Annotated in this window: 44 protein-coding genes, 1 pseudogene, 1 CRISPR repeat array and 1 riboswitch (2 of these 47 running past the window's edge); of the genes and pseudogenes, 25 read left to right on the forward strand and 20 right to left on the reverse strand. The window is 54.5% G+C overall.

The features are described 5' to 3' along the window. Together JR346_RS09240 and JR346_RS09245 are read left to right on the forward strand one after the other, a co-directional pair. Window positions 1-313 carry the 3' portion of a 3-methyladenine DNA glycosylase gene (locus tag JR346_RS09240; protein WP_205482326.1) on the forward strand. The gene continues 650 nt to the left of window position 1, outside the view, so only the last 313 of its 963 coding nucleotides appear in the window; its start codon lies beyond the left edge, outside the window; the stop codon is at window positions 311-313. Next, window positions 306-530 carry a hypothetical protein gene (locus tag JR346_RS09245; protein WP_204878161.1) on the forward strand — a complete coding sequence of 75 codons (225 nt, stop codon included), beginning with the start codon at window positions 306-308 and terminating at the stop codon, window positions 528-530. The genes JR346_RS09240 and JR346_RS09245 overlap by 8 nt, the downstream gene beginning before the upstream one ends. A 69-nt stretch (window positions 531-599) precedes the next feature. Here JR346_RS09245 and JR346_RS09250 read toward each other — a convergent pair whose 3' ends face one another. Together JR346_RS09250 and JR346_RS09255 are read right to left on the reverse strand one after the other, a co-directional pair. Further along, the gene (locus tag JR346_RS09250) at window positions 600-3,425 is read right to left on the reverse strand and encodes an S-layer homology domain-containing protein (RefSeq protein ID WP_205482327.1); all 2,826 of its coding nucleotides are present in this window, start codon (window positions 3,423-3,425) and stop codon (window positions 600-602) included. 188 nt (window positions 3,426-3,613) lie between these two features. Then, window positions 3,614-3,838 carry a DUF4126 domain-containing protein gene (locus JR346_RS09255; protein ID WP_205482328.1) on the reverse strand — a complete coding sequence of 75 codons (225 nt, stop codon included), beginning with the start codon at window positions 3,836-3,838 and terminating at the stop codon, window positions 3,614-3,616. A 201-nt stretch (window positions 3,839-4,039) separates the two neighbouring features. Here JR346_RS09255 and purS point away from each other — a divergent pair, with 201 nt between their 5' ends. The 5 genes from purS to JR346_RS09280 all read left to right on the forward strand — a co-directional run bounded on the left by purS (window position 4,040) and on the right by JR346_RS09280 (window position 12,746). Beyond that, window positions 4,040-4,291 (forward strand): phosphoribosylformylglycinamidine synthase subunit PurS, encoded by a 252-nt coding sequence (purS, locus tag JR346_RS09260; RefSeq protein ID WP_204878158.1) that lies wholly within the window; start codon window positions 4,040-4,042, stop codon window positions 4,289-4,291. Window positions 4,292-4,294: 3 nt separating this feature from the next. Further along, window positions 4,295-5,107: a phosphoribosylformylglycinamidine synthase subunit PurQ gene (purQ, locus tag JR346_RS09265; protein WP_205482329.1), complete on the forward strand. Its 813-nt coding sequence runs from the start codon at window positions 4,295-4,297 to the stop codon at window positions 5,105-5,107. A 29-nt stretch (window positions 5,108-5,136) separates the two neighbouring features. Continuing rightward, window positions 5,137-7,458, forward strand: coding sequence for a phosphoribosylformylglycinamidine synthase subunit PurL (gene purL, locus JR346_RS09270; RefSeq protein WP_205482330.1), 2,322 nt, complete (start codon window positions 5,137-5,139; stop codon window positions 7,456-7,458). A 298-nt stretch (window positions 7,459-7,756) separates the two neighbouring features. After that, entirely contained in the window at window positions 7,757-10,213 is a 2,457-nt protein-coding gene (locus JR346_RS09275; protein ID WP_205482331.1) for an HAD-IC family P-type ATPase, read from the forward strand. Between the two features lie 439 nt (window positions 10,214-10,652). Continuing rightward, window positions 10,653-12,746: a glucose PTS transporter subunit IIA gene (locus JR346_RS09280; protein WP_205482332.1), complete on the forward strand. Its 2,094-nt coding sequence runs from the start codon at window positions 10,653-10,655 to the stop codon at window positions 12,744-12,746. A 174-nt stretch (window positions 12,747-12,920) separates the two neighbouring features. Here JR346_RS09280 and JR346_RS09290 read toward each other — a convergent pair whose 3' ends face one another. Together JR346_RS09290 and JR346_RS09295 are read right to left on the reverse strand one after the other, a co-directional pair. Further along, on the reverse strand, window positions 12,921-13,307 hold the full coding sequence (locus tag JR346_RS09290) for a GNAT family N-acetyltransferase (protein WP_205482334.1): 387 nt from the start codon (window positions 13,305-13,307) through the stop codon (window positions 12,921-12,923). Further along, window positions 13,304-13,786 (reverse strand): GNAT family N-acetyltransferase, encoded by a 483-nt coding sequence (locus tag JR346_RS09295; protein WP_204878152.1) that lies wholly within the window; start codon window positions 13,784-13,786, stop codon window positions 13,304-13,306. The genes JR346_RS09290 and JR346_RS09295 overlap by 4 nt, the downstream gene beginning before the upstream one ends. Window positions 13,787-14,087: 301 nt before the next feature. On the opposite strand from JR346_RS09295, the gene JR346_RS09300 reads away from it, so the two are divergent. From JR346_RS09300 to JR346_RS09310, 3 genes are all read left to right on the forward strand, one after another. Beyond that, window positions 14,088-15,845, forward strand: a complete 1,758-nt coding sequence (locus JR346_RS09300; RefSeq protein WP_204878151.1) for an ABC transporter family substrate-binding protein — start codon at window positions 14,088-14,090, stop codon at window positions 15,843-15,845. Window positions 15,846-15,975: 130 nt separating this feature from the next. After that, window positions 15,976-17,508, forward strand: a complete 1,533-nt coding sequence (locus tag JR346_RS09305) for an ABC transporter permease (protein WP_204878150.1) — start codon at window positions 15,976-15,978, stop codon at window positions 17,506-17,508. Further along, window positions 17,508-18,653: an ABC transporter permease gene (locus JR346_RS09310; RefSeq protein WP_205482335.1), complete on the forward strand. Its 1,146-nt coding sequence runs from the start codon at window positions 17,508-17,510 to the stop codon at window positions 18,651-18,653. Before JR346_RS09305 ends, JR346_RS09310 begins: the two co-directional genes overlap by 1 nt. A 126-nt stretch (window positions 18,654-18,779) precedes the next feature. On the opposite strand, the gene JR346_RS09315 is transcribed toward JR346_RS09310, so the two are convergent. Then, the gene (locus JR346_RS09315; RefSeq protein ID WP_204878148.1) at window positions 18,780-19,400 is read right to left on the reverse strand and encodes a hypothetical protein; all 621 of its coding nucleotides are present in this window, start codon (window positions 19,398-19,400) and stop codon (window positions 18,780-18,782) included. 98 nt (window positions 19,401-19,498) lie between these two features. Here JR346_RS09315 and JR346_RS09320 point away from each other — a divergent pair, with 98 nt between their 5' ends. The 5 genes and pseudogenes from JR346_RS09320 to JR346_RS09335 all read left to right on the forward strand — a co-directional run bounded on the left by JR346_RS09320 (window position 19,499) and on the right by JR346_RS09335 (window position 24,236). Then, entirely contained in the window at window positions 19,499-21,280 is a 1,782-nt protein-coding gene (locus tag JR346_RS09320; RefSeq protein WP_204878147.1) for an ABC transporter ATP-binding protein, read from the forward strand. 516 nt (window positions 21,281-21,796) lie between these two features. After that, window positions 21,797-22,243 carry an ATP-binding cassette domain-containing protein gene (locus tag JR346_RS10435; RefSeq protein ID WP_240333939.1) on the forward strand — a complete coding sequence of 149 codons (447 nt, stop codon included), beginning with the start codon at window positions 21,797-21,799 and terminating at the stop codon, window positions 22,241-22,243. Between the two features lie 109 nt (window positions 22,244-22,352). Further along, window positions 22,353-22,580 carry a hypothetical protein gene (locus tag JR346_RS10440; RefSeq protein WP_240333940.1) on the forward strand — a complete coding sequence of 76 codons (228 nt, stop codon included), beginning with the start codon at window positions 22,353-22,355 and terminating at the stop codon, window positions 22,578-22,580. Then, window positions 22,577-23,077 (forward strand): hypothetical protein, encoded by a 501-nt coding sequence (locus JR346_RS09330; RefSeq protein ID WP_205482336.1) that lies wholly within the window; start codon window positions 22,577-22,579, stop codon window positions 23,075-23,077. Before JR346_RS10440 ends, JR346_RS09330 begins: the two co-directional genes overlap by 4 nt. A gap of 77 nt (window positions 23,078-23,154) precedes the next feature. Next, window positions 23,155-24,236 (forward strand): annotated as a pseudogene (locus tag JR346_RS09335) (glutathione S-transferase C-terminal domain-containing protein). A gap of 114 nt (window positions 24,237-24,350) precedes the next feature. Here the strand turns inward: JR346_RS09335 and JR346_RS09340 are convergent. Beyond that, window positions 24,351-25,310: an NAD(P)-dependent oxidoreductase gene (locus JR346_RS09340; RefSeq protein ID WP_205482337.1), complete on the reverse strand. Its 960-nt coding sequence runs from the start codon at window positions 25,308-25,310 to the stop codon at window positions 24,351-24,353. 195 nt (window positions 25,311-25,505) lie between these two features. On the opposite strand from JR346_RS09340, the gene cls reads away from it, so the two are divergent. Continuing rightward, window positions 25,506-26,993, forward strand: coding sequence for a cardiolipin synthase (cls, locus tag JR346_RS09345; RefSeq protein WP_205482338.1), 1,488 nt, complete (start codon window positions 25,506-25,508; stop codon window positions 26,991-26,993). A gap of 145 nt (window positions 26,994-27,138) precedes the next feature. On the opposite strand, the gene JR346_RS09350 is transcribed toward cls, so the two are convergent. Then, window positions 27,139-28,629, reverse strand: a complete 1,491-nt coding sequence (locus JR346_RS09350; RefSeq protein WP_205482339.1) for an LLM class flavin-dependent oxidoreductase — start codon at window positions 28,627-28,629, stop codon at window positions 27,139-27,141. 91 nt (window positions 28,630-28,720) lie between these two features. Next, window positions 28,721-28,861, reverse strand: a riboswitch (SAM riboswitch). 303 nt (window positions 28,862-29,164) lie between these two features. On the opposite strand from JR346_RS09350, the gene JR346_RS09355 reads away from it, so the two are divergent. After that, complete coding sequence (locus tag JR346_RS09355) at window positions 29,165-31,273, forward strand: AMP-binding protein (RefSeq protein WP_205482340.1); 2,109 nt, start codon at window positions 29,165-29,167, stop codon at window positions 31,271-31,273. Here the strand turns inward: JR346_RS09355 and JR346_RS09360 are convergent. Both JR346_RS09360 and JR346_RS09365 read right to left on the reverse strand, forming a co-directional pair. Continuing rightward, on the reverse strand, window positions 31,270-31,632 hold the full coding sequence (locus tag JR346_RS09360; protein WP_240333941.1) for a PadR family transcriptional regulator: 363 nt from the start codon (window positions 31,630-31,632) through the stop codon (window positions 31,270-31,272). The genes JR346_RS09355 and JR346_RS09360 overlap by 4 nt on opposite strands. Then, the gene (locus tag JR346_RS09365; protein ID WP_205482341.1) at window positions 31,619-32,677 is read right to left on the reverse strand and encodes a hypothetical protein; all 1,059 of its coding nucleotides are present in this window, start codon (window positions 32,675-32,677) and stop codon (window positions 31,619-31,621) included. The genes JR346_RS09360 and JR346_RS09365 overlap by 14 nt, the downstream gene beginning before the upstream one ends. 105 nt (window positions 32,678-32,782) lie before the next feature. Between JR346_RS09365 and JR346_RS09370 the strand changes: the two genes are divergently transcribed. Continuing rightward, window positions 32,783-33,556 carry an HAD-IIB family hydrolase gene (locus JR346_RS09370; RefSeq protein WP_205482342.1) on the forward strand — a complete coding sequence of 258 codons (774 nt, stop codon included), beginning with the start codon at window positions 32,783-32,785 and terminating at the stop codon, window positions 33,554-33,556. A gap of 95 nt (window positions 33,557-33,651) precedes the next feature. Here the strand turns inward: JR346_RS09370 and JR346_RS09375 are convergent, their stop codons facing one another. The 4 genes from JR346_RS09375 to JR346_RS09390 all read right to left on the reverse strand — a co-directional run bounded on the left by JR346_RS09375 (window position 33,652) and on the right by JR346_RS09390 (window position 37,189). Then, complete coding sequence (locus JR346_RS09375) at window positions 33,652-34,401, reverse strand: amino acid ABC transporter ATP-binding protein (RefSeq protein ID WP_204878138.1); 750 nt, start codon at window positions 34,399-34,401, stop codon at window positions 33,652-33,654. Further along, window positions 34,394-35,071 (reverse strand): amino acid ABC transporter permease, encoded by a 678-nt coding sequence (locus JR346_RS09380; RefSeq protein WP_204878137.1) that lies wholly within the window; start codon window positions 35,069-35,071, stop codon window positions 34,394-34,396. Before JR346_RS09380 ends, JR346_RS09375 begins: the two co-directional genes overlap by 8 nt. Before the next feature lie 93 nt (window positions 35,072-35,164). Further along, the gene (locus JR346_RS09385; protein WP_205482343.1) at window positions 35,165-35,992 is read right to left on the reverse strand and encodes a transporter substrate-binding domain-containing protein; all 828 of its coding nucleotides are present in this window, start codon (window positions 35,990-35,992) and stop codon (window positions 35,165-35,167) included. Between the two features lie 63 nt (window positions 35,993-36,055). Continuing rightward, window positions 36,056-37,189, reverse strand: a complete 1,134-nt coding sequence (locus tag JR346_RS09390) for a PLP-dependent aspartate aminotransferase family protein (protein WP_204878135.1) — start codon at window positions 37,187-37,189, stop codon at window positions 36,056-36,058. 194 nt (window positions 37,190-37,383) lie between these two features. Here JR346_RS09390 and JR346_RS09395 point away from each other — a divergent pair, with 194 nt between their 5' ends. After that, on the forward strand, window positions 37,384-37,953 hold the full coding sequence (locus JR346_RS09395; protein ID WP_205482344.1) for a GNAT family N-acetyltransferase: 570 nt from the start codon (window positions 37,384-37,386) through the stop codon (window positions 37,951-37,953). Window positions 37,954-38,239: 286 nt separating this feature from the next. Here JR346_RS09395 and JR346_RS09400 read toward each other — a convergent pair whose 3' ends face one another. The 3 genes from JR346_RS09400 to JR346_RS09410 all read right to left on the reverse strand — a co-directional run bounded on the left by JR346_RS09400 (window position 38,240) and on the right by JR346_RS09410 (window position 41,390). Continuing rightward, entirely contained in the window at window positions 38,240-39,115 is an 876-nt protein-coding gene (locus JR346_RS09400) for an NlpC/P60 family protein (RefSeq protein WP_205482345.1), read from the reverse strand. A 305-nt stretch (window positions 39,116-39,420) separates the two neighbouring features. After that, window positions 39,421-39,942 (reverse strand): CoA-binding protein, encoded by a 522-nt coding sequence (locus JR346_RS09405; RefSeq protein WP_205482346.1) that lies wholly within the window; start codon window positions 39,940-39,942, stop codon window positions 39,421-39,423. After that, a complete protein-coding gene (locus tag JR346_RS09410) occupies window positions 39,942-41,390 on the reverse strand; it encodes an O-acetylhomoserine aminocarboxypropyltransferase/cysteine synthase family protein (RefSeq protein ID WP_240333942.1) in 1,449 nt (482 codons plus the stop codon). The genes JR346_RS09405 and JR346_RS09410 overlap by 1 nt, the downstream gene beginning before the upstream one ends. Window positions 41,391-41,808: 418 nt before the next feature. Between JR346_RS09410 and JR346_RS09415 the strand changes: the two genes are divergently transcribed. Next, window positions 41,809-42,444 carry a DedA family protein gene (locus JR346_RS09415; RefSeq protein WP_204878130.1) on the forward strand — a complete coding sequence of 212 codons (636 nt, stop codon included), beginning with the start codon at window positions 41,809-41,811 and terminating at the stop codon, window positions 42,442-42,444. 99 nt (window positions 42,445-42,543) lie between these two features. Here the strand turns inward: JR346_RS09415 and JR346_RS09420 are convergent, their stop codons facing one another. The 4 genes from JR346_RS09420 to cas3 form a co-directional block, all read right to left on the reverse strand. Next, complete coding sequence (locus JR346_RS09420) at window positions 42,544-43,740, reverse strand: RNase H family protein (protein ID WP_205482347.1); 1,197 nt, start codon at window positions 43,738-43,740, stop codon at window positions 42,544-42,546. Window positions 43,741-43,776: 36 nt separating this feature from the next. Continuing rightward, window positions 43,777-44,823: a hypothetical protein gene (locus tag JR346_RS09425; RefSeq protein ID WP_205482348.1), complete on the reverse strand. Its 1,047-nt coding sequence runs from the start codon at window positions 44,821-44,823 to the stop codon at window positions 43,777-43,779. A gap of 171 nt (window positions 44,824-44,994) precedes the next feature. Next, window positions 44,995-46,833: a dihydroxy-acid dehydratase gene (gene ilvD, locus JR346_RS09430; protein ID WP_205482349.1), complete on the reverse strand. Its 1,839-nt coding sequence runs from the start codon at window positions 46,831-46,833 to the stop codon at window positions 44,995-44,997. A gap of 551 nt (window positions 46,834-47,384) precedes the next feature. Beyond that, window positions 47,385-48,939: direct repeats of the CRISPR family, unit length 29 nt; unit sequence GGGCTCATCCCCGTCTACGCGGGGAACAC. Window positions 48,940-49,020: 81 nt separating this feature from the next. Then, on the reverse strand, window positions 49,021-51,957 hold the full coding sequence (cas3, locus tag JR346_RS09435; protein WP_255521888.1) for a CRISPR-associated helicase Cas3': 2,937 nt from the start codon (window positions 51,955-51,957) through the stop codon (window positions 49,021-49,023). Window positions 51,958-53,099: 1,142 nt separating this feature from the next. On the opposite strand from cas3, the gene casA reads away from it, so the two are divergent. The 5 genes in view from casA to cas6e are tightly spaced (at most 18 nt apart) and all read left to right on the forward strand, a layout consistent with a single transcriptional unit that may run on beyond the window. Continuing rightward, on the forward strand, window positions 53,100-54,821 hold the full coding sequence (gene casA, locus JR346_RS09440; RefSeq protein WP_205482351.1) for a type I-E CRISPR-associated protein Cse1/CasA: 1,722 nt from the start codon (window positions 53,100-53,102) through the stop codon (window positions 54,819-54,821). After that, window positions 54,814-55,434 (forward strand): type I-E CRISPR-associated protein Cse2/CasB, encoded by a 621-nt coding sequence (gene casB / locus JR346_RS09445; RefSeq protein ID WP_205482352.1) that lies wholly within the window; start codon window positions 54,814-54,816, stop codon window positions 55,432-55,434. The genes casA and casB overlap by 8 nt, the downstream gene beginning before the upstream one ends. A gap of 18 nt (window positions 55,435-55,452) precedes the next feature. Next, entirely contained in the window at window positions 55,453-56,577 is a 1,125-nt protein-coding gene (cas7e, locus tag JR346_RS09450; RefSeq protein ID WP_205482353.1) for a type I-E CRISPR-associated protein Cas7/Cse4/CasC, read from the forward strand. After that, complete coding sequence (cas5e, locus tag JR346_RS09455) at window positions 56,577-57,278, forward strand: type I-E CRISPR-associated protein Cas5/CasD (protein ID WP_205482354.1); 702 nt, start codon at window positions 56,577-56,579, stop codon at window positions 57,276-57,278. The genes cas7e and cas5e overlap by 1 nt, the downstream gene beginning before the upstream one ends. Then, window positions 57,275-57,671, forward strand: partial view of a type I-E CRISPR-associated protein Cas6/Cse3/CasE gene (gene cas6e / locus JR346_RS09460; protein WP_204878121.1) — the 5' portion only. 287 nt of this gene lie beyond the right edge of the window; 397 of the gene's 684 nt are visible here — the first part of the coding sequence; the start codon lies at window positions 57,275-57,277; its stop codon lies beyond the right edge, outside the window. The genes cas5e and cas6e overlap by 4 nt, the downstream gene beginning before the upstream one ends.

Here is a 57,671-nt window from a genome sequence, read left to right on the forward strand (position 1 = left end):
GCCTGCTTGTTTGCACGCCAATATGGATGTCTACAAGTGGGCGTACAAACTTCTGCCCTTGGTCTCATCAGAGTTGCTCATGGATGCTTTCGAACTTGCTTGGCAGGTGCGAGAACTTGATATGAAAGCAGCCCCTTACGATCTTGTTGATTGGGGTTATGAGCCGGTTAAGGTTGAAACCGCCGAAGGTAAAGCAGAGTATGTAAAGATTCAGCGTCAGTTTGCGCTGCGTTCAGTTCAGATTCGTAACCGCCTCTTACAGGTGGTTGTTGATTACCCCACTTCACTCAATTTTCAGGAGAATTATGTCTGATTCCATGACTATTGCAGAGACCGCCGTGTACTTGGGCGTCAATGAATTCAGCGTAATGAGTTGGTTCGGTGAGGACGCGCTGGCCCAGGACGAGTCGGCACCGGGCATCCGCTTCACCCGCGCGTCTGTGGAGGCACTCAAAGAAGCACTGTATGAGAGAACCAGCGCCTCTGCCGGGCTGTTGCGAGATTTTCACGCCCATCAGTCTGGTCATTAAAAAGCTGCTGCACCTCGGTGATGAGGTGCAGCAGTTTTTATATCAGCGCTGTGAAAGTTCTAAGAACTCTTACATGGTCTCGTAGCGGTAAATGAACGCTGCCATTGCCGCACGCTGGATGGAGGAGTCGGGGCGGAAGGTGCCATCAGCCCAGCCCTTTGCGATGTTCTGCTGGAAGAACCAGCTGATTTCGCGGTAGAACATGTTGCTGTCCTTGACGTCGGTGAAAGGCGGAACGTAGTCAGCTGCTACTGCGGGTTCTCCTGCATAACGGTAGAAGAAGGCTGCAATTGCTGCGCGTTCGGTTGAGGCATCGGGGCGGAAGGTGCCATCTGACCAGCCGGTGGTGATGCCCTGGGCTGCCATCCACTCAATCTCTTTGTAGAAGAGGTGGGTGGTGGGTACGTCCTTGAAGGTGGGGGTTGCCGGGGCTTCGAACTCGGGTGAGTCTGCCATGCGGTAGAAGAAGGCTGCCATCGCACCGCGTTCAATTGACTCGGTGGGGCGGAAGGTGCCATCTGACCAGCCGGTGGTGATGCCCTGGGCTGCGAGCCATTCAATTTCGTTAAAGAAGGGGTAATCTTCTGGAACGTCAATGAATCGGGGTTCGCGAGGCTCCTGGGCGAGGTTGATGCGCTCCCCCGCAAATTCAACGGTCTGGGTGGTACCTGAAATCTGCGGTGAGACTTCAAAGACTGCTACCGGGTCAATGTAGCCGCGGGCGATGTCTTCAGCAGTGACAGTGTGTACCGCGGTGGTGCAGTCGTAGGATGCCTGTGCGCCCAGGTTGCGGTAACGGCAGTTGGGTGCGCTATTGGGCAGGAATCCAGCGTCGAAGTTACCGGCGGTGGGCACCACGGTTACTGCGTAGTCGTTGGGGTTAGTGACCTTGAAGCTGTAGGCGATCTTGTCACCTTCTGCGTAGGTTTCCTGAGCCGGTGAGCTCATGGTGCCGGTGACGGTCAGTTCAGGGGCGACGGGGGTCAGGTAAACACGTTCGCCCTTGTGCTCAACGGTAGTGGTGCGGCTAGCATCGGTACGAGAAGTGACGGTGAAGACCATCAGCGGTTCGAAGTAGCCACGAGCGATATCTTCTTCAGTAACGGTGTGTGAGGCAGTCTTGCACTCGTACATCGCGTCAACTGCGAGGTTGCTGTAGCGGCAGTTGGGCGCGATGGGCGGGAAGAAGCCCTGCTCAAAGTTGCCCGCGCTGGGTACGACGCTGACAGATTCATTCGAGGTGTTAGCAACGGTGATGTTGTAGTTAATCTTGTCGCCCACCTTGTAGGGGGTGGTGGTCAAATCGCGCGACTGCGGACCGGTTCCTGACACAGTAACGCCAAAGACGTAAGCTGCGGGGACTTTCACCTGGAAAGTACCGCGGGACTGCTTGCCTGTGGTGCTGGTGAAGACAGCGTCCATGCTAGCGTTGCGTGCTTCCTCGCTGGCGGTCAGTTCTACGTTCACGGTGCGGGTTTCACCGGCAGGGATCGCCTCAACAGTGACTTCGTTGGCGGTGAAGCCCTTGGAATCGTGAATGGTGACCTTGCCGCTGAGAGGGGTGTCTTCTTGGTTGGTGATGGTAACGGGAACGCTGGTGGTTTCGCCCGCTACTGCCTTAGTTTCATCAACGCTCACTGGCGCGCAAACGTAGTTCAGCCAGGCTTCATCGAAGGAGCCAAAGCGCATGTCATTCTTGTAGCTCGCCTCGTAGAAAACACCGAAGGTGCCGTCTGAGAGGGCGGTTGCGGTGGAGTAAGCGCCGAAGCCGTCCTTGAACTGGCGGACGCTCGGCCAGGTTTCGCCGTCATCACACGAAACGCGAGCGCTCAGGTTAACGCGGGCGCTATTAGCGTTGTTGTTGGAGTTGGTGAATATCAGCTTCTTCGCATCAGCTGAGCCTTCGGGTGCGTCCGGGAACATGCGGGTGATTGAAGCGTTGTTCTTGGGGTCAGGCAGCGCGGTGTCAATTACGGTTTCGCCCCAGGTCTCACCGCTGTCATTGCTGATGATAACCTTGCGGTAGCCGGAGCCGTCAAAGTCGCGGGAGTTGAGCATGATGCGTCCGTCAGACAGCTCAACAATCTTGTTTTCGTCCATGCCGATGCCTGCGAAGCCACCGCGCTTCCAGGTGACACCGTGGTCATCGGAGTAGACGGTGTAGGCGCGGGTCTTTTCGCTACCATCGGGCATTTTGACCATGCCGGTAAACTGTTGCATGAGGCGACCCTTGTGCTCACCGTACTTGAGCTGAATACCCTCACCGGAGGTAGCGAAGGTTGAGCGGATATCACCCACTGCGGGCGCGCCTTCACCGTTGCCGGGCTTGACGATAGAGGTGATGTCGCGGGGCTCTGACCAGGTAACGCCCTGATCTGATGATTCAACCACAACCGCTGCCATGACGTTGGGGTTCTTACTAATGTCATTACCGTACTGGCTACCCCAGAAGCCCTGGTTCTTGCAGTACACGAAGAAGGCAAAAACCTTACCGCTTTCATGGTCTACAACGAATGAGGGGTCTGAGTAACCGTACTTCTGGGTGCCATCAGTACCGAGGTTGCCCTTGGCGATGAAGGTTGTTTCGCCCCAGGTCTGACCGTTATCAATGGAGCGACGCATGACGATGGAGTTGGGGTTGGGAGCATCTGCTGCGTTTGTCGGACGCCCGTCCCAGGCGGCAAGTACTACACCGTTACCGAGGTCTGCCAGCGCAGGAATTCGGTAGTTTGAAGAATCGCCGATCAGTTTTTCGGCGATGTTCTGCTCGGTGTATGTTCCGGGGTCGCCTGTGGCGGGGAGGATGGGGGCGGGTGTTGCCCCTGCAATACCTACACCGGTAAATAAGATGGTTGCGGCGAAAGGAAGAGCGGCAAACTTTCTGACATTTTTCACGAGTACGCACCTTTGCGACATGAGGGGTAAATACATATGGGCTGGACGTAACAAGACGTCCTACCTCCCAAGATAACGTAGTTCACATCACTTTCCCAGACCTCGGCAGATATTTCGCTCACCCTTTAAACAATAGGTATGGAAGGGAGCAGACCGCCCAGTCTGCCTCCCACCTCTTGTATGGAAGTCTAGAGAATTGTCACCGCGTCCCGGTATTTTCTGCGGCGCTTAAACTTTCTGATCTTCATGCCAACGAAGACGGCGGTGGCAACCAGAGCGATGAGGGCGATCAGCGGCAGGAAGATAGCAGCCAGCGAAAGGGCGATAGCACCGGCATCCTCACCGGTTGAGACCACGGGGACAGCGAACCCAGCGGACGCCGCGTTGAGCAGGGGGCGTAAGCAAAGGCACATACGCATTCAGCCCAGCCGAAGCAGCAAGTCCCGTTCCTGTCAGAAACTCCATGGTTTTATAGTACGCGATAGGAGCACAAGCACCCTTTGTACACCCACCCGCGAACCGCCCGGCACATATGGTTACCACCCCTAGCTTTTAAGTTAAGATGTAACTGGTCAATTGTTACCTTATTACGCACATCTAGGAGTGCCCACACTATGGCCCGTATTGTTGTTGACGTTATGCTCAAGCCCGAGATTCTTGACCCCCAAGGTAAGGCTATTGCTAACGAACTGCCCCGCATTGGTCTGAAGAATTTCACTGATGTTCGTCAGGGTAAGCGTTTTGAACTCACCGTTGAGGGTGAGGTAACTGAAGAGCTGTTGGCGCAGGCTCGTGAAGCTGCTACCGAGTTGCTGTCTAACCCCGTTATCGAGGACGTCGTCAACGTTGAAGCGCTGGAGGACTAAGTAATGGCTGAGTCTTTGGCTCCTACCGAAGTTCCCTTGGTGGGCGATTTTTCTACCGCACCGACCAATAGCGCGCTGGCTGATGTGCGCGTGGGTGTTATTACCTTCCCTGGCACTTTGGATGACCGCGACGCTGTGCGGGCGGTTACTCTTGCTGGTGGCACTGCCGTACCGCTGTGGTACAACGATACCGATTTGCAGAATGTAGATGCAGTTGTTGTGCCCGGCGGTTTTTCGTATGGTGATTACCTGCGTGCCGGTGCTATTGCGGCGAAGGCTCCGATGATGGAGAAGGTTGCTAAGGCTGCTTCTGCCTCTAGCACTTCTGGTTCATCGCCGCTGCCGGTGCTGGGTATTTGCAATGGTTTTCAGATTCTGACAGAGACCCACCTGTTGCCCGGTTCGATGATTAAGAACGATCACCGCAAGTTCATTTGCCGCGATCAGGTTCTTCGCATCGACAACAATGAGACTTTCTGGACTTCTGATTTTGAAAAAGGTCAGCAGATCGTTGTTCCGTTGAAGAATCAGGACGGTCAGTACGTTGCGGACGCGCACACCTTAGAGGCTCTTGAAGCTGAAGGACGCGTGGTGTTCCGCTACGTTGGTGTGAACCCCAACGGTTCTCGCAATGACATCGCCGGTATCACCAATGAGCGCGGCAACGTGGTTGGCTTGATGCCCCACCCCGAGCACGCAGTTGAGCCCGGTTTCGGCCCTGATTCTTCTGGTTTCGGTGATGTTGCCCTGCGCGGTGGCGCTGATGGTCTGGGTGTTTTCACTTCTGTTCTCAACCAGCTGGTTTCTGCCCGCTAAGCTCTAGTTTCAAGGAAATTTATACTCTTATGAGCGAAAAGCAGTTTAATCTGGATACCGTCGAGAATGCGGCGGCTACCCCCGACGCCGAGCTGCCTTGGGCTGAGCTCGGTCTCAAAGAAAACGAGTTTGAAGACGTCAAGAAGATTCTGGGACGTCGCCCCACTGCCGCTGAGTTGGCGATGTATTCGGTGATGTGGTCTGAGCATTGCTCCTACAAGTCATCGAAGGTTCACCTGAAACAGTTTGGCGCTAAGGTCACCGATGAGATGAAGAAAGATCTCATGGTAGGCATTGGTGAGAACGCCGGTGTGACCAACATTGGTAACGGTTGGGCTGTTACTTTCAAGATCGAGTCGCACAACCACCCCTCCTACGTTGAGCCCTACCAGGGTGCTGCAACCGGTGTTGGCGGTATTGTGCGTGACATTATTTCGATGGGTGCGCGCCCGGTTGCTGTCATGGATCCCCTGCGTTTCGGCGCCATCGACCACGAAGATACCGCGCGCGTCCTACCCGGCGTTGTCTCGGGTGTGGGCGGCTACGGCAATTCACTGGGTCTGCCCAATATCGGCGGCGAAGTTGAATTCGACGAGTGCTACCAGGCAAACCCCCTGGTTAACGCGCTGGCTGTTGGCATCATGCGTCACGAAGACATTCGCCTGGCAAACGCTTCTGGTGTTGGCAACAAGGTTGTTCTCTTCGGTGCCCGCACCGGTGGCGACGGCATCGGTGGCGCGTCCGTTCTGGCATCAGAGTCATTCGATGACACCAAGCCTTCTAAGCGTCCCGCTGTTCAGGTGGGCGACCCCTTCGCTGAGAAGGTACTGATTGAGTGCTGTCTGGAGCTCTTTAAGAACTCCATTGTTGAAGGTATTCAGGATCTCGGCGCTGCCGGTATCTCCTGTGCAACCTCCGAGTTGGCGTCCAACGGTGACGGCGGCATGCACGTCGATCTGACCAAGGTACTCTTGCGCGACCCCACCCTGACTCCCGGCGAGATTCTCATGTCAGAATCCCAGGAGCGCATGATGGCTGTTGTCACTCCCGAGAACCTCTCACGCTTTGAAGGCATCATGGAGAAGTGGGACGTCGAGTACTCCGTACTGGGCGAAGTCACCGGCTCGGGTCGCCTGACCATCGAGTGGGACGGCGAAATCATCGTCGACGTTGACCCCAAGACCGTTGCCCACGACGGCCCCACCTATGAGCGTCCTTACGCCCGCCCAAAGTGGCAGGACAAGCTGCAGGCGAACCACTTCACCGGTTCAGAGGCGGACGCGCAGCGCCCCACCTCGGGCGGTGCCCTGGGCAATGCTGTACTGGAACTCATGGCAGGGCCCAATCTCTGCTCAAAGTCATGGATTACCAACCAGTACGACCGCTACGTGCAGGGCAACACCGCTCTGGCAATGCCCGATGACTCCGGTGTCATTCGCGTGGATGAAGAGACCGGTTTGGGTGTTGCACTGGCAACCGACTCAAACCCCCGCTTCACCAAGCTCGATCCCTATGAGGGCGCACGCGCGTCCTTGGCTGAGGCGTACCGCAACGTAGCAACCGTTGGCGCACGCCCCGTTGCTGTGTCTGACTGCCTGAACTTCGGCTCCCCCGAGGATCCCGATGTGATGTGGCAGTTCGCTGAAGCTGTGCGCGGTTTGGCAGACGGTTGTATGGAACTGGGTGTTCCCGTTACCGGCGGTAACGTTTCTCTTTACAACCAGACCGGCGAGCGCGCCATCAACCCCACCCCCGTGGTGGCGATGATGGGCGTGATGGACGATGCCACCCGCCGTACCCCCTCAGGCTGGTCTGATACTGAAGACGGTCAGGCTATTTACCTGCTGGGCACTACCCGCGACGAGCTGGACGGTTCGGAATGGGCACGTTTGAAGGGTCACTTGGGCGGTCAGCCTCCCAAGGTTGATTTGGCGTTGGAACGCGCCTTGGGCGATATGCTGGTGAATATGTCACGCGATGGCATGATTGACGCTGCGCATGACGTTGCTGCTGGTGGTTTGGCTGCTACTTTGGTGGAGTCGTGCCTGCGTTTTGGCACCGGTGCCCGTATTGGTTTGGGGGAGGTCGCTCAGCGTGACGGTGTAGATATCTTCACTCTGCTCTTCTCAGAGTCTCTGGGACGTGTGGTTGTTTCTGTTCCTCGTTCTGAGGAAGTTCGTTTCAACGACATGTGTACCGCACGTAACTTCCCCACCGCTCGCATTGGTGTGGTTGATTCAGCATCAAATGCTTTGGAAGTTCAGGGCGAATTCTCTCTGAGCATCGAGCAGATGCGCGAAGCACATGAGGGCACCATGGCACGCTACTTCGGTGAGGTAGCGCAGGGCTAAGCCTCCCATCTCTTGCGAGAGGACACGTGTGCATCATAATCGGCATGATTTTGACGCACACGTGTCCTCTCGCGGTTGAGGGTTTGTTGCACCGGGGGCGTAGTGGTCTGCCGGCTAATCTCGTTCCTGGGAATGGTGACGGGCTACGGTGAGCGCCCTAAAATCTTCATAAGACACCCATTACCACGGATGCGAAACACGCAAGGACGCCTCCGGCAGGTAAACTGGGCAACATGTAGGCAGGTTCTACGCGGCAGTTGTAAAGACACTTTTCGTTCAAAGGCAGGGCGCACATTCGATGGTAGCTACACACCGGGCAACAGATACGGAACTCGCTACCACCGGGCTTTCTGGTGACCAGGTGCAAGAACTTACCCGCGAGGGTAAGACGAACACAGTTGATACCAGTACCTCGCGCCCTGTGAGCGCGATTGCGCGTACCCACCTCTTTACTCTTTTTAATCTTGTGCTGGGGCTGTGCGGTCTTGCCGTTATTCTCTTGGGCAGATGGCTCGATATGCTCTTTCTGCTTGCGGCGGTCACCAACGTGGTGGTGGGTTTCGTTCAGGAATACTCAGCGAAGAAGAAGCTGGACGCGATTGCCCTTTTGCGCCGCGACCCGGCAACGGTGGTGCGTGATGGGGCGGTTCAGCAGGTTGCTCTGAATGAGCTGGTGCTCCACGATGTTGTGGTGCTTAAGCGCGGGGATCAGGTGCCGGCGGATGCGCGCGTCCTCACCTCTGACGGGTTAGATCTTGATGAATCGATGTTGACCGGTGAGAATGACCCGGTAGCTAAGAAGCCTGGTGATACGGTGCTGTCTGCGTCCTCAGTGGTTCATGGTACCGGTAGGGTGCAGATTTTTGCGGTGGGCAGTGAGTCCCACGCTAACAAGCTAGCGCATGAGGCACGTCAGTTCTCGCAGATTAGCTCTGAGTTGCGTGCCGGTATGGAGCGCGTGGTCAAGTGGATTACGTTCGCGCTGATTCCCATTATTGCCATTGTGGTTAACGGTCAGATGGTTGCCGCCGGTGGCTGGCAGTATGCTCTTGATAGCGGTGCGTGGCAGGACGCCACCATTGTTGCTGTTTCGTCGATTGCCTCTATGATTCCGCAGGGGCTGGCGCTCATGACCACCATTTCTTTTGCGGTGGCGGCGGTGAAACTCGCCCAAGATGAGGTGCTCATTCAGGAGCAGCCTGCTGTTGAGGTACTCGCCCGCGTTGATGTGGTGTGCTTCGATAAGACAGGTACCCTGACCGAAGGTGGAGTAGGGTTCAATGACGCGGTGGAGCTCCCCGGCGCGCCCTCCGGCTGGCAGCGGGCGCTGGCGTGGTTTGGTGCTGATGAGAACGCTAACCCCACCGCTGCTGCGCTGGGTGAAGAGTTCACTGAGGTACCCGCGCAACCGGCAGTCGCGACCATCGCTTTCTCATCAGCCCAGCGCTTCTCAGCCGTTGAGTTTGAAACCGGTGCCTGGGTACTTGGCGCGCCCGAAGCTCTGTTGCCCGCTGACTCGCCTGAGCGCGTCCGCGCCGCTAAACTTGCCGCTTCAGGTTTACGCACCATGGTGCTCTCGCATGCCCCGTCCTTGCCGCGAGGAGCTGATGGCAAGGCGCTCACAGACAAGCCCGATGCTACCCCCGCGGTACTGATTACCTTCCGTGAGCAGGTACGCGCTGAGGCGCCTGAGACGCTGCGTTACTTCACCGAGCAGGGCATTGACCTCAAAGTTTTCTCTGGCGATAACCCGCAAACCGTTGTTGCTGCCGCGCGTATCGCAGGTATGGATGTTGAAAACGGTGCTATTGATGCCTCAACCCTGCCCGAAAGCGGCAAGGAGCTTGCTCAGGCAGCTTTGACCCACAATGTTTTTGGTAGGGTTTCCCCCGAGCAAAAGAAGAACATGGTGCTTGCCCTGCAGGAGGCTGGGCACACCGTGGCGATGACGGGCGATGGCATCAATGACGCCCTTGCCCTCAAACACGCCGATTTGGGTATTGCCATGGGTAATGCTGCCCCCGCGACTAAAGCCGTTTCACGCCTAATTCTCTTGGACGGACGCTTTGACCGTCTGCCATCTGTACTGGCTGAGGGGCGCAAGATTATTGCCAATATTGAGCGGGTCACCAACCTCTTCCTGACAAAAACCGGCTTCGCTATTGCCCTTGGTGTGCTGTTGGGTATTTTGTGCTGGAAGTTCCCGCTACTGCCCCGTCAGTACTCCACCGCTGACCTGTTGATTGTGGGCGGCCCGGCCTTCTTCCTCACTATGATGCACAATACTCGCCGCTATGTTCCGGGCTTCTTGCAGCGTGCCCTGCACTTTGCGATTCCCAGTGCCTTGATTGTTGCTCTCACCCTGGTTGCCGTGAATTTTGTAGGACGCGCCCTCTTTGCCGAGGGCGTAGCGTCCGGTCAGCAGTTGCAGACGGCAACACTGATTACCCTGGTCTTGTTGGGTCTGTGGAACCTCACCACCGCCGTCCGCCCCCTCGATGCTAAGCGCGCCGCCCTGGTTGCTGCCATGTACGCAGGTTTGGCGTTGGCGGTTTTGGTGCCCGCTTCGCAGTGGTACCACCAGTTTGAGTTCCCCGCCGGTCAGCTTCTAACCACCTGCCTGGTTGCCGGTGTGGTCGGTAGCGTGCTGATTGAAATCAACTACCGCTACCACAAGCGCTGGATGCACCAGCACCACCCCGAGGCTGTTGAAGCTGCCCGCGAGGCTAGGGTTCACGCGGGCGGACGCGCCTAGCCGCTACAGCGCGCTGGGTTCACCGCCAGCGCAAAGCACACAATCTTTAGTGCAAGCGCTGCAAAAAGATGGGCATATTGCTTTCTTTTTCTTGCCCTTTAAAAAGCAGTGGAGTAGAATCATCACACGAAACGTAATCGGTGGCTACACCGGTTGCACAGTATTCATCAGGATTGTTACTGGTTAGCAGGCAAGACCTGAGTTGCTTACATTTTCAAGAGGAAAGTAGCCAAACGCTACTGCGCTCTTGAAACTTTTCACCTGAAAGCTCAAGCCCTCCCTCGCGGTGTGGTTCGTAGTTTTTCTTAGGTGGTGTGCCTCCCTCATGGTGAGGGCATACTACAGGTGTGAAAAGTCGAACGTTAGCAACTCGGGTCTTTTTGTTTTCTGCAACAGTTTTGATGCGATTTTTTGTTACTTCTTACAAGGAGAAATCACGGTGAATAATACCGAGATGGGTAAGAGGATCCTCGAAGGTCTGGGAGGCCCCGAGAATATCTCTCACTTCACCCACTGCGCTACCCGTTTGCGCGTTACCCCCAAGTCCAAGGCAGCAATTGATGCCAAGGCGATTGAGAACACCCCCGGTGTTCTTTCCATCATTGAGCAGTCAGGTCAGACCCAGGTTGTTTTGGGCGACAAGGTTGAATCTGTTTACAACGAGATGCAGAAGCTACCCGGCATGAATCATGTAGGTGAAAGCGCCGCCGCTAACGATGCCAACGAAAAGAAGGCGTCCCCCTTGACCCGTGTCTTCGACGTTCTGTCAGATTCATTCCGCCCCGTGCTCTGGGCACTGCTGGGTACCTCAATGATCCTGACCCTGATCGTGTTCATGCAGCAGCTGGGCTTCTTTGGTCAGTACACCGACCTCACTGGCGAAAGCGTTAACATCGACATTGTGAATGGCCCGCGTCTTGCTGATGCTGACGCGGCAGCAGCGATGCTCAATGAGTGGCGAGCTGCCTTCCCCTTCTGGTTCATCATGCTGGCAGCCTCCCTGTCTGTTCTGCAGTTCATGCCCATCATGCTGGGTGCGACCGCGGCTAAGCGTCTCGGTGCCAACATGTGGGTTGGTGCAGCTATTCCCGCAGCTCTGATGACCGGCACTTTTCAGGGCTTTGCAGACATCGCTGTAGACGGCGTTGTCCGTGTTCCTTTCTTGGGTCTTGATCTGCCTCTCTACGTTATGAACTACACCGGTCAGATTTTCCCGCCCCTCTTCGCCGCAGCTCTGCTAGCGCCCCTGGAGCGCTTCTTAAAGAAGGTCATCCCCACCATGCTTCACATGGTTTTCGTGCCCATGATTTCTGTGATGATTCTGGTTCCCCTAACTGCCTTCCTCATTGGCCCCATCGGCATCAAGTTCGCGCTCGGTATCTCTGACTTCATTGGCGGCGTCAATGAAGTTGCTCCCTGGCTGGTAGGTGGCGTTATCGCCGGTCTCTACCTGTTTATGGTTCCCCTGGGTCTGCACTGGCCCCTGAACGCTGTCATGATTAACAACCTGCAGACCACGGGCACTGACTTCATCCAGTCCCCCATGGGCGCTTACAACTTCGCTGTTTTCGGTGTTGTTACCGGTGTTGCTATCGTGGCTCGCCGCAACAAGGAACTCCGCCAGACCGCCGTTGGTGCAGCCGCCTCCGGTCTGCTCGGTGGTATCTCTGAGCCCTCCCTATACGGCATTGTTCTGCGTTACAAGCGCGTCTTTCCCCTGATTCTGGTTCCCGCGATTATCGGTGGTGCTACCATCTCAGCTCTGGGTGTTAAGTCCTACGCTTTCGCCTTCACCTCTCTGATTTCTATTCCTGCTATGCAGCCCTGGTACCTCTACATGGTTGGTCTGGCTATCGCCTTCTTCGGCGCTATGGCAGGTGTACTGATTTTCGGCTACGAATCAAAGAGCCAGAAGACCGAGCCTGAGGCAGCAGCTGTTGGTGCCCCCGTAGTAGCAGGTAACGCCGCTGTTGTTGACCCCGTAGAGACCGGGGCCCCTGTAGCTACTCCCACTGAAACCGCAGCAGCTCACACCACTGCACACGGCACCGCATCCGCGCAGCCTGCAGCTGCCGGTGATATTATCACTCTGACCGCGCCTCTTGAAGGACGCGCGATTCCTCTGGCTGAGGTTCCCGACCCCATCTTCGCAGCAGCGAAGCTCGGTAAGGGTGTCGCCATTGATCCCAGCGGCAACACCGTAGTGGCTCCTGCTGATGGCAAGATCATCGCAACTCCCGCGTCAGGTCACGCTGTGGGCATCAAGCTGGATTCCGGTGTTGAACTGCTCATTCACGTGGGTATCGATACCGTGAACCTCGGTGGCGAAGGTTTCACCGTGAAGGTAGCTAAGGGTGAGCGCGTTGTTGCTGGCCAGGAGCTGATTGTTTTCGATCGCTCTGTAATCGAGAACGCTGGCTACCCGCTGGTTACCCCGGTTCTGGTGACTAACACTGTGAAGTTCGACGATGTTGAGGGTTCAACCGGTGCTGTCACCATCGGTGATCAGCTGCTGAAGATTACTACCAAGTAACTAGTAGCTTTTCCCGCACAAAATTGTGCAATTTTTGTTTGATTCTCCAAGAGAAAAGAACAAAAATTGCACAATTTTTGTGTTTAAAGAGTGAGCTCCATATCCACATGCGGGATGTCGTCTTCGAGGTAGGGTTCAGAGACCCTGCGAAAGCCGTGGGTCGTATAGAAGGTCTCAGCCAGATGGCTCCTGGGCTGAGATAAAAACAGTGTACACGTGCGGCATAGTGGCGCGCACATGCTCAATACCGGTCTCCACCAGCTGGTGCCCTAGCCCGGTGCCACGTGCTGATTCTGTGGTGATGATGCGCCCTAAGGGCGCAACGCCCTCCCGGCGCGGTGAATGATGATCCGCCACCGAGCTACGGTCAAAGATACGCAGGTAAGCCTCAATGTCTCCGTTATTCATGCGGTAGAGGTGCTGGCAGTGGGCATCAAGACCGTCGGTATCTTGGTAGGGGCAGTTCTGTTCCACGATGAAAACAGCGGTGCGCGCAGTGACAATGGCGTAGAGTTCAGCGGTCGTAAGCTCGTCAAAGGTTTTGAGGGTAAAGGCACTCATGGGCGGGGAACCTCCAGAATCATCTTGACGTGAGGTAATCCAACTTCTTCAAATTCTTCACCCACCTGCACGAATCTTGCCGGCGCATAGTAGGTGTCTTTTAGGTACGACTGGGCATCAATCAGGACTTTTTCAGCCTTGGTTTCTGCGCTCACCCACTCAAGGGCGCGCTCCAGAATTTTGCGCCCCAGACCGCGTCCGCGCGCTTCAGGTACCACTGCAACGCGAGAGATGGCGTAGGCAGCTGTTACTTGCGGGTAATGGGAGTCAGTAAGGGTCTCCAGATGAATAAGACGCAGATAAGCAAGAACAGTACCGTTAGAATCTGCGTGAAAGACATGTACGGCGTGACGATCCACCAAATCTGGTTCTTGCACTGTGAGCTGCTGCCCCACAGTGAAAACTTGAGAACGGGCTATGTAAATCGCGTTGAGCTCTTCAAGGGTTAACTCGTAAAACTGCTTGACCTGAAACATCATAAAATTCAGACTACAGCTTGGTAATATTCGCTGACCCATCGCTGTCTCGCATAGCGTACTGCTCCCCGTTTGTTGCGCTTCATTTCAGGGCTTTAAGGGTCTCCAGCAGTCAGATGGACGGTTCCCTATTTTTTGGGTTAACAAAAACTTAACATCCAAATTCCCTTTTCCATTTCATTTTCTAAGACTTCATGACCTATGATAAAACCACACTTCGTGTTACCAGTCACAGGCGCCTGTGGCAGGGGTCATTAGGCCGCAACACTTACATCACTCATTCATATAGAAGGAGACCAAAAGCATGCGCTCTTCACGTATCTCAAGCGCTCTCAGCCTGACCGCAGTCGCAGCACTCGGCCTCACCGCCTGCGCCTCAACCGGTTCAGGTAGCTCATCAGGTGCAGCCGGCTCAGAAGACAAGTCAGTGTCAATGGCAATCACCAACGTCTTCACCTCACTCAACACTGACGCTGCCGAGGGTAACAGCGACACCAACGGCACCGTTGACCAGCTCACTTCCCGCGGTTTCTACACCGTCACTGACACCTTCGACATTCGCCACAACGAATGGTTCGGCTCCTACGGCATGACCGAAGAGGGCGAAGGTATCAAGGTTGATTACAAGGTTAACGACGGCCAGAAGTGGTCAGACGGCAACGACATCGACAAGGGCGATTTGCTCTTGGCATGGGCTAACCTCTCAGGCTACTTCAACGGCGAAGGCGAAGAAGGTATCACCTACTTCGACTACGCTGGTGACACCGGCGGTCTCGGTGGCGCAAACAAGCCCACCCTGGGCGAAGACGGTCGCTCCATCTCCTTCACCTACCCCCAAGCTTTCGCTGACTGGGAAATCGCTTACGATCTAACCAAGCCCGCTCACGTTGTTGCTGAACTCGCAGGCATGGACGAAGCAAAACTCGTTGAAGTTCTTGAAACCGCAACCCCCGGTGAAGAAAACGCTGACCTGCGCAAGATTGCTGATGCGTGGAACACCGGCTACAACACCACCACCATGCCTGAGAACGAGGCACTGCTGGTAGGTAACGGTCCTTACTTGGTTTCAGGTGTTACCGAAAACCAGGACCTCACCCTGACTGCGAACCCCAACTACCAGGGCGATGTAAAGCCCAAGGTTAACGAAATCGTTCTCAAGACCATCCCCGACGCTGCAGCTCAGGTTCAGGCGCTCCAGAACGGTGACGTCAACATGATTGCCCCCCAGGCATCCATCGACACCGTGTCACAGGTTGAAGGCATTAAAAGTGTTACCACCAACGTCCAGCCCGACCAGGCATACGATCACCTCGATTTGAACATGGTAGAGGGTAGCCCCTTCACCGATGAGAACGTCCGCAAGGCATTCTTGCTGACTATCCCCCGTCAGGACATCGTTAACAAGCTCATCAAGCCCATGTCAGACAAGGCTGTAGTTCTGAACTCACAGCTTTACGTCTCATCAGATGGTGATGCATACGACAAGACCATCGAGTCCAACAACTCATCTGAGTACCCCTCAGACAACATGGACGCGAACATCGAAAAGGCTAAGGAACTGCTGGCAGGCAAGACTCCTACCGTTCGTATTCTTTACAACAACAAGAACACCAACCGCATCAACTCCTACCAGATGATCAAGGAATCAGCTGAGAAGGCAGGCTTCAAGGTTGAGGACGCAGGTAGCGAAGAGTGGGCAAAGCTACTGGTTACCGGCTCTGAGGGCACCTACGACGCTTCAATCTACGGTTGGGTTTCATCAGGTGTTGGTAACGAGTCACTGGGTCAGATTTTTAAGACCGGTTCAAGCTCAAACTTCACCAGCTACTCCAACGCAACCGTTGACGCAGCTGCTAACGAGATCATGAAGACCACCGATCAGGACAAGATTGACACCCTCAAGATGTCAGCAGATGCCGAGCTGTTCAAGGACGCTTACGGTCTGCCCCTCTTCCAGTCAGTTGCAGTTGCTGCTTACAGCGACTTCATCACCGGTGTAAAGCCCAAGCCTGGTCAGCGCCCCCTTACCTGGAACGCTGAAGAGTGGGACATTGCTGAGTAACTCAGCACTACGCACTAACCGCCTACACGCCAATCCGGTCAATTAGGTATGAGCGCGGATGCTATAGGCATCCGCGCTCTGGTTGCATAAAATAAGACTTCATTTTTTCCATAACCCCAGGAACAAACTCATGTTAATGTACGTAGCGAGGCGCCTACTGACAGCAGTGTTCATCCTCTTTGGTGCATCCTTTCTGATTTATCTTCTCACCGCCGCTGCCGGTGACCCGCTCGAAGAGCTGCGCACTATGCAAAGTGCGAACAAAGAGATGCTCATTGCCCAACGCACCGAAGCGCTCAACCTCGATGTACCAGCGCCACTGCGCTACTTCATATGGCTCAGTGGTGTACTCGGCTGCTTTACGGGCCAGTGCGATTTTGGGCAGAACCTAGCGGGTACCCCCGTGACACAGTTGCTGTCTAACGCTATCTACCAGACCCTGGTTCTGGTCGTAGCCTCGACCATTTTGTCAATCCTTATCGGTGTCAGCCTCGGTATTCTCTCGGCGCTTCGCCAGTACTCAGGTTTTGACTACACCATCACCTTCACCAGCTTCCTCTTCTTCTCACTGCCGTCCTTCTGGATTGCGGTTCTGCTCAAAGAGTTCTTAGCAATCGGGTTCAACAACTTTCTGCGTAACCCGCAGGTGACGATTCCCACTACCTTGTTAATCTCAGCGATAGCTGGTCTCTTCTGGTTCGCCGCATCATTCGGCAAAACCAAAACCCGCATTTTGATGGGTGTCTTCGGCTTCGTTCTCACCGCGGCAATCATTGTTTTTGTGTCAATGACTGAGTGGATGCTCTACCCCTTCTTGGGCATTCCCTTCCTGGTAATCCTGGGTCTCATCACCGCTGTAGTAGCCACCCTGCTCATTTCTGGTCTGCGCAACAAGCGCGCTCTTACCTCGGGTCTGTTCATGGTCGCAGTGGGCTTGGCAATCTACTTCCCCGTTCAGCAGTTGCTCAACCAAGCAACCTTCCTGATGATCGTGCTGATTACTGCAGCGCTCGTCCTCATCGGCCTAGCAGTTGGAGCTGGCGCAGGCGGTTATGACCGCGGTCAGGGCATGCGCGTCGGCGCCATCACCGGTTTTGTCATGGCGCTACTCATTTTCACTGACCGCTTCATGCAGTCATGGAACGACTACATCACCAACCCGCGCATTAAGGGACGCCCCATCCCCACCGCCAACGCATCAACCCCCAACCTCAACGGGGATTTCTGGATTACCGGTCTTGACACCATGACACACATCCTGCTGCCCACCATCGCCCTCACCCTGATCTCACTTGCCAGCTACTCACGCTACTCACGCGCGTCCATGCTGGAAATCATGAATCAGGACTACATTCGCACCGCACGCGCCAAGGGCGTTTCAGAGCGCGGAGTCGTCATGAAGCACGCCTTCCGCAACGCGCTGATTCCTCTGGCAACTATCATCGCAATGGACTTTGGTGGCATCATCGGCGGTGCAGCTGTCACCGAACGCATCTTTGCCTTCAAGGGCATGGGTTCGCTGTTCCTAGACTCACTGGCACACACCGACCCCAACCCCGTCATGGGCGTCTTCCTCATCACCGGTCTGATGGCACTGGTCTTCAACCTCGTTGCAGACCTGCTCTACTCCGTTCTTGATCCGCGCGTTAGGGTGAAAGCATAATGAGCAACACTACAAACACCAACGGTAGCCACAAGGCTCCCACCACAGAAACCACCGCTCTACGCGCTGTTGAGACCAACACTGATATTCGTGCCCAAGAATCAGCGGGCAAGACCCAGGGTCAGATTGTTCGTAAGCGCTTTAGGCAGAACACCGGCGCTGTTGTATCGCTGCTCATCATCGTTGGCATCTTCTTACTCTCAATGACCGCTATGGGCATCGGCCCGATTCCCGGTTGGTGGAAGTACAGCCACACCGAAATGCAGTCAGTGCTCAACGGCGGTGCGCCCAACGCAACCCACTGGTTTGGTCAGGACGCCACAGGCCGTGACCTCTTCGCCATGACCATGCGCGGTATTCAAAACACCTTCCTCGTAGTGGTCCTTATCAGCGGCATTGCCGGCTTCTTGGGCGTTCTCTTCGGCGGTATGGCAGGTTACTACCGTGGCTGGGTTGAAGCGGTCATCATGCGTTTCACCGACATGATTATCATTATTCCGCTCATGCTGCTCACCGCTGTGCTCGGTAAAATTGCCGGTAGCTACTTTCAGGGCACCTGGAGCGTTATCGCTCTCGGTATCATCGTTGGTCTGCTCTTCTGGAGCTCACTGGCGCGTCTGGTACGTGCGGAATTTTTGACCCTGCGCGAACGTGAGTTTGTGGACGCTGCCCGCCTAGCAGGTGCCTCAGATATGCGCATCATCTTCAAGCACATTCTGCCCAACGCTATTGGCGTGGTGACCGTGAACGTCTCATTGATGATGTCTAGCGCGATTCTCACCGAAACCGCTCTCAGCTACTTGGGCTTCGGTGTGAAGCAGCCTGACTGGTCACTGGGTTCACTGATTTCAGCTAACCAGTCTGCATTCTCAACCCGCCCCTGGCTTTTCTGGTTCCCCGGTCTCTTCATCCTGGTGCTTTCACTGTGCATCAACTTCGTAGGCGATGGTCTGCGTGATGCCTTCGACCCCCGCCAGAAAAAGTTCAACCCCCGCAAGGCGAAAGAGCGCACCGCTCACTCCGCTGAAAACGGCTTGAACGTTGAGGGTCTGGCAGTGGCAGCACCCGGGGAAGCCACCATCAACGTGGGGCAAACAATCCACGAGGGTGATAACACCCCCGATGCCGGCAAGGCACACCGCTAGAACTCACCCCTGAGCTCAGGCGAAAGGGCGGACGCACCCTCACCGGCGCGTCCGCCCCACCAGAAAATTTCATACAAAATTTCAGAGAGAAACTAAAGCTCCCCTCGGGCACCTAGGGTAAATCTTTTACAGTAGGACGCTCAGGGCAGCAGCAAGAGCCAGTAGGGCAAAGATAACCCCGCCTTTAACATCGAAGGTTGTTTCTTCAATATTGGGGAAACTCTCAAGGTGCTCTGCCTCAACGATTTCTTGCCAGTACCCGCGGGCAACCAAAGCCGCCCCACCTGCAAGAGAATGGGGCAAATCGCTGGTACGCAAGCCGCCCTCAGCACCGTAGGAGATACTCGGTACGTTCTTGGTATCAACGGTCTTACGGTTCATCGCCGCAGCCATACCGTTACTGGGAACAGCAAATGACTGGTAGCGTCGTTGCGAAGTAACCGCGGTGAAGTGGAACTTCGTTGAGATATCAACCAGGTTAGGGTAACCCACCCGGTGATACTTAAAGGGGTTCTTCACCCGAATCTCCTCACGGTCGATCTCAAGCACGGGCGAACCCAGCAAGTACCAGACACCGTAGGCAAGGAAAAACCAGGGCCAGCACCCGGTCAAAAGAGCAGCCACCCCGTATTCCATAACGGTTGTGGCACACAGAATCAGGGCTACTATCACTGCGAAAGCGGTATATACATACCCGGTTCTAGCGCGAAAGCGAACCGGCGGGTCTATCAAGTACTGGGATTTCATAGTTTTAGTATTTTCTCAAACAAATGGGGAAGGTGCCGACAAACGCACTCACCCATTTCTAGAAGATTTCAACAGCAAAGAGTTGGGAAGCAGTACTCATGAACACTAAACCATCCCACATTTCAGCAGACACCCAAGCCCACTACACCGTGGGCGATGTGGTGTTGCAGGTACGCGATCTGAGCGTAGACTTCGGCGTCGAACGCCAGTGGGTACCCGCCGCCATGAACCTCAACTACGAGGTACGCGCCGGTGAGGTACTCGCTATCGTGGGCGAATCAGGCTCCGGTAAGTCAGTGTCATCCATGGGCATGATTGGGTTGCTACCCAAGAACGCCCGCGTCAGTGGCTCCGTCAAACTAGACGGCAAAGAACTCATTGGGCTCAGAAACTCAGACCTGCTGCAGGTACGCGGTGATGACATCGCCGTCATCTTCCAGGAACCCATGACCGCCCTCAACCCGGTGATGACCGTGGGCGAGCAGATTATTGAAACCCTGCGCCTGCACAAAGACATCTCCCCCGCCCAGGCTAAAGAAGAAGCCATTAACATGCTGGAACTGGTTGAAATGCCAGACCCCATCAAGGCATTCAACTCTTACCCCCACCAGATGTCAGGCGGTCAGCGTCAGCGTGCCATGATTGCCCAGTCGCTCTCCACCAACCCCAAACTTTTGATTGCAGATGAGCCGACCACCGCACTGGACGTTACCGTGCAGGCTGAAATCCTCGACCTCATGCGTAACCTGCAAAAGAAGCTCAACTCAGCAATCATCCTCATCACCCACGACATGGGCGTTGTCGCTGACCTCGCAGACCGTGTAGCTGTGATGCGCCGCGGCGAAATCGTCGAAACCGGTGACGTTGCCAAGATCTTCGCCAACCCCCAGCACGAATACACCCAGGCACTGCTGGGCGCTGTACTGCACTTGGGCGGCAACGAAATCGACGTGAACGCTGCCCTCGACGATGCAGCCGAAGGTCAGCGTCCGCCCACCGCCATCATCAACCAGGTAATGCCCGCCCCCGAACGCACCGGCGAGGTCATTCTTTCGCTCAATAACGTCTCACTCGAATACCCCAAGCAGGGACGAGTCGGACCTTTCCGCGCAGTATCCAACGCAACCCTGGACATCCGCGCGGGCGAAGTACTGGGCTTGGTCGGTGAATCAGGCTCCGGTAAATCAACCATCGGACGCGCCACCGTTGGCTTCTTGGACGTCGCAGAAGGCGAACTGACCGTCTGCGGTCACGACATGCGCAAACCCAACCGCAAGACCCTCGCCGCCGTCCGTAAAGACGTGGGCATGGTCTTCCAGGATCCCTCATCATCGCTGAACCCACGTCTGCCCATCGGTGAGTCAATCGGTGAGCCTATGTTCCTCGCAGGTGTTGCCAAGGGCACCGAACTACAGAAGCGTATTGAGACATTGCTTGACCGTGTTGAGTTGCCCCGCTCCTACCGTAACCGCTACCCCCATGAGCTATCTGGCGGTCAGAAACAGCGCGTTGGTATTGCCCGTGCGCTCTCGCTCAAGCCCAAGCTGCTGATTGCCGATGAGCCGACCTCGGCGCTTGACGTTTCGGTGCAGGCGCGCGTGCTTGAACTCTTCCAGGAACTTCAGGAAGAAATGGGGTTCGCCTGCCTCTTCGTCACCCACGACCTCGCGGTTATTGACGAACTCGCCGATCGTATTGCTGTGATGCGCCGAGGTGAGATTGTTGAGCAGGGTACGCGCGAGCAGATTCTGCGCCACCCCAAGCAGGCATACACCCAGCGCCTGTTGGCTGCTGTGCCCCTACCCAACCCGGACGCACAGGCGCAGCGCCGCGAGTTGCGCGCCAAGTTGCTGGAAGAAACCGGGCGCGTGGTTTCCTAGTTACAAAACAAAATGTATGTCATAGAACATATTTTTAAATTAATGCGATAGTGTTTACGTATAACACAAGCCACACAATAAATAGGAGAATACCTGTGGCAACCACTTTCGGTAGCAACACTTCTAAATGGAGCTACGGAGCCACCACCAACTAAGCAGAAGGCGCAATTGCATAGCAATTGCGCCTTCTCCATAAAATAAACTATAAAGAATTTTCTCACAAGTATTGCTCCCAAAATGATTTACCCTCTCCATTTATAGATGGATTAAATTTGGAGCCAACAACGAACGACCACTCCCACGGCCCTTCTATCTAACTGATCTTGAAGTCAGAAAATTGAATAATCCTCAGGTCTTCCTCAACGAGGTTTCGCAAGGCTTCAAGCTCGATCTCCCCACATCAAAAATACCTTCTTGCCCACCCCCCTGCACACGCTCAAGTCAGAAATAAGTAAATTTATTCTACTGACCGATAAATTCAAAGATGACCCTATAAATAAATACTCAGGATATTTAATGGTCAATTTTTCACAGCCAACCATTTTTAGCGCGCACAATCTAGTGCGCGATCTGGGGCCAAAGAATTTTCGCGCGGTCGATCACGTCTCTTTTAAGATTAATGCTGGGCAAGTTCTCTGCCTTCTCGGCCCCAACGGAGCTGGTAAAACAACCACCATCAACATGTGTTCAACTCTGCTGATGCCAACCTCGGGTAGCATACAGGTAGCGGGCGTTGACGCAGTCGCACACCCTCGCCAAGCACGGCAACATATTGGCTTGGTACTCGGCGGCGATCGAGGTTTCTACTCACGCGCCACAGCCCGCGATAATCTACTGTTTTTCGCGGACGTCCTGGGCGTGCCCCGAAAACTCCGCAAGGCGCGAGTTAAGGAAGCCTTAGAAGCCGTAGCTCTCACCGACCGCGCAGGCTCTAAGGTTCAGGATTTTTTTCGCGCGGAATGAAACAGCGGCTGCACATCGCGCGCGGACTACTCAACGACCCTGCCCTACTTTTCTGGACGAGCCCACCAATGGACTTGACCCCGAACTAGCCCTTGAGGTGCGCAAATTCGTGAAGTCGCTGGCGCAGCGCGGCACAGGCGTCCTGCTCACCACCCATTACCTTGCCGAAGCTCAGGCACTTACCGATAATCTACTGATTATCAATGAGGGCAAAAATATCTTCCAGGGTTCACTTCAAGAATTACGGGCACACAGTTCTCTACCCGAGCACGCAACTCTAGAAGATGCCTGTTTCGCAATTCTAGGCATTGACCCCGATACGAAAGCTGACGCATGAGACTTTTACGAATGCTCGCCTTTCACACGCGTCTCTTTGCGAGCGATAGTTACTTTGTGCAGCTCATGATTACCTCTACGGTAACGATTCTGCTGATGCAGTATGTGGCGTCATTTGCGTCTCACTCCCCCGAGTCAGCCAGTAGCGCCTGGTTGCGCGCTGGTCTGGTAGGCACATGGTGCACGGTTGCAGCGGGTCTCATTGGCTTTCAGCGGTTTCAAGGCACACTAGTACACTTGGTCTTTACTCCAACATGTGCCGGTTCTACCCTGCTTCCACTGATAGGCTCCGCGTCAGCTTTCGGTCTGCTGGCTTTTCCACTGACAGGCCTGCTCGCGTGGGTTCTGCGCTTACACCCGCAGGTCAGCTGGCAACTGGTGCCCGCGGTATTCGTTTTCTGGCGATCTGCTGCGCTTGAGCACTTGCTGGGGGTACTCGCGTCCTCACGTATTCTTGCACTGATTCGTAGCGGACTACACACCGAAGAAATTTGGTAGCCAACCGCGAGGGGTGCTTATAAATAAACCAAGGAAAATTACTTTACAACGAAAGTATATGGGCGTAGGGTTACACCATGAGCACCTCACACGAAACCACCAAATATTCAACCCGCGGCACCTACGTGCGCTCCGGCAAAGAGTACGACCGCGACACCAACTACATTGAAGACCGCATTGTTGCCAGCCCCGCCAATTTTTCAGACGATACCGAGCGCAACTACTGGCCCGTTGAGGCCGGTAAGTACCGACTAGTAGCTGCCCGAGCCTGCCCCTGGGCTAACCGCACCCTCATTGTTCGCCGTCTACTCGGTCTTGAGAGCGCGATCTCGGCAGGTATGCCCGGCCCCACCCACGACACCCGCTCCTGGACCTTCGACCTAGACGAGGACGGCAAAGACCCGGTACTCGGTGTCGAACGCCTGCAAGAAGCCTACTTCGCGCGCTTTCCCAACTATCCCCGCGGTATTACTGTGCCCGCAATGGTCGATATTGAATCCGGCGCGGTAGTGACTAACAACTTCCCGCAGATCATCGAGGACTTCTCTAAAGAGTGGAAGGACTTTCACCGCGAAGGTGCCCCCGACCTCTGGCCCGCGGAGCTTGAAGAAGAGATGAACGCGGTAATGAAGCACATCTACACCGAAATCAATAATGGCGTGTACCACTGCGGTTTTGCCGGTTCGCAAGAGGCATACAAGGCGGCTTACGAGCGCCTCTGGACTGCCATGGACTGGGTCGAAGAACGCCTTGCCACCCGCCGCTACCTCATGGGCGATCACATCACCGAGGCTGATGTACGTCTCTTTACCACCCTGGTGCGTTTTGACGCGGTCTACTACTCACACTTCAAATGCTCCCGCCAGCCTTTGAGCTCCATGCCTAATCTCTGGGGCTATGCTCGCGACCTCTTCCAGACCCCAGGATTTGGTGACACCGTAGATTTCCAGCACATCAAGGAACACTACTTCATCGTTCACGAAGACATTAACCCCACCGGCATCGTGCCCGTTGGCCCGACCTTTCAGGCTGGCTGACCGAGCACGGACGCGAAGCCCTGGGTGGCTCACCCTTCAATGCGGACGCCGGTGCAACCGCACCGAATGAAGTGCGCGCGTCCGAACGGGTAGAGGCAGAGCACAACCCGCTCTACACCTAAAGCCAAGGTTTCGAAGCAATCCCCCTCATATTTTAGAGAAAAAGCGCGTATTACAAACAGTGGGGCTGGTCTTGAAGAATCAAGACCAGCCCCACTTTTCTGTGCTTTTATTGGCTACATCTTGTTGCGCCAGTTAGGCTCTTGACCAGCCTCAGCATCACGCAGTGCCTGTAGATTGTGAGCAATGAGCTCTTCAGGGTTCACCGGACGTCCGCCCGCTGAGTGCGGGGTGATAATCAGGTTCTTAGCGCCCCACAGGGGTGAGTCGGCGGGCAGGGGTTCCTCAACAACAACATCAACGGCGGCACCGGCAATCTCACCGGTGTTCAAGGCAGCGATCAGAGCCTCTTCATCAACAGTGGTGCCACGCCCCACGTTGATAAGGTAGCTACGCTTAGGCAGCTTCTCCAGCTTGCAAGAATCCAGGGCGTTAGTGGTCTCGTCTGACGTCGGCAGAATCATAACCAAAATATCGGTCTTTTCCAGCAGCGGATCAATGTCTTCAGTAGCAACTACAGGAAAGCCAGCGCGCTCACCGGCGCTACGGGCAACACCGGTGACCTTGGCACCAAAAGCGTCAAAGAGACGAGCGGTTGCCTGACCGATAGAACCAAAACCCCAAATGGTGACATTGGCGTTCAGCAAGGTGGTTACCTGGTTCTCGGGGTAAAGCTCCTGCGCGCCACCAAGCTCTGATGCCCAGTGGTTGCGCTCCTGGTGATCCGCCAGGGTCGGCAGAAAACGCACAAAGTTCAGGGTCAGCGCCACAGCGTGCTCAGCAACAGTCTTAGAATGCAAACCAATACCCGATGTGATCACGGCTTCATCGCGGAAACCCGCCGCACGCGCCTGATCGGGGCCCGCCAGCAGTGCCTGCACCAGCTTCACCTGCGAAAGGTTAGATGCCGCGTCCTTCAACTGGTCATTAGTATTGGCCCAAGAAATCAGCACATCAGCATCGTAATCAGCCTCAGCCAGAGGTGCTTTGGGGTCGTAGCTAACGATGGTATCTTCATCGGTTAAGCCCAAGCGGCTCTCATCGAGAGTCACCGAAGTGGGAACAAGAATCTTCATGAAACTATCTTTCTGTGGTGGGTACAAGCTACCCCTAGCCTATTGCGCCGGTATGAGCTGACGCTACTTTTACACCCTGTAAACCCCAGAGTGCAGAAATATTTAAACATAGACGCGCGGCACCCCGCGCACTTGCCCCGTGAGGACGCGCCCGCTAGGTGAGGTGCCTGCACCCAAGTTGTAGACTGGGTATCAATGAACTCCTTACCCTTGCCCACCTTCAGCATTCCCGGTTTGCCACCGTGGGTGTCGCTGAGCCTAGTTTTTCTTGATCTGTTCATTCGTCTGATCACGATTTTCTGGCTACCGTACAACCGCAAACCGATTGTGGCGTTGGGGTGGCTGATGGCGATTTTTTTGATTCCCTACGTGGGGTTCTTGGGGTTCTTAGTTTTTGGTTCGTCGCACCTGCCACGCTATCGGCGGATGCGTCAAAGTATTATGAACGATGTTATGCGCGATGCTCTGCCCGAGGATTCTCCGGTGGTGGGGTCTAACATTCAGCTTTCCGAAGTGGCGCGGGTAGCGGCTAATCTCAACTACCGCCTGGGTTCGCTGCCCATGGTTAGCGGCAACAGTTTCACCCTGCACCGCGATAATCACGAGGCCATGCTGCTTCTCGCCGATGAGATTGATAAGGCGCAGACCTACGTTCACTTCGAGTTTTACATTGCCTCCCTCGATGAAGCCACCCGCCCCCTATGGGAGTCCCTGGTACGCGCTCACCAGCGCGGAGTGAGAGTTCACGTGCTCATCGACCACATCGGTTCGCGCAGATACAAGGGCTATCGGGCACTGAAAAAGCTACTCAACGAGTCAGGCATTAGCTGGCACCTCATGCTGCCCCTACAACCGCACAAAGGTCAGTGGCAGCGTCCTGATCTGCGTAACCACCGCAAAATCGTTGTCATCGACGGACGGCTCGCTTTCTCAGGTTCGCAAAACGCCATTCACCGCGCCTACAACGTTGCAAGAAATGACGCGCGGGGCATGCACTGGCTAGATCTGAGCTTTACAGCCCGCGGCCCCGTGGTCGAAGAACTGAACGCGGCGTTTGTGTCTGACTGGTACTCAGAAACCAAAGAGCTGCTGATTGAAGAAATCGATCCCTCCCTCAGTACCGCGCACGGCGGTGCGCTGGCTCAGGTTGTGCCCTCAGGACCGGGGTTCGAAACCGAAAATAATCTGCGACTCATTAACCACCTGATTTACAATGCTGAACGCCGTATTCTGATTTGTTCACCCTACTTCGTACCCGAAGAAACCCTCTTACAGGCACTAACCAACGCCGCCCTCTCCAATATCGACGTCACGGTCATCGTGACCGAAAAAGGCGACCAGTTTCTGGCGAACATGGGCCAGCGCTCCTACTACGAACAGCTACTGCGCGCAGGCATTAAGATTCAGGCATACCCCGGCCCCACCGTTCTACATGCCAAGTTCATGCTCATTGACGATGAGATGGCGCTGATTGGCTCCTCAAATATGGACCCTCGTTCCTTCTCCCTCAACCTCGAAATCTCCACCTTCATCGTGGACGGTGCCGTCGTTGATGCCGTAGAAGAAGTCGCCAACGACTACCTCACCTGCACCAAAGAAATACGCTACAACGAGTGGATTATGCGCCCCCACCGCCTCAAAATGATCGAGAACGTTTGCAGGCTCACCTCATCATTGCTCTAACTACCGTGCTGCCGTAATGAAACAGTGAAGTTTTTTGTAATTACACGCGGTGAAGGACGCGCTCCCCTGCCTGTGAGGAAAAGGCGGGGAGCGCGTTGCGTTATTTTCAAAGGCGAAGAGTATCTACTGTGCCGTTAAGGTTTCTTTATTGTTCGGTTGTGTAGACAGCTTTTGCCAGCTTCAAGAAGTCGCGTGCCGGAGTATCGGCGGCTGAGGGCTTACCCACGTAAGCGCCGCGGTACTTGGCTGCCGGGTGGCGGTCATCTACCCTAGTGTTACCCACGCCGAAGAGGCTCTCACGCAGGGTAGTGCCCTCGTAGGCGGTGCGGTAGCGTCCGCGCTTTTGCAGCTCAGGAACCACGAACTCCACGAAGTCCTCAAAAGAGCCGGGTGAGACATGGTAGGCGAGGTTGATGCCGTCAAGACCTCCCTCGTCAACCCAACGCTCAAGCTCATCGGCAACAGTCTGCGGTGAACCCACAATCACCTCACCCATGCCACCGGTGGCGCAGTGAGCGGCGATATCGTTGCGCGTCCACTCGTTCTCTTGGTCCATGAGGGTGAAGGGGGTCAAGAACGACTGAATCGCTTCGGTCTGCACGTACTTGATAGCTTCATCTTCATCGAACTGAGAAAGATCTACACCAGACCAGCCGCCGATAATGCCCTGTGATGATTCAAGGTCAGCATACTTCTTGTACTCTTCGTACTTCGCCTGCGCCTTCTCATCGGTTTCATCAACGATGACAGAGAGCATCGCCAGAATCTTAACGTCATCGCGCTTACGCCCCGCTGCCTCAACTTTTTCGCGGATGCGGTCGGTGAGAAAGCGGGTCAGGTGCGGGCGCAGGGCAGTAATGAAGATAGCTTCAGCGTGTTGAGCTGAGAAGTCCTGCCCACGAGAGGACGCGCCCGCCTGGAAAATCACAGGAGTGCGCTGGGGGCTGGGCTCGCTCAAAGCAATGCCCGGAACCTGGAAGTGCTTACCCTTGTGCAAAATCGGGTGAATCTTAGAAGCATCAGCAAAAACGCCGTTCTCGCGGTCGCGCGGCACTGAGCCGTCCTCCCAGGAACCCTCCCAGAGCTTGTAGCAGACATCCAAGAACTCTTCAGCGATCTCATAGCGCTCATCGTGTTCAATCTGACCGGGCAAACCCTGGTTTTCAGCCGCAGACTGCAGGTAAGAAGTCACCACGTTGAAACCCACACGTCCGCCGGTGAGGTGGTCAAGAGTGGAATAGGAACGCGCCAGAGTGTACGGCTGATTATAGGTCACCGCCGCAGTCACGCCAAAGCCCAGGTGCTCAGTCACCGCAGCCATCGCAGAAATCTGCAAGAAAGGATCACCCACAGGCACCTGAGCGCCATCTTTGAGCACGGGAGCTACCGAGTCTTTGTAGACGTCATACACGCCCACCACATCTGCAATAAAAACCGCATCGAACAGACCCTTCTCGCAGACCTTCGCCAAATCAGTCCAGTACTTAATAGTGTTGTACTCATCAGCACGGTTACGCGGGTGACGCCAGGTACCAAAACTCTGGTGGCTGGTAGTGGTCATATCAAAAGCGTTAACAACAATGCGCTTTTTCTCTTCAGAACCTGTAGCGGTCGTGGGGTTAGCCTGCTCAGCCATGATGCGTTCTCTTTCGGCACGGTTTGAATCTCTTGCAAACCCGCAACCCGTTGCACCGCTCGCCACGGTCTTTTGCGGGAAGGCGCGCCAGGCGCCGTACTTGCCCACGCGCGTCCGCCCGTTTTATTGGGTAGTTGGGACGCACCGTGTGCCTGATCTTCATCTGGGGCACCCCGCTACGGGAGAGGGTTGCCGCCCAACTAGCCAGAGCTTAACGCTGGGTCTCATGATCGTTGATGTCAGCCTACGGCAGGTGTGTTACGGCTGACAATCTATGACGCGACATAACAAATGTGACGGTTTATTGAGGGGTGGACGAGAGAGGGTTCTTGGTGAGTGTTGGGTTTACGCCCGAGCGTTGCGGCTTTTCCCTAACGTTCGGGAGGAACCCCAATGCCCGGAGTGCAGACACCCGGTTACAGCCACCCAGCGTCATAGACTGTCACATTCGTTATCTCTTGTCACGCCTTCGCGGTGTACCTGCCTGTTCCGTACTCTAAACAGTAGATAAGAAGGCAAGACCAAAGGAACTCTTGTGGCACTACCCGCTGATTTCACGTTTTCTGACCCGTTTAATCCCACCCCGAACCCCGCGCTGATTTCTGATGAAGCGCGCATACAGTTTTGGGGCGATCAGGCGCGGGCGCGTCTCACCTGGGGTGTGCCCTTTACCGAGGAGAACACCCACTCCTTCAAGAAACCGGTTTCGCTGGGGCTTGATGCGGACGGCGTAGAACAGTTTACTATTCCCAAAATTAAGTGGTTTGAAGGCGGCAAACTCAACGTTGCCTACAACTGCGTTGATCGTCATGTTGAGGCAGGACGCGGGAACAAGACCGCCCTGCTTTTTGAGGGTGAACCCGGCGACCGCGAGGCGATCTCATACGCAGAACTGCAAAAACGAGTTGCCAAAGCCACCCACGGTCTTGAAAAACTGGGGGTGGCTAAGGGCGATCGCGTAGTCATTTATCTACCGGTGATTCCTGAAACCATTATCTTCACGCTGGCATGTGCCCGCATTGGCGCTATTCACTCCCTCGTGTTTGGTGGTTTCTCTGCCGAGGCACTGCGCTTCCGTGTAGAAGACACCGGCGCCAAGGTACTCATCACCACCGACGGACAGAACCGCCGCGGCTCCGTAGTACCCGTCAAGGTCAACGCCGATGACGCCTGTACGGGCGAAAACAAAATCGAGCACATCATCGTGGTAGACCGCACCGCAGGCACTGCGGAGGCGCGCGCGTCCGTGCCCTGGGCTCAAGACCGCGATGTTTGGTACCACGAGCTCATTGCCAATGTGCCCGACACCCACGAGGCTCCCCTGCACGATGCCGAAGATCCGCTCTTCATCATCTACACCTCCGGCACCACCGGAAAACCCAAGGGTCTAGTACACACCATGGGTGGCTACCTGACGCAGACCGCCTACACTCATGCCCTGCTCTACGATTTGCTACCCGATGTTGAAGGGGAGGACGGCACACGCCGCCCCGATGAGCTTTCCACCGTCAATGACCCCGCCAAGGTTGAGTCAGCCGTCCACTGGTGTACCGCCGACCTTGCCTGGGTGACCGCTCATACCTACGAGATTTACGGGCCGCTAGTCAACGGCGTCACCGAAGTTATCTACGAGGGCACGCCCAACACCCCCACTTTTGAGCGTCATTTTGAGATTCTTGAGCGCTACAAGGTCACCAACTACTACACCGCGCCCACCCTGATTCGCTCCCTCATGGGAGCTTTCCCTCAAGGACCGCAGGCAGGCAAGTTCGACTTCTCCTCGATCAAACTGCTGGGCTCGGTCGGCGAGTCGATCAACCCCGAGGCGTGGCACTGGCTCTACACCCACATTGGCGGGAATAACGCATCCTTCATTGATACCTGGTGGCAGTCAGAAACCGGCTCAACCGTGTGCTCCCCGCGTCCGCACGACCCCCAGTTCGCACCCGCTGGCACTTACCCCGACGGCGCACCGCGCACCTCTCTCAAGCCCGGCTGCGCTACCCGCGCCGTTCCAGGCATCTCAACCCGCGTGGTCGATGAAAAGGGTGACCCCGTTGAAACCGGCACCCAGGGTTTTATTGTGGTCGATAAAATCGGTCCTTCCATGGCGCGCACCGTTTGGGGCAACCCGCAACGCTACCTTGACTCCTACTGGAAGCACTACGGAGAGCGCGGCTGGTTCTTAGCGGGCGATGGTGCCAAGCAGGACGCAGAGGGTGACACCTACATTCTGGGTCGTATTGACGATGTTATTAATATTTCGGGGCACAGGCTCTCCACTATTGAAATCGAATCTGCCCTCATCACCCACGAAACCGTCATTGAAGCAGGCGTCTGCCCCATCGAAGACGAGCTAACCGGCCACCAAGCAGTCGCCTTCGTAACCCTATCTAAGGCAGGGAACACACTTTCAACACAAGAACTCAAAACAGTTTTAAGCGAACACATCCGCCACGAAATCGGCCCCATTGCCAAACCCAAAGACGTTGTAGCTGTTGCAGATATTCCCAAAACCCGCTCAGGCAAAATCACCCGCCGACTACTGAGCCAGCTCTACGAAGGGAAGGCTCTAGGCGACCGCTCGTCCCTGCAAAACGAAGAAGCACTGGACGCGATTGCCAGGGTGATAGCAGCCCACTAGTATCCGTCCCTCAAGATCAAGGCGCCACAGACATCCGCCGGAAGAAGTGCCACCTGTTCGACAAATTGCTTCCAACTAGTTTCTAATTGAGCTAGCCGTTGCTCACCTTCGGCGGTGATAGCGTACATTTTGCGCCCCGGTCCGCCGTCGCCGTCCTGCCAGTGAGTTTCAAGATAACCTGCCTCCTCGAGCTTGGCTAAAGCTGGGTACAAGGTAGCGCCTTTAATCGGCTCAAACCCCCGCCCGATAAGTGCTTTGCCCAGGGCATAGCCGTGCGTGGCACCCCCCTTAATTTCCTGGAGGAGCAGCAAGGGAAGAACGGCGCGCTGCCAGGTGGCAAAATCTTTAGAACTCATCATCAGCCGCCTTGGCAAGAGCTGCATCGCGTTTGGTTCTATCGCGGCGATAACCAGTTATGAAGGTGACAATAGCAAGTATCGCAACGCCGACTGCCCAGTAGAAGGCAAGACCAGACCACTCTGCACGCGCAGCCATAGAGTAGCAGATAGCAAGCAGGGCAAAGGCGGAAATGGCGCGGGCAATAATCCAAGATATAAAGCGACGGGTAATGCTACGGGTGCCCTTACCTGCCATTTTTTCGGCGTAAGCAGCCGGATCACCAAATTCTTCGCCGGGGTCAGAAGCAGATTCAGCGACATGAGCGCGGGCTTCCTCTACCAGAGCGCGGGCTTCTGCCTTGGAGTAAAGATGCTGCCCACGCAGGGCACCTTCATAGCGAACAAACCAATCGCGGGAATCCACAGGTGTTGCAAGTAGCGAGGGTGCAGAGAATACGAACCAGCCGCTAACTACCAGGAGCAGAAGGTTGATGCCCAAGGCAAGCAGGGTGGGAATCTGCCAGCTATTGTCGGTATCAAAGGCCCAAATTCCGATGGTGAAACACGTTGCAGCCAGTAAAGCAATACCGGCAAGGACGCTTGCCACGGCCGCCCCCATCATGCCGCGCTTGAAGTAGTTAAAACCTGTCATACCTGCGGTGTAAGAGATGATGAGCATCAGCACTATAAAGACGAGATTATCTGCTTGCTTAACCATCCAGTTTTCGGAGGCAAACAGAATAATGACTAGTGAGAGGATAAAGGCAATAAAGCATCCCGTAGCCATTGAAGAGGCGGTTGTTTCAACGCGGTTTTCGGTGATCCCTAGTGAGGTATCTATATCAGTAAAAGCTTCGCGAGCGGCGTCCTGAGGTTCTCCGAGTATCTCAGCAGCAGTAAGGTCTTCGCCGTTTGTCAGTAGGCGGGCTTGTTCAAGGGCATCATGAATGTTCTGATTTGTTGCACCAGGCATGCTGACAAGCTCGGTGGCAAAATCAAGTGCCCAAGGACGGTTGCGCTCGTCCCAGGCTGTGAAATCTGCATTGTTGTGTAGTTTCTGAGCCATCGAAGATTCACTCCTTGAAATGAAAGGTAAACAACTTTGTCTACTAGATAAAATTATTACATAGTTCAGAAAGCTACTCAATAGTCCTGGTGTAGGCTTGTGCGTATGCATTTTGTCTTTGACGTAGACGGAACCACCAGCTTCAACGGCATGACCATTGAGCCCGAAGTCTGCGAAGCTTTCCGACGGCTCATAGCTGCGGGGCATACCGTGGTACTGGCGTCGGCGCGTCCTATTCGCGATATTTTGCCCATGCTGCCCGCCGACCTCAAAGACATCACCTGTATTGGTGCTAACGGCGCTCTAATATATGAGGACGGCGAGGTGCGGGTACGTGCGGTCATTGACGCTGAGGCTTTCAACCGGGTGCGCGAGCTGATTCTGGAGCACACAGTTGATTTTGTGGCTGATTCTTCGCGCCACTACGCCTACTCGCTACCGCACAACCATTTTCTCATCGAACGCATCGACGTTAACCAGCTAGATACCAGGGTTGAGTTCGCGCAGTTGAAGCGTGCCACCAAGGTGATGATGCTGAATATTACCGACCGCGCCCTGCACCAGTTTCTGCACGATGAAGTTTCAAAGCTGAAAGTTGAGGTCGCTGAGCATGATGACCCCACCGGTGCCAACATTGATTTAACCGCCGCCGGGGTACATAAACAGGCTGCCCTTACAGAACTGCTAGACGGCGCCCCCTATATCGCCTTCGGCAACGACACCAACGACATTGAAATGCTACAGGGCGCTAGCTACGCGGTAGCGGTGGGCCCCAAAGAAGAGATTATTGCCCTCGGCGATACGGCGGTGGACGCGCGTGGGCAGGCAGTTGCCCACGCCATCGACGTGCTGGTAGGAAACATACCGGTAGAAGTTTAGGACGCCTGAAAGTGCCACATCGGGGTCAAATACACCCCCTGATGGTACTTTCAGGCGTCCTAAAGAGTCTGTGGATTCTTATCTAAACACCTCGGTTAGATGCGGTAGTCCGACATTTCGAAAATTTGCAGGAACTGCTTGATGCGTTCGTTATCGGAGTTGAAGAATCCCTTAGGTTCGCCGTTGTACAGCAGGTTGCCGCCTTCAAGAAAAATGATGCGGTCGGCGACCCTCTGCGCGAACGCCATGTTGTGGGTGACAACTACCAGCGAGCGGTTTTCCTTCGCCAGGTTCATGAGGACGCGAATAACCTCGGCTTCAAGCTCGGGGTCAAGGGCGCTGGTGGGCTCATCAAAGAGCAGGTAGTCAGGTGATACAGCCAAAGCACGGGCTATTGCCACGCGCTGCTGCTGACCGCCCGAAAGATTGTCAGGGTAAGAATCTTTCTTCTCGCCCAAGCCCACTTTTTCAAGCAGGGAGAGGGCAAGCGCGTCCGCCTCTTTCTGACCCATCTTGCCATTGAGAACCGGTGCAAGTGCTACGTTTTGCGCGGCGGTGTAGTGCGGGAACAGGTTAAAGTTTTGAAAGACCATCGCTGAATGTTTGCGGATGGTGCGTACCTGCTCGTCGGTGAGTTTGCTACCGAAGTCGATGCGGTCGCCCTCGATGCTGAGACTACCAGATTCGGGGGTTTCGAGCAGATTGAGGCAGCGTAGCAGGGTTGATTTGCCCGAACCGGAGGGACCTAGGATGACGGTGGTTTCACCGCTAGTTAGCTCAAGTGAGATGTTGTTAAGTACGGTGTTGTCACCGAAACTTTTGGTGAGGTGATCGAGGCTAAGCATTAGCGTTCCTTACGTAGCGGCTGCTGCGCTTTTCGAGCAGATTCTGACCCCAGGAGAGTACGGTGACAATTAGCAGGTAGAGTACGGCGACTTCGAGGTACATGGCAAGGGGTTCGTAGGTGCGTGCGGCAACCTGCTTGCCTGATTGGAAGAGATCTACCAACGAAATGGTAGAGACCAGGGCGGTACCTTTGACCAGGTCGATGAGGTCGTTGCCCAGTGGTGGCAGCGCGATACGGGTTGCCTGCGGAATGATCACATGGCGTAGGGTCTGCATTTGGGTGAAGTTCAGGGTGCGGGCTGCTTCAAATTGCCCGCGGGGAATGGAAGCAACGGACGCGCGGAAGGTCTCTGCGACGTAGGCACCGGTGTTCAGGCTCAAAGTAATAATCGCTGCCGTCCAAGTATCAAGGGTGATACCAACTTTAGGCAGACCGTAAAAAATTAGGAAGAGCTGCACCAACAGCGGGGTACCGCGAAAAACCCAAATGTAGAACCGTGACAGCCAGTTCAACGGATTCTTAGCAGATCGCGAGCGCATTGCGGTAGCCACGATGCCAATGAGCAGCGAGAGGCCAAAGGCAATGAGGGTGAGCGGAAGCGTCACCTTCACCATTGCTTCAAGCAGGGAGGGGAGGGACTGAATCCAGAGTTCTATGTAGCGATCCATGGGTGCTTTCGGGTGCTGGTGCGGTAAAAGTGCAAGAAAAACCTTTCCTTGGGGTTACGGGGTTTTTCTTGCACTTTTGCGCACGTGGGGTGTTTACGCCTTGGGTGAGAGGTCAGCCTTAACGTATTTTTCGTAGATTGCTTTCAGGTTGCCGTTTTCGAGGTGTTTGGTGAGCGATTCGTCGATGGCGGCTTTGAGTTCTTCGGCACCCTTTTCCATGAGGATAGCGGCTTCTGCGCCGTCGCCGAGTGTACCGTCGAGCAGGCGCAGATTGGCGTCGGGGTGCTCTTCCATGTATGCCTGGAAGGTCACGAAGTCGTTGCCGGTCAGATCAGCGCGACCTGAGAGTACCTGTTCGATTGCCTCGTCGAAGCCGGTGACGGGAATAATGGTTGCGCCGCGTTCTTCAACGAGGGTGCGGAAGTTTGAGGTTTCTGACTGGGCGGCGCTCTTGCCGGCGAGGTCGTCGATGCTCTGTAGCTCTGAATCCTTGAGTACACCCACGCGTCCTTCTGATACTGCGTAGGGTACGGAGAAGTCGTACTTCTGCTTGCGTTCTTCGGTGGGTGAGACGTTGTTGATGACGATGTCGTAGCGATCAGCGTCAACGCCTGCAATCAGGGAGTCCCAGGGGGTTTCGATGTATTCAGCTTTAACGCCGAGGTCTTTGGCGATCAGGTCAGCGATTTCTTTTTCGAAGCCGACGAGGTCGCCTGATTCGTCATGGTAGCCAAAGGGCTTGAAGGTGCCTTCCATGCCGATGCGGATTTTGCCGGCGTCCTTGATGGCCTGCAGTTTGTCGGTGGCATCGGCAGGTGCTGCACCGTCGCTGGTATTGGTGGAGCATGCCGCCAAAACGGTGCCAAGAGCGCCGAGACCGAACATTTGCAGGGCAGCTTTACGGGTTACTTCAAGAGCCATGAGAGTTTCTCTCTTTCATCAGGTAGTTGGTGTTTTTGAAAATCTAAGGGGGGTCGGACGCGCTTAGGCGGCGTCAAGGGCGGTTCGCAGGTCGGTGAGTAGGTCATCGAGGTCTTCGATTCCAACAGCTACGCGCAGGAGGTTATTCCCTACCTGGGAGTCGGCAAGATGTTCAGGGGCGTAGGCGCCCTGAGTCATGGTGGCAGGTAGGCAGATGAGTGATTCAATGCCACCGAGCGAAACAGCGAAAGTGAAGACCTTGAGGTTATCGAGGAAGGTTTTAATGTCTTTGCCTTCTACCAGGGTAAAGGAGAAGAGCGCGCCGATGCCCTTTGCTTGGCGGTTGTGAATCTCGGCTTCGCTTTCGCTGGCTGACCCTGCGTAGAAGATGTCTTCAACGGCAGGGTGTTCGCGTAGCATCTCAAGGATAGCCAAAGTATTCTCTTGCTGACGTTCCATGCGGATCGCGAGAGTTTTGACGTTCTGCATGAGACGGTAAGAATCCATCGGGGGCAAAATACCGCCGGAAATGAGTTGCGCCTTGAAAACCTGTTCGTCAATATCAACAGAGTTAGTGGTGACTACGCCGCCCAGCAAATCACCGTGACCTGCCAAGTACTTGGTCGCTGACTGCACCACTACGTCCGCGCCCAGCTCAAGCGGCAGCTGCAAATAGGGAGTCATGAAGGTGTTATCAACAACCAGCAACGCCCCGTTACGGTGGGCAATTTCAGCAATGCGAGCAATATCAGCAACGCGCAGGGTGGGGTTGGTGGGGGTCTCCAAAAAGACCATCTTCACATTGCCCTCAAAATCGGCGTCTGTCAGGGTGGAGAAGTCATGAATAAAACGGGTTTCAATGCCACGCTTGGGCAGCTCGATAGTGGCAAAACGGTAGTTACCACCGTAAACAGGCATGCCCAACAGCATCGTTTCACCGGTTTTCAGCATGCCCATCACAGCCGCAGTTGCGCCCATACCCGAGGCGAAAACGCGGGCGTGCGCTGCGCCCTCAATTTTCGCCAGAGTGGTCTCAACATTGGCACGGGTGGGGTTGCCACCGCGCTGGTACTCGAAAGGTCCCTCTTCAAAAGTGGTGGGCTGACCGAACGTCGACGCCAAGTAAATCGGGGGAACAATCGCCTCATTCTCAACGTTTTCAATGGCGTGAATAGCGCGGGTAGTAAAACCTGACATGTGCTCTTCTTTCGTGCTGATGGCATTCGGTGTATGCACACCGATAGTTGGGCTATTTTATGTTCCTTCGCCCCTGCACCCGTAATCAATATGAAGCTTTATGACACTGTGCCCTCCATCCAAGACCCCATCGTTCGGAACTCCAAGGCAATTTCTGGTGGCTCTCGCACAGTGCCCAACGCTACGATAACTCTATGCACCCTCACCTCATTGCCGAGCATTTCACCCTGCGACCTCTACGCCGGGCAGATGCACCAGAACTTACCGAAGCCTGCCAAGACCCCGAGATTCTGCGCTGGTGCGCGAGCATTCCCCTGAACTACACTGAACAAGACGTTCTTGGCTTTATTGAGTACACGCAAGATGCCGGTAAGCGCGGAGCAGAGTACGTGTGGGCTATCGATTACTCGGGAGTTCTTGCCGGGGTGGTGACCTTACGATGCGCTACCCCCGATACAGCAGAACTAGGTTTCTGGGCGACACCCACCCTGCGCGGGCGGGGTATCATCACCGAAGCCTGCCACCTGGTGCTGGGGTTCGTCTTTGACCCTGCGGGGCTGAGCTTAGAGTCGGTGGAATGGACGGCAATCTACGGTAATGACACCAGCTACCGGGTTGCTCAAAAGCTCGGCTTCAGCGATATTGAGTTTATTGAGAATGGAACCCCCGACCGTCCCGACGTCGCCGGTGTGCCCCGCCGGGCGGACGCTTGGCACGCGTCCATGACCCGTGAGCAGTGGTTGGACGCCAATTTTAGGGTCTAAATGCCACTTCTTCTAAAATTTACGCGACAGATTGCGTCCCTCACTGCATCATATGCAGACTTCGTCTAACCTATCCGCTAAAACGCTGACTGCAGAGGTGACCATCAAAAGTAATGCTGACCGTACATATCGCGGTCAGCATTACTTTTAGCGGTCACCTCCGAGGCGCGCAGACGAACACCAGGTGAAAACGTCCTCCTTCTTAGTACCCCCCCCCCCGAAAACAAAAGTGCCCCACCCCGGATAAACCGGGTGAGGCACTTTTGGAAAATCCTATATGAGGGGATTAGCCACCGTATGCTGCGCTCATGGAGATGTAGATAGGAGCGGACGCTGCCGGCAGGTTAGCAGAGAACACCTTGGTGCCCATGCCTTCCCAGCCACCGTGGACTGCCTGACCGTTGCCAATGTAAACAGCGATGTGTGACTGACCGAAGCCGTTGGATGCGTAGTAAATCAAGTCGCCGGGCTGGGCTTCAGCGGCGCTCACAACGTTACCCAGTGACATGTAACCTACGGGCCAACCGTGGTAGTTCACGCCAGCTGCCTTGATGGAGTTGGTAGCCAGCAAGGTGCAATCGAACTGTGCGTTCTGCGCTGCGTATGCCAGGGCAGCTGATACGACAGCCTGACGCTGAGCGCTGATGTTCTGTGAGGGTGCAGGAGCTGCAACAGGTGCCTTGGGGGCTTCCTGAGCAGGTGCAGGAGCTGCTACATGAGCTACAGTTGCGATGTTCACTGCAGGAGCGGCGGGCGCGGGCGCTGCAACAGGAGCCTTCTCTTCAACTGCGGGAGCCGCAGGAGCAGGTGCTACTGCCTCGGGTGCGGGTGCTTCTTCAACAACCTCAGCCTGTGCAGCTTCTTCAGCGGCAACCTTCTCAGCCTCAGCAGCTTCTTCTGCCGCCTGAGCCTGTGCAGCTTCTTCAGCGGCAACCTTTTCAGCCTGAGCGGCCTTTACCTCTGCGATACGCTGAGCGTGTGCTACTGCGTCGTATTCAGCGGGGGTCCACTTATCGAACTTGGTTAGCTGTTCAGCTGCGAATGCTTCGAGTGAAGGGGTGGGGTCTACGATGACCTCGGAGTCTGCGGTTGCGGGGTTTGCAGCCGCCAAAAGAGCACCTGAGATGAGCACACCTGCCGCACCAACTGAGAGATAACGCATCGGAGTAGTGACCTTTCGCCGAAACTGTTTATGTAAAACTAAGAAAATCTTGGGGTACCTTGATAAGAGGCACGATGAACACTTTATAACAGTTTGGTAACGATGTATATCAAATCGTTATAAAAAATTAATAATTGTAGCCGAGGGCACGCGGAGCGCATCGCGCTTTATGCAACTCAGAGCTAGCCTCATACCCCTCAAAAACCACGGAAATCCGGGGTCTGAGACCAGGACGGGGGTGCGCGTCCGCCCAGCGAATGCCCACCCCCGTTGATAACTTTTTAATTAACACGCACTGCGCGTGTCTACGCCGTTACCTGACGCTTGGACGAGATGACACCGGTGTTAAAACCTGCCAAGTGCAGACCGCCGTGAAAACGTGCGTGCTCAATTTTCACACAACGATCCATGACCACGTTCAGACCAGCGTCTTCACCCAGACGGGCAGCTTCTTCGTTCCAAGAACCCAGCTGCATCCACACGGTCTGGGCGCCGGCATCAATTGCCTCCTGCACCACACCGGGCAGATCTTCATTACGGCGAAAAATCTCAACCATATCGGGGGCTTCCGGCACATCAGCTAAAGAAGCATATACCTTCTGCCCCAAAACTTCCTTACCTTTCGCCGCCAAAATCGGGTTCACAAAAAAGACCCTGTAAGGCGATGATGAAAGCAGGTAAGTCGCTACAAAATACGAAGCGCGGGAGATCTTATCTGACATACCCACAATCGCAATCGAGCGGGTATCACCCAAAATCTTCAGGCGCTCCGGGGCACTGAGCCCCTCCCAGGTGCGCTCAGCGGTGGTATTGGTCGCCTCAGACATTACTTACCCTCTTTCTTGGCAGCTTCGTACGCAGCGACATCCGCCTCAAAAGCAACCTTTTCAGCGGCAAGCTGCACAGCACATTCTTCTGTTGCGGCGGCACGCTTATCGGCAGCGGACTCCCCCACCTTCTCACCAGAACGGTTGGTGCCAGTAGCGTAGGTCAGCGCTTGGTCGAGATCCCAGATAATATCTTCGACATCTTCAAGACCTACCGAAATACGAATCAAATCTTCTTTCACGCCACCCTCAGCCAACTGCTGCGCGGTGAGCTGCTGGTGGGTGGTGGACGCAGGGTGCAGCACCAGAGTGCGTGCGTCCCCAATATTTGCCAGGTGCGAAGCCAGCTGCAGGGCACCGATGAACTCAGCACCCACATCGCGTCCGCTCGCCTTTTCGGTAGCGGCAACACCGAAAGAGAAGACCGAACCAACGCCCAGGGGTAGCTGAGCGGACGCACGCTCGTGGTGGGGATGCTCCGGCAAACCCGCGTAGTTAACGTAGGCAACACGGGAGTCAGTATTCAGCCACTCCACCACAGCCTTAGCGTTGGTAAGGTGAGCGTCCATGCGCTGTGGCAGGGTCTCAACGCCCTGCAAGAGGTTGAAAGCTGACTGGGGGCTCATTGAAGGGCCAAAGTCACGCAACTGTTCGGCGCGCAGCTTGGTCAAGAAGCCGTACTCACCGAAGTTGCCCCACCAAGAAACATTGTTATAGGAGGGCACGGGTTCGGTCATGGTCGGGAACTTACCGTTGCCCCAATTGAACTTGCCCGACTCAACAACAACGCCACCCAGGGTGGTGCCGTGACCGCCTAAGAACTTGGTCACCGAGTGAATCACAATGTCAGCACCATGTTCAAAAGGACGAATCAGGTAGGGGGTGGAAAGAGTCGCATCAACCACCAGCGGAATACCCGCCTCGTGGGCGACATCCGCAAGGCCGCTCACATCAGCAATCTCACCCGAGGGGTTAGCGACAACCTCGGTGTAGACCGCCTTCGTGCTCTCGGTGATAGCAGCCTTGTAGTCAGCCGGATCAGTACCGGGCACAAAAGTGGTCTCAATACCGAAGCGACGCAAAGAAACATCCAGCTGGGTCACGGTGCCGCCGTAAAGCTGAGAGGACGCCACAATGTGATCGCCCGCCTGGCAGAGCGCCGCAAAAGTAATAAACTCAGCCGCCATACCAGAGGCGGTAGCCACCGCACCAATACCGCCCTCTAGCGAGGCGATGCGCTCTTCAAGGGCAGCAACTGTAGGGTTCGACAGGCGCGAATAAATATTGCCGTACTTCTGCAAGGAGAAGAGGTTAGCCGCGTCGTCCGCGTCCTTAAAAACAAAAGACGACGTCTGGTAAATGGGAACCGCGCGAGCGCCATGCTCAGCGTCGGGGGTGCCGCCCGCGTGCAGGGCACGGGTGCGGAAACCGAAGGTATGTTCAGCCACGGGTTTACTCCTTGGTGAGGGTAGGACTTTTCAGTATTCATACTGGTCTACCGCCACTCAGGTAAACAAGTGTGAACCAGGTTGCGAAATATGACGGACAGTCAAGCTGAAAGCGGGCTAGAAGGTTGTACCAAGCGTCCGCGCCATCGCTCTTCTTGGACCCCCCCCACCTGACGCCCCTACCCCGGAGGTGACCACGAAAAGTAATAGTGACCATGAAATATACGGTCAGCATCACTTTTCATGGTCACCCCTGATTTTTCGTGGTCACCTTGGGGGGACGCGATCCGCCCCCCCATTTCCCGGACGCCGGCATGCAAGAGGTCAGGTTCACAGGTGACACTCAGCGCTATCGCTAGCGCTGGGGCAGTTAGTGCCTGAGAATAAGGGGAGTCTGAAAAATCTGTGAAAGGCACCAATGTTTAATTCCGTTGTTGACTGGGTTATCTCTATAATGGAGACGCTCGGCGCGCCCGGCGTAGGTATCGCAATTCTGCTGGAAAACGTCTTCCCACCGATTCCCTCCGAGGTTGTACTACCCCTTGCTGGCTTCACAGCGTCTGTCGGATCCATTAACGTCTACGCAGCTTTTATTTGGGCGACCATCGGCTCAGTCTTGGGTGCCTACATTCTGTACGGCGTGGGTGCGGCAATTGGTGCCAACCGTCTGCGCAAAATCGCTGACTGGATGTGGCTGGTTGACCCTGAAGATGTCAACCAGGCGCTGCACTGGTTCGATAAGTACGGCAGAGTCTCTATCTTCTTTGGCAGGCTGATTCCCGGTGTACGATCACTTATTTCTATTCCCGCCGGTATCGACCGCATGAACCTGGTTTCTTTTGGTCTGTATTCACTGGCTGGTTCAGCCCTGTGGAACGCTATCCTCATTTACCTCGGCTATATTTTGGGCGAAAACTGGACCCAGGTTGAAGCCGTCATCAATGAATACTCCAGCGTTGTGAAGTACCTGCTGGTGGCTGTAGCTCTTATTATTTTGGGCTTGCTGATCCGCCGTGCCCACAAACGCAAGAAGCAGAACAAGCCGCTGCTCTAAAGCTCACCCTTTCGCAAGATACAGGACGCCGCCGCTACAGTTGAAACTGTAGCGGCGGCGTCCTTCTTGTATCTGCGCCCCGTTTCAGTGCGTGCTGGGTTAGCGCCAGAGCCTATTGTGAGCGTGAATCGCTGAGGGGCGAATCTGCATCCACTCCGGGCAACTCAGGCGCACAGCCTTAGTGCAGCCAGAAAGCGCGGTAATGATAGATTCGCAACGGCGGTGGAACTCCGCCAAATCGCACTTAGCAACCACCTGACCGGGAAAGTGCCGGTGCATCTTCGACACCGAATCACTCGATTCCTGCAGACCGTGACCTGTATGCCCCGGAACGTGCTTCACCAAAACTCTGCGCTCGCGAATAGCGGCGGTCAGGGCAGTCATCTCATCAATGACCTGCTGATTTTGCACACCCTCTGAAATCCAGTGCTGAAAATAGTACCGGTTGTGGGCAAGACGCAGTACAAAAGTGAGCGCCCCCAACGAATCAGTATGAATCACCAGCTGCCTGCCACCGTGGTAAAAAATGTTAAAAGCAGCCAACATAGCAGTGAGTTCACCAGTCATAATATTGGTGGCATCGTAGTGAGCGTGGAAATAGAAACCGTCCTCGCTCACACCACCAATACCCATGCGTCCGCCCTTGAGGTAGCGCTTATTATTGGTTGATCTGAACGAACAATCCGTGAATACCTTGTACTCTTGCAGTACTTCAAAGGGGCGCTCTGCGAGGTCGGTCTCCATGCGCTCGTGTGCCAAGCGGGAGGATTCCTCCAAGAAATGCGACACGTACTCCCCCACCGGGGTGCCCATGACCTTCACGTGAATTTCACCCAACGAATGAGACTCATAGTGGTTCAGAATCTTCTCTAAAGACCTGTACTCAAAAATCTCTTTCAGGTGCGGAAACTGCCTAAACAGCAACTTCAAATAGTGCTTATCAGCCACCACCGTCACGAGGTTCTTCTTGTATTCGGCGGGAATAAAATCCCATGCCTTCAAAATAGCGCGCCCCACCATTGCAACATGCGAATCCTCACATGACTCTAACATGGAATGTGAATGTGTCTCTGTAATCGGTTCGCTCTGAATCAGTGACCGTTCGCCGCTTTCGTGCGATGTGTACAGCATCGTTGAAAGCCCCGTATAGCACACCCCCTTTGCCTGGTGAGTATGCATCATTATTGCAATCACTGCGACGCCTTGCTGCGTATACCCGGCAGGGTACGACGACGTGTAGTCAGGTGCTTCCCACGTCAGCTCGCATTTTTTGATACTTGCCGGTGTAATACCCATAATCTTCACCTCCCTTAGATGTGATGTTTTATTGTTCTAAAATTCGAAATCTTGGTTGCGCGGTTCGCTGCGGTTTCTCAGATATTCGCGCAGGTGCGGCACAGCGAAAGTGACCTTGCCGTAGGATGCTGGTCTAATGATGTGCGCTTCGACTAGGCGGTTGCGATAAACCCCTGCGTATTGGGGGGTTTTGCCGAGCCTGCTGGCGATGTCGCTCATTTTTGACGGCGCATCATCGGTTGCCATGGCATGCAAAAAGGCGCGGTCTCCTGCTGAGAAATCTTCAAGCATGGGTTCAAAAATTGCCGCTTCTAAGCTCTGCTGGGCTGAAGCGATACCGTTTTCAAGCTCACCCTCGGTGAGCTCGGCGCAGGATTGAAGGAGGTTCTGCCCCAAGGTGTACACCATGAAAGGATGACCCTTGGTAGCGCCGGACGCGCGTTCAAGAATGTCCTGGTGAACCGTGCGGTTGGACTGGGCGAAGAGCGCCGCGAGCTCATCTTGAACCTGGTTGCGGTTATAGGGTGATAAGTCAATGCGGTGCCCGCTACCAGCAAAAGCATGCGCTGACATGATCTGGCATACCTCAGCCGGGCGTCCTGCCATAACCAGCAGTAGGGGCTGTTCTTGTGCCGCGAGGTGTTCAGCGGTGTCTAAAAGTTCGGTAAGTTCGCGTGCCGATGATTTGCGAAGATCATCAACAGTAATGAGCAGACCCGAGTTCTGAGAAGCCAGGACGCGCGTAATCGACTCTAGCTGTTGGGGCAGGGGTAGCGCGGTGAAGGTTTCGAGGTCTGCATCTGCCGGGGAGGTTTCTAGGGACTCCCACAGGGCAGGTAGGTAGGTGCCGCGCAGACGCTTGTGTGAGTCGCGACCAGCTGATTCTGAAATCACGCGCCACTGATGAGTGCGCGCCATCGATTCAAACTGTTGCAACAGGGTGGTTTTACCAAACCCCGTGAGCGCGGCGATGAAAAGGGGCGAGCGAGGATTACCCTCAAGGCGGTCAGTAAAGTGCGAGAGCTCGTCAGCACGAGCTAGGCTCTGCACGGCGGGAACACGTGCGGTGAGAACCGGAACCAATGCTTACCCCTTTCTACAGCCAGATTTTTTATATCCTTTATATCTTTTATATCCCTTACGGGGAGAGGTATTCAAGGTCAACAGCGGATTAAGCGGGGAACTTAAAACAAAAGCTCCCCACCTCGAACTCTATGAGTTAAGCGGTGAGGAGCTGATAGCTAGGGTTAGTTTCTACTCGGGGACGACGCGCACGCCACCCTTATCGGCACTAGTCACCATCGCCGCGTAGGCGCGCAGGGCCTTAGAAACCTGACGCTCGCGGGGCTTAGTGGGCTTCCAGGGGGCTGCACCCTTCTTCGCGCGTCGTTCGGCAAGAACCCCATCAGAAACATTGACACGCAAAATACGATTGTGTACATCAATTTCGATTTCATCGCCGTGCTCAACGAGACCGATAGCGCCACCGGCTGCCGCCTCGGGAGAAATGTGACCGATAGAGATACCCGAAGTACCGCCCGAGAAACGTCCGTCAGTAATCAGGGCGCACTTCTTGCCCAGCCCCAAACCCTTGAGATAAGAGGTCGGGTACAGCATCTCCTGCATACCCGGCCCGCCTTTGGGGCCCTCATACTGAATAACGACGATGTCGCCCTCTTTCACGTTCTTCGACAGGATTTCGTAGACAGCCTCATCCTGGGACTCCACCACGAACGCCTTACCGATGAAATGGAAGAGTTCCTCATCAATACCAGCGCTCTTGATGATGGCACCGTCCTCAGCGATATTGCCCTTAAGAACAGCCAGACCGCCGTCCTTAGTGTATGCATGCTCAACAGCGCGGATGCAGCCGTTCTGCGCGTCCGTCTCGTGGGACTCGTACTTATTGGCGGTAGAGAACGCCTGGGTAGTGCGGACGCCACCGGGGGCAGCCAAGAAAAGCTCCTTAGCGGTGTCGGTGGCAGCTCCGGAACGAATATCCCAGTCACTCAACCAGGAGTCAAGAGAATCAGCGTGTACCGAGTGAACATCAGCGTTCAGCAAACCGCCGCGGTGCAACTCGCCCAAGATTGCGGGAATGCCACCGGCACGGTGGACGTGCTCAATATGGTACCGGGTAGAGTTGGGCGCTACTTTTGCCAAGCAGGGAACCTTACGGGAAATCGCGTCAATGTCATCGAGAGTAAAATCAACTTCGCCCTCGTGGGCGATTGCCAGAATATGCAGCACAGTATTAGTGGAGCCACCCATAGCAACATCCAGCGCCATCGCGTTCTCAAAAGCCGCCTTAGTGGCGATGTTGCGAGGTAGCACCGACTCGTCATCGTTTTCATAGTAGCGCTTGCACAGCTCAACAATCTTCTTGCCAGCACTGATGAAGAGTTCCTTGCGAGCAACCTGGGTTGCCAAAGTAGTGCCATTGCCAGGAAGAGCAAGACCGATAGCTTCGTTGAGGCAGTTCATAGAGTTCGCCGTGAACATACCCGCGCAGGAGCCGCAAGTAGGACAAGCGTTCTTCTCAATCTGCGCCAGATCGCTGTCGCTGACTGATTCGTCAACAGCCATAACCATCGCATCCACCAAATCAAGGCGGTGCTCGACAACGCCTTCGATACCCTCACCGGACTCCATGGGACCACCCGACACAAAAATAACGGGGATATTCAGGCGCATCGCAGCCATGAGCATGCCGGGGGTAATCTTGTCGCAGTTAGAGATGCAAACCAGCGCGTCCGCCCGATGGGCATTTACCATGTACTCCACCGAATCAGCGATCAGATCACGGGAGGGCAGAGAGTAGAGCATACCGTCGTGCCCCATAGCGATACCGTCGTCAACGGCGATGGTATTGAATTCCTTGGCAACGCCGCCAGCTTCTTCAATAGCAGAGGCGACCAATGAACCCATGTTCTTCAGGTGAACGTGACCGGGCACGAACTGCGTAAAGGAGTTCGCAATAGCAATAATGGGCTTACCGAAATCATCATCGCCCATACCGGTAGCGCGCCACAGGGCACGAGCGCCAGCCATATTCCTGCCGTGGGTAGAGGTGCGAGAACGCAATTCTGGCATTATGGTTTCCCTTCAAAATCTACTGCGGTGTTAGATGTAAAGTTTACGCCCCCAAAACCTCCTAACAAGCACGCAAAACTTTGATTTCAGAGTATGAACGAGAAAGCGGGCAGTGGTAAACACGGGAGGGGTAGGGCGTGCAGGGGTGCAGCGCGATACAGCGCGTGAGGACGAGTGGGGTTAGGTAAGAGGTGACCACCAAAAGTAATGCTGACCACGAAATGTACGGTCAGCATTACTCTTCACGGTCACACCTGATATTTCGCGGTCACACGAGACGCGGACGAGGGACGGCATACCGCCCAAGTCGAGGGTTTTCGTCCTCAGGCAATGCGAGCCAGGACGCATTTGACTACAGATTTGGCGGAAGCCCCCCTCAGACTTATTCCCGTCTACGCGGGGAACACGCTTATGGCGTATCGGTACTGTTCAGCAGGGCGGGCTCATCCCCGTCTACGCGGGGAACACCGTATTCGTCCTGCTTTGGCTAGGTCGGTGAGTTGGTGGCTGGCTTCTTGGCTTACCCCTAGTTGCTGGAAGTTGAGGGCTTCGGGCTCATCCCCGTCTACGCGGGGAACACCCACCCTTGCTCCACAGCTTAACGTTATATCCGGGCTCATCCCTGTCTACGCGGGGAACACGTAGTCTTTGGTGCTGTGGTGGTCGATGTAGAGGGCTCATCCCCGTCTACGCGGGGAACACAGCCTACACCTGAGCCTACACCTGAGCCTAGTGGGCTCATCCCCGTCTACGCGGGGAACACTGGACGGCTGCGGTCTCTCGTAACAACTTCAGGCTCATCCCCGTCTACGCGGGGAACACCTGCACCATGCAGCACAAACAGGGCTTATTCGGGGCTCATCCCCGTCTACGCGGGGAACACTTTTTTCACACCCCCGCGCCCCGGCAAGACCAGGGCTCATCCCCGTCTACGCGGGGAACACCCCGTGTCCACAAACTACCATCATTCTTGCGGGGGGCTCATCCCCGTCTACGCGGGGAACACCCCGTGTCCACAAACTACCATCATTCTTGCGGGGGGCTCATCCCCGTCTACGCGGGGAACACCCAGTCTCCAACACCAACAAACTCGAAGTCTGAGGCTCATCCCCGTCTACGCGGGGAACACCAGCAGCTTCTTGATTTCAAAGGCAGCGGCCTGGGCTCATCCCCGTCTACGCGGGGAACACTCCTCTTCACCCGCGATTCCCCCGGTGAAGCTGGGCTCATCCCCGTCTACGCGGGGAACACACAAAGCCTCAACGAGCAATGTGACCGAGCTGATGGGCTCATCCCCGTCTACGCGGGGAACACTTACCGGTGGGGCGCGAGATATCGTTTTTACGGGGCTCATCCCCGTCTACGCGGGGAACACACCCGGCAGCCCAGGCTCACCCTTAGCCCCCGGGGCTCATCCCCGTCTACGCGGGGAACACCATAAGTTGCTCCTTTTAGGGCTGCTTTTTGGGGGCTCATCCCCGTCTACGCGGGGAACACGCTGCCACCATGTGGCGAGGTTGCGCCATGGGGGGCTCATCCCCGTCTACGCGGGGAACACGGTGCGAATGACCCGGTACAAGCCGCCATTGAGGGCTCATCCCCGTCTACGCGGGGAACACATTTGCAAGGCCGGCGGACTTTCTATTTCCTGGGGCTCATCCCCGTCTACGCGGGGAACACTACGGGCTGGTTTTTATACCAGGCTAAGCACGGGGCTCATCCCCGTCTACGCGGGGAACACAGGGGGGGCAAGCAAAAGGGGCAAGCGTCTGGGGCTCATCCCCGTCTACGCGGGGAACACTCAGAAGGTTTCTATGTTGTTCAATTCGCCCGGGGCTCATCCCCGTCTACGCGGGGAACACCTCTAGAGGTTTCTTTATGTCTGTTTGTGCGGGGGCTCATCCCCGTCTACGCGGGGAACACTGGACGGCTGCGGTCTCTCGTAACAATTTCAAGGGCTCATCCCCGTCTACGCGGGGAACACATTCTACGACACCATGAATCTTTATACCGGTAGGGCTCATCCCCGTCTACGCGGGGAACACATAGAAGCAACGAATATTCTTCAGAAAACAGGGGGCTCATCCCCGTCTATGCGGGGAACACACTAGGTGACTAGGCGTAACACCTATTCACCTAGCCTAATTTATTTAGTTTGCCTCAATAGCCACGTTTTAGAGTTTACCCTCACTCGTTGTTGCTGACTTGCAATCCAAGCTCTTGGGAGTATCGAATTTTCTTTCCTGCAAGCAAACATTCGTAATTGGCGTCAAGCATTAACGTAAGTTGGTCTTTCAGCAGATAGTGTTGCTGCCAGCCGGGAATATAGTTCCGTTCCAGTTCCCCCAGCGCTTTGTCGAAAGGATTCTCAGCTGCCGGTTTACCGTTATCTGCAAACTGATGTGGTAGACGAATGGTCGATCCAGCCAAGATATTTGCGAGTTTCCAGTCGGGTTTTTCTGGGCTTTCAACATCAAAATAGATGCCTTTATAGTCTGAGCTGAGTGGTCTGTATTGCTCCCCCGTTGCATCAGCCTGCACCACGATAACCTCTAAGGTTTCGTCGGTATCTCGTACTTTCGCTTGTGCCTTCGCCTCATCTGAGTCAGTGCCTAGGGCACGTCCGTCCTCGCCGAAGTAATCAAACATGAAATCTTTACCTGGTTGCATAGAAAAAACACTGGCCTTTTCCACACCAATATTTTGTTGTTCCTTCAGCTTTTGCTGTGCCTCATCCCATTCATTAGCCCATGATGTCGGAAGAGTCGGGGAATCCATATAAGCCTGCTGCACTAGTGCGCTTATATCAGCCGGTATTCGCAGTTGTTTTCCCTCAAAATACGGCATGAGCTGGGCGTAACTTGAAAGCAAAAACGCCTTTGCATAGATGAGTTCTGCGGCCTTTACGAAAGTAGGCGGTTTGCCCTCGGAGCCAAACTGTTCTACACCTCGCACATAACAGATCGGACGCTTAAAAACTTCAGGACGCTGCCCCGCCCTCTCATGCCTATGCAGACGCCCCATGCGTTGCAAAATAAGATCCACCGGTGCATGGTCAGTGATCATCACATCAAAATCAATATCGAGGGATTGCTCAATAACTTGAGTACCTACCACAATAAGACGGTGCGGACGCCCCGCCCCGTGTCGGGCGTTCTTGCCCAGCTTTGAAACGAGGTTTTGTTCCATTGCTACCCGGTCCAAAGCCAAAAAACGGGAATGTACGAGCATCACTTCTTGTTCTGTGAAAGTTCCCTGCAGGTGCTCGTAAACTTCTTGCGCGCGCCCCACCGTATTGCAGATAATCGCCGCGCAACCACCGTCCGTCTCTAACGGGGCAAGAACACTGTCTAGTTCAGCAAAAGAATCATCCATCACGCGCACAGAAAATTCCTGCTGTTGTGGAGGCTGTTCGATCACCCATTTCTGAGGTACACCAGCTGAGTCTGCTGAAACGGTATGAATGACGGGGTAAGAAAGATCCACCTCTACCTTTTGCGGCGCAGGAGGCTGCCCCTGGCTAGGTCTCCTTTTCCTACTGCTATCATTGTGAAGGCCCAGAGCGTATGCGTCGAGAAGCTTCTTTCTCGTGACAGATGGCAAGGTAGCTGACATCAAAACTACGGGAGCCCGCATCTTACCCAACCATTTCAACGCATTTATAAGATACACATTCATATAGGCATCGTAAGCATGCACCTCATCGATGATGATGACCTTCTCTGATAGACCCAGATGCCTCAGCATTACATGCCGTGAGGCAAGTGTCATCATCAGCACCTGATCGACCGTACCCACCACAAAGTTAGAGAGCACCCCGCGTTTTTTAGAGAACCACTGGTGGGCTACGACGTTCGCAAACTGATGGCTATCGGTTCCCGGCTCAGAGGTGTTGATGCGGGCAAAACGCTTTTGCTTAAACTCTTCATTGAGCTGATTCTTTGAATGAGCCAAATACATTGAGACGCACTCACTGGTGGCAGCAGCTCTCTGAGCCCATTGATCCACACGGGTGAAAAGGGCGTCAGCGGTTGCTTGGCTGGGTGCAGCAAACATAAGACCGTTTTTCCCTGCACGGTGTGCAAGGATTTCAGCCGCGACCAGGCCCGCCTCAGTCTTTCCCTGCCCCATGGGCGCCTCAATACAGATGAGACCTCCATGAGGTAAAGACCTCGCAGCCTCAATAGCTACTCGCTGCATGGGGCGCAGATTAATATCACCCTCCCAGCCAAAACGTTGACTATATATTTCTTCAGGCTCAAGATTTTTCAAGGATGACGGCTGCCAGGGGGAGTTTAGCGCGAGGCGGCTGAAAGCAGTTTCGATTCTAAGGTTTTGATCCTCAATGTTCGTTTCATAGGGGAAGTAGTCCGCGTTTGAGGCAATCCAGTCAGACATAATGGTAAGGCCTGTGAGAAAGAACTGAAGTTCAGCAGGGATTCCGCCCCCACCATTAATCAGTTGCCTGAGTGCGTGCTTCGCGCCCGTCTGCTCAGTGATGAAGCCCAGCAATTCTTTCCAGGCTTCGCCCCAGTTCGCGTATTTTTCATAGTCATCAACATATTCAAGTAATTGTTCATCACGGCGGTCAGGACAAATGTTTGTAGGACGGTCAGCGGGTAGCCCATGGTGAGCCCCGCTGATGTGAGCGACTGTTTGAGCCGCTGTTTCTACAGGCTCAGCTTCATCTCCTAGAACGCGCGTGAGCCAGGATGTGATGATGCTTTGGCTGTACTGGGAGTGCGCGCACCTGCCCTGCACATTCGTCAGGCTAACCGGAAACTCATAGCCGGCGTCCTCAATCTTCTGGCGGTACACAAAGAGTTCTTGGTTTTGTCTGCTATCAAGTTGACCAGAAAACTCAGGGGTAGCTTTGCCGATATCGTGGGTACCTACTACCCACGCAACAAAGGCACAAGCATCTTCTGGTGTAAGCCCAAGTTTTTCTGCAACGTTTAGCTTACTGCCTTCAGATAGCCAGCATTCCCAGAGACGCTGAGCAACCATAGCGCTATCTAACATGTGCTGCGGCAGGCTCATACCAGGTACAGGTGTTTCTTTATCACCTGTTTTCGCCCAAAAACTCTGCACCTGAGCAGATAAATTTTTGACTGGGTTACTCATCTTTCACCATTCCTCACAAAGGTTTCTGTGCAATGACTTGCGGAATAAATGCCCGACCAGCAAACCACGAGGCGGCTGCTGGGTCGATGGAGTTGATAGTTCTAACAGCAGATCGATGAAAATATTTGAGTTGTTTTATATCTAGCAAAGGCTCAAGATGGGACGCCCTATTACGTGCATACCGCAGATGCTGAAGCCAGTAGAAAACAGTATTACGATCTTGCCTACCAAAACTCTCGCTTAGGGTTTCATCCCAAAAGTTAAGGGGAAATTTCTGGGGGTTACTCGCCTTCGAGCTGGGAATGAATCTTACCCACACACCGAAAGTCAATGCGGCTAGATAATCAACATGAGATGGGATCTATTTGACGTCTTTCCCCTGCATATCTTTCATTGCAGCGTGAGCGTTCCTGAGCAGCCTGCTAGATTCTGGCTGGTCACCCTGATACAGCCAGTTTTGACAGGCAGGGCTAGGGTCAAGAATCCACTCTTGGGTATACGGATAGTTTCTATGAGGAACCTCTGCAAAAAGTTGCTGGCAGTTCCACTTCTTGAACGCTGCATCGATTGTATTTCGCAGAAAAACCTCCACGACTGCAGTAGAAGATTGGATCGCTGATGCAGCCTTTAGATTCCACAGATATAGGTCTAAAGCTTCATCGTATGATTGATGAGCTTGGCTCATATATGTAGAAAACCGCGACTCCCCCACCAGCCGAAGCATCTGTTCCTCTGTGAAAGACGACAACTTCTTCTTCCTTCCCTATTCCCTTTACTTTGTGTAGAGTAGTGTTCAGCAAACGGGTTAAAATCCGTATTCATTGGGGCTGTTGCCGTCTTAGACGGCGGTAGTCCTTTTTATTTTGCGCCACCAATGCGGCGATGAGCCATTGGACGAATATCGTTCATCAATGAGGCTCTCTCTATTTCTCGCGAAGACGAGAGCAAATTCCTCACAGACTTCCTACTTTACACATTTTCAACAACTTGGAAGAATATCTTTCTACCTATTGATTTTTAGTATAGATTATGCCTTAGGCATGTTCTTATCACAAGACATAGTGACAGAACCGACTGACAATTTAGCAACCTTTCTACCTCATTCGGCCAGCAAGTGAGTATTTTTTGAAAAGAGGACACCCATGATCAAAGACCCCATACAGCCGGGGTTCAACCTGATACTTGATCCGTGGATTCTTGTTCAGCGTTGTGATGGGACGAGCGCAGAAGTTTCCATCAAGGAGCTTTTCGAACATGGCTACGACATCAAGCGGCTTGCACACGAGGATCCGCTCATAGATACCTCGGTTCTAGCTATACTCGTGGCGGTCTTCAACCGTGCCATCCTGCATGACTTTGACAAGCAGTGGGAAGAGGATGACTCCTTCACCCCTCCCGAAAAAGACGCTGCCATCAAGACATGGATCCAGAAAAATTTTCAGCCTAATACTGCGAATCTAGAACCGATACTCGACTATTTAGAGAGTGCTGACGTTAAGAACAGGTTTGACCTCTTCCACCCTGAGCACCCCTTCATGCAAGTAGCCAACCTGCACACCTCAAAAAATACTCGTTCTGAGGTCTCACGCATTATTTTTGACTCAGAGTCAGACCATTTTTCAATCCGAGCAGATAAAGGCAAAAAAACCCTGAGCTTTGCTGAGGCTGCCTGTTATCTGATAGCTACCCACGCCTACGACTACTCGGGCATCAAATCAGGTGCAGTGGGGGACCCCCGCATCAAAGGGGGTAAAGGCTACCCTATCGGCACTGGCTGGTATGGAAGCACCGATAAAGTCATCTTGCACGGTAAAAATATCATTGAAACTCTGCTACTTAATACGCCTTATGATGAGTTGTTTGAAGTCAGCGATGATGCCGATGGTTACTCAACGCTGACAGCTCTTGCAGATCAGCCCGTCTGGGAGCGTACCCCCGATACTGCTGCCCAGAGAGAAGATAGCAGAGAAACGGTTTTGCCCACTGGCAGCTCTGATATTCTCACCTGGCAATCACGCAGAATCCGCCTTTTTCCAGAAGGTAAAGCCGTCACCGGCGTGCTCGTCTCTAATGGTGATAAAGTCTCAGACAAGTTCGTTGAAGCAAAGAACCTCTTTGACCCCTGGACCGGTTATCGCTACAGCAAAAATCAGTCCTCAAAAACTGAGGATGTGTGGATGCCCCAGCAGCATAATGCAGAACGCACTCTCTGGAAAGGCATCGATGCTCTACTTACGCTCTCTTCGGGTTCAGCAGGCGTTAAAGAAAACATTCGTCCTCGCACTGTTACCAACCTAGGGCGGTACTTCCCTCAAGATATCCACCTGACGGTACAGTTAGTAGGTGTGGTTTACGGACCCCAAAACTCAGTAATCGAGGCGGTTATTGATGAGCACCTACCCCTCGAGTTGGCGCTTCTCACCGAAAACCACCCCAAGATTCGAGCTGCAATCATAGAGAACTCCAGCAAGACTGTGAACGCCGCTGTACAGCTTGGTAGGTTTGCAGGTCATATTCTTGTGGCAGCGGGTAAAGAATACGAATTTCAGCCGCAACCCACAGAAAACGCCCTCTACCTCTTAGAAACAGAGTTTAGAAACTGGCTTTCAACGGTAACCCACCATATGCGCCCCGAAGAAGTTAAAGCGTTATGGCACCAGCAGGCACAAAAGTTCTTTACCCAAGAGGCACAACGAATGCTGGCAGCTGCACCACCCAAAGCTGTTCTTGGTCGACTTGAGGATGAGAACGGCATACAGCATTTGGTAACGGCAGCAACCGCCCATAGATCCTATCTCAAGAGCTTGCGTGAGACCTTCCCGCTTGCCTACCCCGATATCAGAAAGGAGAATACAAATGGCTAATACCCCAACCAGCACAAGTGAGCAGAGTCTTTCTCGCTTCGTTACTCGTAAAGTCAATGCGCTCTATGGTTCTTATTCATCCGGTAGTTCTCTCTCTAAGAAGCAGCTGAGTGAACTGCGTAAAGCGGTCGGTCAAGACCCAGCGCGGTTCCCTCTTGCCTGGCAGTACGTTATTTCCGCCGAGGACGAGCATGCCTTCCCTGAGGATGCGAAATACCGTCAGGGAGATTTACCCACCCAGCGAGAGCTAGCGGCTTTCACCGCGCTGACGCTCTTCGCGGTGCATCAGCAATCAGAACAGCGCATCATGCACGCTGCAGGGCGCTCATTCGGCTCCGCTGTAGGTGAACTCGTTGACAAACGTACCGCGTCCATCAAAAAACGCTTCGATTCTCTCTTGCAGGCACGCACCTATACAGCGATGAGTTATCATGCACGCTCACTTGTGCAGTTGCTCAAGCAAGAAGAGATTCCTTTCGACTATGGCACTTTTAGCGAAGACCTAGCCAAGCTACAGAGCCCAAAACACCGTAGCAGCGTCATCACCCGATGGAGCCGTAACTTCGTCTACGGTTTCGACAAGACTTCATCGCAAACCCCCACCCATTCATAACTCTTGAAGGAGAAAAACATGAGCTTTTTTATTGATATTCACGCACTACAGACTCTTCCGCCCTCAAACATTAACCGTGATGACACCGGCGCGCCTAAGACAGCTGTGTTTGGTGGCGTCCCCCGTCAGCGGGTTTCTTCCCAGGCATGGAAGTCGGCTATCCGTCAGGATTTCGCAGGTAATCTCGACAGCTCACAGCTGGGTTTGCGTACCAAGCGAGTCGCCGAAAAAGTTGTCAAGAAAATCCAAGATATTTCTGAAGAGTACGACGTTGAAAAAGCGCAGGCAGAAGTGACCGCAGCTTTTAAAACTGCTGGTATCAAGATAACTCCTAAAGTTAAAAATAAAGGTCTTGAAGATAAAAAAACAACGTTAGAGACAGGCTACCTCCTTCTTCTCAGCACCCAACAAATCAACCGCCTAGCGCAGGCAATTATTGACGCAGATGGCGCCAAGCTCACCAAAAAAGAAGTAGCAAAGATTCTCGATACCCAGCACAGCGTCGATATTTCCCTCTTTGGTCGCATGCTAGCCGATGCACCCGACTTCAACGTAGACGCTTCCTCTCAGGTAGCCCATGCTATTGGAGTTCACGAATCAGAACCAGAATTCGACTACTACACCGCTGTAGATGATGTTGTGCGCGAGGCAGAAGAATCAGGTGCAGGCATGATTGGCACCGTAGAAATGATGTCATCCACTCTCTACCGCTACGCAAACATCAACCTGGACGGCTTAGCCAAAAACCTCGATGACAAGGAAGCTGCTCATGCTGCGGCTCTACAATTCATCAAGAGCTTCATCTCTGCCATGCCCACCGGTAAGCAGAATAGCTTTGCCAACCGTACCCTGCCCGAAGCAGTGGTAGTAACCTTGCGAGATGACCGCCCTGTTTCCTACGTCAATGCCTTTGAAACCCCAGTCAAAGAATCTGCAGAACATGGCCGTCGCGTCATGGCCGCTCAAGCACTGGCACAAGAAGCTACTGATCTCGCTGAGACCTACGGTCTTGAACCAGCCAAGAGCTATGTTCTTGCTGTTGGAGAGCTCAAAGAGTCCCTCGCCGCACTGGGTGAAGAAGTAAACCTCAAGACCCTTCTTGATAAGCTGCAAGCAGACCTAGCTGAGGTGCACACAAACTAATGCACTCTCTGCTTCTTCTCTTCAAAGCGCCGCTACAGGCGTGGGGAGCTGATAGCCGGTTCAAGACTCGTAGCACCAATAAAGAACCCACTAAATCAGGTGTGATCGGGCTTGTGGCTGCGGCACTCGGCAGAAGCCGGGAAGAATCGGTTGCTGATCTCGCCGAACTAGAATTTGCGGTTCGAGTCGATCACCCTGGTTCTCTTATGCGCGACTATCACACCGCCCGCAACTGGTTCGGAAACAAAAAAAATTCCCAGCTTTCCACCCGCTACTACCTATCAGACGCCGTCTTTGTAGTGGCACTTAGCTCCCCCGACCGCGCTCAGCTCGAAACTCTTGAAGCCGCCCTGAGGCGTCCTGTTTACCCTTTGTATTTAGGACGCCGTTCCTGCCCCGCTAACCCTAACCTCGTCCTAGGTATCAAGGACGGTGACGGTGAAACGGTGCTGCGAGCGCAGCCATGGTTCGCCCCTACACGGGTGCGTGAGCAGGCTTACAATCCCGTTTCGCTACAGATATTGCGGGATGCTCGCCAGGGTGAACCGGCTGATACTTTGCGGGATACGCCTGTTAGTTTCAATCCTGAGTACCGCCAGTACACTTTGCGTGCTGTGTATCGTGCCGAACCTGTGGAAGTCGAGAACCCCAACGGGGTAGAGCCTCAGGATGATTTTATGAAGGAGGTGACTGAGGCATGACTTATTTCTCGCGTATTTTGCTGAACCCTCAGCGGCGAGAAGCTCGGAAGCTTATTGCCAGCCCACAGGCTATGCACGCGGCAGTGCTAGCAAGTTTTCCGCCAGATAGCCCGGTTTCAAAAGATAGCCGAGTGCTGTGGCGGTTGGATATTCAGGGCGCTAGTTACACCCTTTATATTCAGAGTCCCGAGGAACCTGATCTCAGGCATCTTCAGGAATCTTCGGGCTGGGAGTCTCGCCCCGGTGAGACTGCTCCTCTGGGGAAACTCTTGAACAAGCTGGAAAAAGGGCAGTCTTGGGGGTTCCGTTTTACGGGCAACCCTGTGAAATCCCTACCAGTTGCTGATGGCAAGCGCGGCAAGGTGGTTCCACATGTTACTGCTGAACAGCAGT

Source organism: Rothia sp. ZJ932, assembly GCF_016924835.1.
GTDB lineage: Bacteria > Actinomycetota > Actinomycetes > Actinomycetales > Micrococcaceae > Rothia.

Bases quoted from the DNA above. Each gene is read 5' to 3' on its own strand.
- JR346_RS09300 (WP_204878151.1), top strand. From the start codon at position 14,088: ATGCGCTCTTCACGTATCTCAAGCGCTCTCAGCCTGACCGCAGTCGCA.
- ilvD (WP_205482349.1), bottom strand. From the start codon at position 46,833: ATGCCAGAATTGCGTTCTCGCACCTCTACCCACGGCAGGAATATGGCT.
- JR346_RS09320 (WP_204878147.1), top strand. From the start codon at position 19,499: ATGAACACTAAACCATCCCACATTTCAGCAGACACCCAAGCCCACTAC.
- JR346_RS09310 (WP_205482335.1), top strand. From the start codon at position 17,508: ATGAGCAACACTACAAACACCAACGGTAGCCACAAGGCTCCCACCACA.
- JR346_RS09255 (WP_205482328.1), bottom strand. From the start codon at position 3,838: ATGTGCCTTTGCTTACGCCCCCTGCTCAACGCGGCGTCCGCTGGGTTC.
- JR346_RS10435 (WP_240333939.1), top strand. From the start codon at position 21,797: ATGGTCAATTTTTCACAGCCAACCATTTTTAGCGCGCACAATCTAGTG.
- JR346_RS09390 (WP_204878135.1), bottom strand. From the start codon at position 37,189: ATGTCAGGTTTTACTACCCGCGCTATTCACGCCATTGAAAACGTTGAG.
- casB (WP_205482352.1), top strand. From the start codon at position 54,814: ATGGCTAATACCCCAACCAGCACAAGTGAGCAGAGTCTTTCTCGCTTC.
- JR346_RS09290 (WP_205482334.1), bottom strand. From the start codon at position 13,307: ATGAGTGCCTTTACCCTCAAAACCTTTGACGAGCTTACGACCGCTGAA.
- purL (WP_205482330.1), top strand. From the start codon at position 5,137: ATGAGCGAAAAGCAGTTTAATCTGGATACCGTCGAGAATGCGGCGGCT.
- JR346_RS09315 (WP_204878148.1), bottom strand. From the start codon at position 19,400: ATGAAATCCCAGTACTTGATAGACCCGCCGGTTCGCTTTCGCGCTAGA.
- cls (WP_205482338.1), top strand. From the start codon at position 25,506: ATGAACTCCTTACCCTTGCCCACCTTCAGCATTCCCGGTTTGCCACCG.
- JR346_RS09405 (WP_205482346.1), bottom strand. From the start codon at position 39,942: ATGTCTGAGGCGACCAATACCACCGCTGAGCGCACCTGGGAGGGGCTC.
- JR346_RS09400 (WP_205482345.1), bottom strand. From the start codon at position 39,115: ATGCGTTATCTCTCAGTTGGTGCGGCAGGTGTGCTCATCTCAGGTGCT.
- JR346_RS09330 (WP_205482336.1), top strand. From the start codon at position 22,577: ATGAGACTTTTACGAATGCTCGCCTTTCACACGCGTCTCTTTGCGAGC.
- JR346_RS09415 (WP_204878130.1), top strand. From the start codon at position 41,809: ATGTTTAATTCCGTTGTTGACTGGGTTATCTCTATAATGGAGACGCTC.
- JR346_RS09380 (WP_204878137.1), bottom strand. From the start codon at position 35,071: ATGGATCGCTACATAGAACTCTGGATTCAGTCCCTCCCCTCCCTGCTT.
- JR346_RS09350 (WP_205482339.1), bottom strand. From the start codon at position 28,629: ATGGCTGAGCAGGCTAACCCCACGACCGCTACAGGTTCTGAAGAGAAA.
- JR346_RS09395 (WP_205482344.1), top strand. From the start codon at position 37,384: ATGCACCCTCACCTCATTGCCGAGCATTTCACCCTGCGACCTCTACGC.
- JR346_RS09365 (WP_205482341.1), bottom strand. From the start codon at position 32,677: ATGGCTCAGAAACTACACAACAATGCAGATTTCACAGCCTGGGACGAG.
- JR346_RS09420 (WP_205482347.1), bottom strand. From the start codon at position 43,740: ATGGGTATTACACCGGCAAGTATCAAAAAATGCGAGCTGACGTGGGAA.
- purQ (WP_205482329.1), top strand. From the start codon at position 4,295: ATGGCTGAGTCTTTGGCTCCTACCGAAGTTCCCTTGGTGGGCGATTTT.
- cas5e (WP_205482354.1), top strand. From the start codon at position 56,577: ATGCACTCTCTGCTTCTTCTCTTCAAAGCGCCGCTACAGGCGTGGGGA.
- cas7e (WP_205482353.1), top strand. From the start codon at position 55,453: ATGAGCTTTTTTATTGATATTCACGCACTACAGACTCTTCCGCCCTCA.
- JR346_RS09385 (WP_205482343.1), bottom strand. From the start codon at position 35,992: ATGGCTCTTGAAGTAACCCGTAAAGCTGCCCTGCAAATGTTCGGTCTC.
- cas3 (WP_255521888.1), bottom strand. From the start codon at position 51,957: ATGAGTAACCCAGTCAAAAATTTATCTGCTCAGGTGCAGAGTTTTTGG.
- JR346_RS09295 (WP_204878152.1), bottom strand. From the start codon at position 13,786: ATGATGTTTCAGGTCAAGCAGTTTTACGAGTTAACCCTTGAAGAGCTC.
- JR346_RS09340 (WP_205482337.1), bottom strand. From the start codon at position 25,310: ATGAAGATTCTTGTTCCCACTTCGGTGACTCTCGATGAGAGCCGCTTG.
- JR346_RS09305 (WP_204878150.1), top strand. From the start codon at position 15,976: ATGTTAATGTACGTAGCGAGGCGCCTACTGACAGCAGTGTTCATCCTC.
- JR346_RS09245 (WP_204878161.1), top strand. From the start codon at position 306: ATGTCTGATTCCATGACTATTGCAGAGACCGCCGTGTACTTGGGCGTC.
- JR346_RS09375 (WP_204878138.1), bottom strand. From the start codon at position 34,401: ATGCTTAGCCTCGATCACCTCACCAAAAGTTTCGGTGACAACACCGTA.
- JR346_RS09370 (WP_205482342.1), top strand. From the start codon at position 32,783: ATGCATTTTGTCTTTGACGTAGACGGAACCACCAGCTTCAACGGCATG.
- JR346_RS09360 (WP_240333941.1), bottom strand. From the start codon at position 31,632: ATGATGAGTTCTAAAGATTTTGCCACCTGGCAGCGCGCCGTTCTTCCC.
- casA (WP_205482351.1), top strand. From the start codon at position 53,100: ATGATCAAAGACCCCATACAGCCGGGGTTCAACCTGATACTTGATCCG.
- JR346_RS09275 (WP_205482331.1), top strand. From the start codon at position 7,757: ATGGTAGCTACACACCGGGCAACAGATACGGAACTCGCTACCACCGGG.
- purS (WP_204878158.1), top strand. From the start codon at position 4,040: ATGGCCCGTATTGTTGTTGACGTTATGCTCAAGCCCGAGATTCTTGAC.